This is a genomic window from Actinotignum sp. UMB0459 (assembly GCF_051905915.1).
Classification (GTDB): Bacteria; Actinomycetota; Actinomycetes; order Actinomycetales; family Actinomycetaceae; genus Actinotignum; species Actinotignum sanguinis.
Genome location: NZ_JBQAIK010000005.1, coordinates 1 through 42,066, shown reverse-complemented (window position 1 = coordinate 42,066; position 42,066 = coordinate 1). Strand labels below are relative to the sequence as shown.

Genomic DNA, 42,066 nt, shown 5'->3' with positions numbered 1-42,066 from the left:
CACCTCCTGCTCAGCGGTGGTTGGGTTGCGGTCGCCTAGCTGGGTGAGGAGGCTTAGCGCGGCGAGATTCGCCTCGATACGGGCTTTCTCGCCACGAGGGCTGACCTGGTTGGTTAGTCGGTAAGCAGGCCGGCTTCTTTCAACTCGTTCGCCCAGCGTGCGTTGTCCCCCCGCTTCGGGTCCAGGCTCGCTGGCGCTAGCCCGATCATCGCTTCCTCCACTTTCTCCCACGTCAGTACGTACGGGTCGATATCCAGCATCGAATCCTGACTCTTGAACGCTTCCTTGAAGTCGGCCACCGTCAGGCTCGGTGATTTGTCCCCGCCCGTCTCGGAGATGAATCGCATCACCCAGTCCCAAGACATTTCTTCCACCCGGGTCTCGGCCTGCTCGATCAGTTCGGCCCGCATCTCGGCTATCGCTTCCGGATCCTCCAGCTGATCCCCGCGTAATATCCAGTCCGACATGTCCCACCACTCGGTCATCCACTCCGAAGCGAGGATTGTCGGCAAGGGTTCGGGAAGGTCCTGATTCTTCCAAAACTCCAGCGATTCCTCGGCTTCGTACTCGTCCATGATCGCGGCTGCTTCGTATGCTGCTTCCATCCGGGCTGTCGCTGCCGCGGTCTGGCGCGCCGCCACCTGATCAAGGTAGTTCTCGCTGGCTGGCGGGTAGGCCGCTAAGAGCGCCTGCTCGAGCGCGTTCTGTGTCTCCAGCGTCGCTTCGTTGATGTTCGCTTCCAGATTCTGGCGGGTTTCCTTGCTCATGAGAGTCTCCTTGAGGAGTAGTGGTTGTTGTGTTGAGGTAGAAGGTCAGGTCGAAGAGGGCTTCTTGCCCACGCGAAACGGGCGTGCGTCGCACCATAGCTAGTGTCTCCATCCTCCCGGGCGCTACCCGGGAATTGTTTTTTGGGGTCACTAGTTAGTGCGTGTGCAAAGCACACCGGCTTTTCCGTTTTAGGGGTTGCGGGCCGCGGCTGCAATGAGTGGCGTGAACATGAGGATGATCAGGATGGGGAACAGGATGGTCCACATAATCCCCCGCAAAATCCCGAAGAAGATGCCGTGCATGTAAATCTGGTAGCCGAATACAAGGAAAAAGAACACGAAGTACCATCCCCAGCTCGACCCGTACTGGTCGGGCATGGAGAAAGGCGCCATGATCGCGAACAATATTCCAGTAAACAGGAAGCCGGTGCGGTAGTGGCGCCGAATCCACGAAAACGTGCGCATGATTCGGCTCCTCGGGCGGGCTGGCTCTGGAATGTAGACGCTGGCGTCGTAGGTCGGGTACCCGTATGCCAGGTCTGGCGGTAGTGGCGGGTAGGTGTTGGTTGATTGGCTCATTTTTCTATTTCCCCTCTCCCCAAGGCTGGTTGTGATACTATACTACAATAGGCTTGTGGGGTTGCTCCTACCTGCTATTTCGTGGTTGCAATAGCTCCAACTCGCCATACTTCCCTGTCTTTGACAAGGCGGAAGTTGTAGAACGCCGTCGTGGGGTTTCCTTTCCAGCTGCTCTCGCTCGTCGGGGTGATGGTTACTTGGCGGTCGGCATAAGCGACATCGACGGCTGCGGCTGGTGGGGTTTGTCCCCACAGTGGCTCGACGGCAACGCTTGTGTATGCGTCGTTTGTTTTGAGGGTTTCCCAGGCCGCTCCCCCACGCACCTGTGCTTCTTCGCTGGGTTGGAGAGACTCAGTGAGATAGGGACTCGCACGCTTATAAGCGTCGAGCGGGCTGGTATCGGTTCGGGAGTCTTGGCATGAAAGCAAGAGCGCGACGGTGTCAGCGACGCTTTCCGCATCCGCCTCGTTGACGGTCGGTGCGTTTGTGAGGCAGCGTGGCATCATTGCGGCCGGCGACGCCGGAGCGGGCATGGTCGGTGCTGTGTCTGGTTCGGGGTGGGTGCAGCCAGCGGCCACCACAAGCACCAGCGTCGCAAATAAACCGATGGTTCTGTTTTGTGTTGTCATTATGGGATCCTTAGTGCTTGCGGGAACATGTGGTCAGAGGCTTCGCCCCACCCGAGTGGGTAGGTATTCACACCGTATCCTGGGGCTGCGTCAATAAATTCGCCATTACCGACATAGAGCGCGACATGCGTGATGTAATCAACATCGGGGTCGACGCTTGTTGATTGGAAAGCGAGGATGTCGCCGGGCTGGAGATGTACGACGTCGGCGGGCACATAAGTGCCACCAAACTGGGTGGCGCTGTAGAGTGCGTTTTCGCATTTACGCCGGGCCGGTGTCTCACCAGGGATAGACATGGGTAGGTCAATGCCGCGTCCGTTCTTATATGCGGCCCACACTAGCCCGCAGCAATCAAAGCAGTCGGGTCCCATGCTCCCGCACGCCCCGCTGCCTTCCCCGCGGTAGGGTTTGCCGCGTTGGGAGATAGCCCAGGCAACAACCGCGCTATTCGAGCCACCCGCGGCGGTCGGTGCGTAGCGAGTCGCCGCTAGATTCTTGATTTTCTCCACATAACTCATCGTTTCGGGGTAGGGCGGGATACCACCAAACGACTGGACAGCGCCCAGGCCGGCGTTGTATGCGGCTAGGGCGAGATCGACGGGGTCGCCTTTCGCTCCCCCGCTGGCTACGAGGTCTTTCGTGCCGCTAAGGAGGTCACACATATAGTGGCCCTGGGACCAGATCGAGTCGATGGGGTTGTTGATATCGGCGACTCCGTCCCCGTCGCCGTCTTTACCGGCTGCTGCCCAGGTGGTGGGCATGAATTGGGCGATACCTTGAGCACCCGCACTCGATACCGCTAAAGGGTTCCAGTTTGATTCGGCTTCAATCTGCGCCGCAAGCAAAGCCGGGGTGATGCCTTCACAGATACCACCGGCGCGTGCGACCACGGCGGCGTATTCGGGTGGGATATTACTCGCAGCCCCAGTAAGGCTCGCGCTGCCTTTGCTATCGCCGCCCAGCAGGATAATCATGAGCGGGGCAAGCAAGGCAAGGAGTGCGGCTGCGCCTATATAGATAGTGCTTTTCACGAAAAGGCTCCTCTTAGTAGACGGTGATTGTCCCGGAATTCACAAGCCCGTCAGCGCTCACAGACCACGAATAGGTGCCAGGTTCCATAGTGATGCTGGCTTCGAAGGAGCCACTACCGGCGACGGTTTGGGATCCGAGTGATAGGGAGCGGCCGCCGACGGTCGCGTAGACCGAGACCGGGACCGCGCCGGTCGTGCTCACGTTCGCGCTGATGGTGACCGAACGCCCGCTAGAAGTAGCGCCGGCGGAGAGGTCGGTGACGAAGGCCGGCTCCGGGACCGGTGCCGGTTCAGGCGCGGGTACGGGCGCGGGCACTTCCTCTACTGGAGGCTGGTAGCCCGGTTGACGCTCTACTGGCTCTTCATGCCCGCCTTGAGGCGCGCTCCCACCCTCGCTCACCGGGGGCGGCGGGGGTGCTGTATCTGCTGGCGGTGCTGGCACGGCTGGCGTTGCCGGCAAGGCTGGCGAAGGCGCTTCGGACGGAGTGCTCCGCGCCGGCGGCGTTGCCGTAACACTAGGCACTTCCGGGGCAGGCATAGCCTTGTCTTCATCGGTGCTAGCGAGGAGGAGGTGTGCGAGGTATCCAGCCGCTAACGCCAAGACCAAAGCAACAATCGCAGCCAAGGATTTTAGGACACGGGAGCGTCTGTCGCCCTCCTTGTCATCACCGGAAGTAGCGGTTTCTTCCGTGGGTGCTGGAGGGATGGTGGGTGGGCGCTGAACCACCGGCAAACTCACCGTGTCCGTTAGGCGTGCCGAGCGGAGTTGATTGCTCAAGCGCTGGTTTTCCGCCTCCAGTTCGGCAAGTTTGCGAGATTGTTCGGCGTTTTGTGCCTGTACTTTTTCCAGGGCGAGACTGGCGGCTGCTAGCTCGGTGTGTAGATCCCGCACCTGACTGGCAACCGTGTTGCGTTCCCGCTTTAACCGGTCTTTATCTGCCTCGAGTGTTTGGGCGTATTCGACGCGCTCGTCTAACACCTGACTGAGTCGAGCCTGTTCTTCACGGGCTTGTGCAAGCTCAAGACGCATAGCCTCAGCCTGTTCACCCTCTTGCGTACCTTCCTCTATCTCACGCCGGAGTGCTTCCAATTCTTGGCGCTCGACGGCTCGCGCGTCTCGCTCTGTGGCCAGGCCTTGCTCAGCCTGCTGGAGAGCCGTGGCCTTCTCAAACAGCACGGCCTGGGCTTGCTCGAGCTGGCGGAGAGCATTACTCAATTTCTCACGCTCTTCAGCATTCTGGAATTCCAGCCCTTCTGCCCGAGCGACCTCTTCTTCCAGTCGGGCAGACAGGGCCGATACCTGGACCCGGGTCTGTTCGAGCTGCCCCGCAAGACCACTGTTGGCGGTCTTGAGTTTCTCGTTTTCTTCTTTTGCTTGGGCTAGATCTTGCTGGCAGGCAGTGAGGGCTTCACGGGTCACCTCGGCATCGCCAAGCGATTGCTGTAAGGCTCGGTTTTGTTCTTCAAGTTCACCTACCCGCAGTTGTGCCGCGTCCAGTTCATTACGGGCTTCTGCCAGTTCGGTTTCTAGTGCCGAGCTAGCGGCCTGGGCCTGCTGTAAAGCAAGGTTATGTGCGGCTACTTGTTCTTCCCACACAGTGCGCTCGCTCGCATAGGCGGCTTGGAGGTCTGCATATTCTTGACGGACCTGACGAACCTCTAACTCAAGGCTGTCGCGTTGTTCTTCGGCTTGTGTTGCTGCCCGCTGAGCACTTTCAAGGCTCGCTTCCAAGCCATCAAGTTGAGCAACTAAGTATTCGCCCTCATGCTCGGTGGCGGCGTAAGCGTTTCTGAGCGTTTCACACTCTGCCTCCAGACTTCGTTTTTCCAGGGACAGGCTGGCGTATTCCCGCTCAAGGAGACGCAAACGCCCATCTTCTAACGTGCCCACAGGGGCGGGCGGAGTGGCATCAGTAGTTTCCGAGTGTACTGGGACTTCTGACGACGATGCGCCCTCCCCCGCGGCCGTATCCGCTGGCACTGCTGGCACTGCTGGCACTGCTGGCACTGCTGGCACTGCTGGCACTGCTGGCACTGCTGGCACTGCTGGCACTGAGCATCCTTCCGGTTTCCATTCCTGGCCGTCAATCCGTATATGTCCGCCCGGGGAGACAACGGCGACCGCGCCGTTGTCGAGGTTGATTGTGATTGGGGCATGGAGTGCCATGCTCGCGGCGGCTTCCAACCGCGCGGTATCAGCCTTAGATAACTGCATCACTCCTCCTCACCTATTTCAGGTTCCTTCTCACCGGGTCTGTAGCTACGCCAGGTCCCGTTGCGTTCGTGTTCTTTCATGCGGTTCATGAAGCTGGCGAGCATGGTCCAGCCGGCATTGCGATCCATGCCAGCTTGGCTGGCGTTGCCGGAGTTGCTGGCGGGTGTCTCCTCGCTGGCGTTGCTGGCCTGGTTTTCTTCTGGCTGCATTACTCACCCACCTCCTCAGACGCGCTATTGGTTGGCTGATCATCTGGGATGGTCAAGTCAGCTAGGGAAGGCGTTTTGGTGAGGATTTCGCGGATGTAGGTCTTGCGTTTCTCGCAGGCGAGGTCCATGCCTTTTAGGTGCTGGTATTCCGCGTAAGCATCCCATACAGGGGCACTCTCGTCGTGCTTGTAGTCGAACTCTTCTCGGGCTTCCTCATATTCTTCATAGGCGGAACCCGCTTCGCGGTCGTATTCCTCGCTCTTACGAGAAAGCCGAGAAAGAATCTGGCCCGCTAGGTCTTCACGCGCGGCGGTAATAATACGAGCGGTCCATGCCTCGAAAACAGCGTCGGCATCGCTCGTGAGCTTCCCGACCACTTCCGTCATGTCGTAGTCGGTCTCGTTCAACCCTTGCTTTTCCAGGCTTTCCAGCCCGGCTTTGATCACCGCTTGCCGGACCGCGTAGCGCACGTCGTGGGTGGTTAGCTTCGAGGATTGATCTAGGTAGTACATGGTGGTTTTCCTTTCAGTCTTGGGTTTAGATGTTGCCTTTGGGCGCAGCACCGGCAACAACCGGTACGACATTCGTGTACTTTTCTACGCGGGCGTTGAGAATCGCGGTTATCCATTCGGAGAGTGAGATGCGGTTGCCGGTGGCGCAGTCGGCGAGCCAAGCGCCCCGGATGCGGTCAGCGTCTTCGCGGGGGAGGCGGATGGTGATTTTCGCGGTCTGCTGGCTGCTGGCCTTGCCAGCGGTGCCAGCGGTGCCAGCGGTGCCAGCGGTGCCAGCGGTGCCAGCGGTGCCAGCGAGGATGATATCTTCTCCACCCGCAACGATAGGGTTCGTAATCGGTGCTTTCTTGAGCGTTTGCATAGCGGCGGTGTCAGGCTTTTTCATTACTGTTCTTCCGTTTCTGTTTTGTGCGTGTCTTTGACTTTGTCGAGGTGTTTGATCGCCCGTTCGAGTTGGGCGTAGGTTTCGTTGAGCGTGAAGTACAGATCAACGAGCTGCTGGTCGCTGCCGTGTTTGATGATGTCGTTGCCCGACATTCTCCAGGGGTCGGAGTCCAGGCGCATTTCGAGCAGGGTTGCGTTTGATGCTGCTGCGTGCCAGAGCGTCACGGTATCGTTTGCGATCATGTTCCGGAAGTTGATGTCGTGGGGGTTGGTAAGCAGGCGGAGCAAGGTTTTCTTCGTCATTTTCATGGCGGTCTCCTTACAGAGCGGTGCTGCCATTGCTGGCATTGCTGGCATTGCCAGCAGATACGGCCACGCCAGCAGGTGCGGCAGCGCCAGCGGATACGGCGTTGCCGGCGAGTGTGGCTTGTAGGGTCTTGAATGCTTCCTCAATCAACGGGTCACCGCCATTTATTGGCGTGTGGTTAGTTGCGGTGTGGGGGAACGCTTCCCTGGCCGGCATATACCGAGCGAGAAGGTAGTCTCCGTAGGTTGCTTCTAGCTCGGTGAGCCATTTCCGGGTGTCGAGGCGGCCTCGTTGGTATGCGTTCACGAGGATGCCAGCAAGCTCCAGACCACCGTTGTAGAGGTTTTTGATTGTGGCGATGGTGGTGATCATCTCCGCAACCCCACCACAGGCAGTTTCCCGCGCGGTCGTCACGATCAACGCGGTATCTGCGGCGACGAGCGCGCCGGTCGTGAGCATCCCGAGGCTTGGTGGGCAGTCCACCACGATCACGTCGTAGACATCGCTTAGGGGTGCGAGGATTGCCTTCAGCCTATATTCCCGCCCTAAGGCGGTGTCATTTTCCCGATCCCACAAAGCTCTATCGGCGGGGAGTAGGTCAATACCCCAACCAGACACCGGCAGGATTGCTTGGCGGGCGGTTTCGGGTGGCGCGCCGGCGGCGGTCGCTGCGAGCACGTCATTGAGTGTCAAAGTATCGGCATCTACTTCGACGCCGAGCGTCGTCGTCGCGCTCCCTTGCGGATCGGCATCCACAAGCAACACGCGGGCACCGGCGGCGCGCGCGAGGCGGTGTGCGAGATTCGTGGCAATCGTCGTTTTACCGACGCCACCTTTCTGGTTACAGATAGCAATAATCATTGGTTTTCTTTCTCTATAGTCCTGGGATGTGGGTTGGTGCTGGCATGGCCAGCGTGGCCGCATTTGCTGGCATTGCCGTACCCGCTGGCATTGCCGTATCCGCTGGCAGCGGGGCACAGTATTTGTAGCGGTCTTGACGCGCGCCGAGCATTGCGTTTCGCATCGCATGGGGATCGGAACCGACGTAGCGTTGGGTCGTTGCTACTGATTCGTGCCCGAGGAGGTCTTTCACGGCCATAATGTCGTGGCCCTCAAGATAAGCGCGGGTTGCGAACCGGTGCCGGAGAGTGTGGAGAGTCCAGGGGTCGGGGAGTTCCCGGCGGGCGAGTCTTCCGATCCACGCTGCGGAGAGATGTCCATTCTTGCTTCCTGGGAATAGCCATGTTCCAGTCATGTTGAGTATTTCTTCCATCTCTAGATAGATATCTGTGGGGAGGGGAACCATGCGGGTTTTTCCTCCTTTGCCGCACACTTGGAGGCAGTATCCAAGGAGGTCTTTTCCGACGTGTTCTTTTTTGATCTGGGCAATTTCGTTGGCTCTTAGTCCGACCTCACCTGCGAGGCGGAGGATGAGCTGGGTTCGGGGAGGCGCGCCGTCGAGCGCGTCTTCATATACGGCTTCCGGTGTCGGCCGTGCCGTTGCTCGTAGCCGGTGCACAGGCCCGAGCACTTTTGCTGGGCTGTCTCCTTTGGAGAACCAGTCGAAGAAAGCTCTTACCGCGATGTAGTAGCCGTGCCGGGTTTCGGGGGCTATTTCTTTGCCGCTTGCCCAGTCGATGATGTCTTGTTCAGTGACCTCATTCGGCGGCTTATCAACCGTTCTTGCGAAGCTTCTCAGGGTTGCGGTGCGGTACGCGCGAGAACTTTCGCGGTGCCCAGCGAGAGTTTGAGTCTTTCCCCAATCGCAAAGTGCTTCTTCCCATCCTGCGGGAACGTTCCATTTGTTAAGTTTGTTCATGCGTACATTTTTCAGTTTTGCCTCAATGGCTAGGCGGAAAGATTGAACTTTTCTCCGCCCTATAGTTCACTTTTAGCGAACGTGGTGAAAATGTCGCATTATTTTAAAAAGGGTGGGGTGAGCCAAGCAAGTAAACCAAGGGTTGTGGGTTCGAATCCCACGGGGCCTACCATTTTCTTCGTTCGCCGAAGGGCACTACTTCACAGTTCGCCCTGGCCACGCAGCTGGTACACACCAGGCTCTTTATCTTCCCAAAATCCCGTGGATCCTAGCAGGAGCGCCTGGCCATCGACGAGCGTGCCCGGAGCCGGAGCAGGATCGATATCGCCCGGCAGAGCGAGCGTAATCAAGAACCCGCAATCTACTTCGCAGCGCCACCATTTTTGACCGGTTAAAGCATTGGCAACCAGTTCCGCAGTACGAACCGTTCCGCGCAGGATAACGTCCGGGGTGAGGTTATCCACCTCACCAGCCTCAAATTCTTCACCATGTATCGCAAGGCTCACACTGAGAATCAGTTGATCGCCCACAAGAGGATCGTCCTTCGCCACCGGCCGCATGACGCCGTTATCATTAACTTCGCGGCCGCCGTTCCATTCCTCCCAGGAGGAATACACCGCCATCTTTTTGGCGACGGCGCTCAGCCGGTAGTCCTCATACCCGGTATATTCTTCGTCATCACCACTTTCCCACCTGTCATACATGAAGGGGTCATCCACATACGCAATGAGGGTGCGGGCAGGAACATCCGGATAGTCGGGCGAATAAAGCTCGAAGAGCGTTATGGTGTCATCCACCCGCACGCTCACACCGCTCCACCAGCCGCAGCCCCACCACCGCGCCAACAACCCCGCACAGGAACACCATTTTCAGTACGGTGAGTTGCTCGACTCCGCGCGCGGCAGCAATTGCCACGGTGAGCACCGCGCCGGTCCCCGTCCACACTGCGTAGGCCGTGCCGAGCGGAATCTCGCGTAGCGCCCGCGAGAGCCCCCACATGGAAATGACGAGCGCGCAGGCAAATACTAGGGCCGGCACCGGGCGGGTGAGCCCGCGCGAATCACCGAGCGCCGTCGCCCATACGGCCTCGAAAATACCGGAACCTACCAGAATCGCCCAGGCCATCAGCTCACCACCTTGAGTCCCACCACCGAAGCGACGAGCACACTCAGCAGCAATACGCGAGCGCGCGAGGTGCTTTCCTGGCCGCTCAGCCAGCCGTACAGCACGGTGAGGCTCGCGCCCACACCTACCCAGACCGCGTAGGCCGTGCCGGTGGGGATCTCGCGCATAGCCCAGGCCAGGCCGAGGAGCGAGAGTGTTTGGGCCAGCACAAAGACCGCTACCGGCCCGCGCCGCGAGAAATGTTCAGATTTATCAAGGGCCGCCGCCCAGACGGTTTCAAGCGCCCCGGAGAACAGCAAAATTATCCACGCCATAGGTATTGTGGCCGTCTTTGCGCTGGGCGGGTACGGCTCCCTCGTCCGCGGCGGTTATTGCGCGCCCGCGGCCAGGCTAACACACGCGTCGGGGGAGTATCCTCGAAGCATGAATATCACCTCGCTCACCGTTTCCGGGCAACCGATTGCCGCATTCGATATCACCGCCACTCCGGAGCAGGGTTATTGCCTTGTTGCTATCACGTACGCGAACGGCTCGGAGCAGCGCCGTGTTCTTGCCGACGACGCCGCTCTCGTCCTTTCCGCGACTCCGGCCGCGGATGCAGCTGCGCTGGCGCTTCTCACCGAGGTGGGCGAGAGCGAGGTAGCCGAGAACGAAGTGGATCTGGAATCGCTGGCCGGGCAGCTGGTAGCTGTGGGAACCGCCCGCTTCCAGGCGGGAGTGTTGGGAGAGCCTACCGGCGGGCAGCTGGCGCTGCGGCCGGTGGCGCCGGGGCGGGTGAGCGAGCGGGATACTCCGCGTATTATCCCGGCCGAGATGCTTGAAGGGCGCGATCCCGCGGCGGTGTTCCCGCGCATTCCGGATGGTTTGCCCGATGCGTGGAATACGCCGGTGGGGCGTTTCACTCCCGAATATGAAGAACGTGCCCGGGTGGTGTGGGAGACGCTCACAGCGGCCGGCTACCGCCCCGAGTTCTGGTGGGCGGGCAGCGAGGATGGCGAAGTCATCGCAGTGCCTTTCGGGGAATGCGGGGAATCTTTCCTCGTCGGCATTGAGGAGCCGGAAGAACAGCGTGAGATCGACGCGCGAATTGCCGCTGGCGAGCTAGCTCAGTGGCTAGAAAGCGAAATTGACCTGCTGCGGCCAAATGAGTAGCGCGGCGGGTGGCGGCGTCGTCGTACTACCGCGCGCAGCGCGAGTCCAATGCCGCGCCGTAACGCACCGGCGCACTAATACCCGCGGCACAGACTGTTCTTCAGTAAGCTAAAGCTTGTGAAGGAATCAAAGAAGTCACCCTCCCTGATGGATCGGATTCGCTCGGCGGTGTCGCGGCGCGAACAGATTGAGCGCGTGGCCGAAGAGGCCGTGGAGCGTTACGCGAAGGACCCAGCCGATAGTAGCGGGCGTTCGCAGCGCACCGTTGTGGAGATTCATCCGGCCGGGGTGCAGCCGGTTCTTGTGACATGGGGCGTGAGCGCCTGGCTCCTCATCGGCGTGGTGATTGCCATCTGGGGTATTTTCCACATGGCGGCCTCGGTGCAGTGGGTGCTGGTGGCGGTGTTCCTCGGGCTGGTGATGACCTCGCTGCTCCATCCGATTGTCAATATTCTGGATCGGATTATGCCGCGGGCGCTGGCAACCGCGCTGGCTTTGCTCGGCCTGTTTGCGGCGCTGGGCGGGATTATTTACTGGATTGTTGATTCGGTGGCGAATCAGTGGTCGAGTCTTTCCGAGCAGATGCAGCGCGGCCTGGACGGGATTTTTAATTGGATTGCGGACGGGCCAATTCCGATTAATATTACGGTCGATGAGCTGCGCGCGGCCCTGAATGAGGGCATTGAACGCGCGGCCGCGTATCTGCAGGACAATGCGGGAAATATTGCGTCGACGGCGCTCTCGCAGGCCGGCACGGTTGCGCTGGCTTTCACCTTGATTGCGCTGGCGCTTTTCTGCTCGATTTTCTTCCTGGCGGCCGGGAAGAATATGTGGCTGTGGTTCATTAATGTGCTCCCGGATCGGGCGCGGCGGCGTACCCACGCGGCTGCTACCGCCGGGTGGTATAGCTTCTCGGGGTATGCGCGCGGCACGATTCTTATTGCGTTATGCGACGGCGTTATGGCCGCGATTCTCCTGGTGGCTTGCGGGGTTCCGCTGGCCGCTCCCCTGGCTGTGCTGGTGGTCATCGGTGCCTTTATTCCACTTTTTGGTGCCCCGGCGGCCATGATTATTGCAGCGTTGGTGGCTTTGGCCACGAAGGGTGTGGTTATTTCCTTGGTAGTGCTGGTGGGCGTGGCGCTCATTGGCCAGTTCGAGGGGCATGTGCTCCAACCGCTGATTATGGGGCATCAGGTTTCGCTCCACCCGGTCGTTATTGCGGTGGGCGTGACGGCCGGTACGTTCGTGGCGGGACTGCTGGGTGCGATTATTGTGATTCCACTTATTTCTATCGTGTGGGAAGTATTCAAGGTGCTGCGCCGTACCCCGGACAAGCCGCTTACGGAGCTCCCGGATCTGGATCTGCGCGATTTGGCGGGTACCGCGGTGGCGAAGCAGCTGCTGGAATACAACGCGAAGGAGCTCAATACCCGCGCGGAGGAATCGCCCTCGCCGGTCACGGCACGGGCGGCGTCGCACACCCTTGGTGGGGAGGATCGCGTACTCGATACCGCCGATATGAACTCCCCTACTCCCGCGGCTCCGGATCCGGATTACACCTACGATCAGCCTGATTTTGAGGTGGACGGGGAGGCACCCGGGCCTGATTACAATCCTGTGAAAGGATCGTGACCTCATACTGTTTGGGCAATGACGGTAATGAGGAGGATAACGAGGAGTGAACCGACCGTAGTGATAATGACGGCGTCGCGAGCCATAGTGACGCCGGAACGGTAGCGATGCGCGTAAACAAACACGTTGTTGGCGGTGGGGAAGGCTCCGATGATGGCGATGGCCATGAGGGCTTCGCCGCGCGCGCCGAGGAGATAACCAGCCCCGAAGGCAATAAGCGGCCCGAGGACGAGCCGGCAGAAGATGCCGAGCATGAGGGGTGCGCTTTCGCGTCCGAAGCGGGGCAGGTGCGCCCCGCGTAGGGACATTCCCATAGCCAGCAAAATAATGGGAACGTTCGCACCTGCCATTTTGGTGAGCGGTGCGGAGATGAGTTCCGGAATGGGTATTTCGAGGAGGGCGACCATAAGCCCGGCGAAGACCGCGATGAGTAGCGGGTTTTTGAGGCGGGAGAGGATGGTGCGCCACAGCCCTTCGGTTTTCTTCCCGGTTTGGTTGTCGAGGATGGAGAAGAATACCGGCACCATCACGAGGATTTGGAAAAGCAGGATGGGGGCGGCCGGGGTGGGGTCGCCGGTGATGGCCACGAGGAAGGCCACGCCCAGGTTGCCGATATTGGTATAGCAGGCAACGAGCGCGCCGACGGTGAGTTCGGTTCCTCGGCTTTTGAGCAGGGTGGCGGCCAGGGCTGTATAGATGAGTCCGGTTCCTACCGAGGAGATGATATTGGCGAGCCCGTTGACACCGAAGAAGGAGGCCGGGTCGGAGTTCGCGAGGGTGGTGAACATAAGTGCCGGCAGGGTGGTGTAGAAGACGAGCTGAGTGAGGGTGCGGTCGCTTCCCGGGGGCACGATTTTGCAGCGCGCGACGAGGTAGCCGACGAGCATAATCGCGATAATCACCCAAAAGTTGAGCAGTACAGAGGCCATAACAGCACTAGTGTAGACAGACTTCTTCAGGTGTGAGGGCGCGTCTCGAGCGCGCGGTGCGGCAGCGCAGCAGTGCGACGGTGTAGCAGCGCAGCGCAGCGCAGGGCGAGCCTATGTCCAGACGGCGGTGGCACGCAAAGCGCGATGGTCGGAGAGCGGCAAGAAGAGGTTTTCCGCCGCGCGCACATCTACCCCGGTTCCGAGGATATGGTCGATTTGGCTTTCCGGCTCATCGGAGGGGTAGGTGAGGGCTTCGGCAGCCGCTTCATATCCGGTGGCGGCTAGGGGTACATCGCAGCCGCGGATATTGAGATCCCCAATAATGAGGCGCGGGGCCTTCTCCAGACCGTGGCGCTGGGCGAACCCGGCGAGGGCTCCGGCTACGGTGCGTAGTTGCGTAACGTTGAGGCGGTACGTGTAAGTGAGGTGCGTTGCAGCGACGACGACGGAGTACCCGGGCGCCACTTTAATTTCCGCAAGGATCGCAACCCGGGGGATTTCACCAATCCCGATATTTGTCCGCAGGGTTTTCAGCCATGTTTCTTGCTGGTGGACGGGGAGGTTGATGACTTCACGAGCGCCGATGGGGTAGACGGAGAGGAGCGCAGTGCCAACGCCGCGGGCCTGCCCTTTTTTGGTGGAGCGGAGCCGGCCGCGTTCATTCTTGGTGGGCGCGAAAATGGCTTCGTGGTAGTTACCTGCGGCGAGGAGGGGTGCGTAGAGGTCCCCTCCGGCAGTGGTGACTTTGAGTTCTTGGAGGGCGAGGAGGTCCGGGCCAGCGGCGGTGATCTGCCGAATGGCTTTACTAATGGATTCGCGCTGCCATGTCACTTTGTCCGTGCCCGGGCGCGGGCGCCGTGAGGGCTTACCTTGCTGGAGGTTTGCGGACATGACATGAAGGCTCGGCATGGTTTCTCCTTTGTCGCGACCCGGTGGACACCGCCACCCCGGGAAGAGCCCCCGTTGGCCGCGGTGTGCAACACCGGTGATTCTACCGAATCTATGCGGTGGTGGACGTGCTTGCGGGTTTGGATAGTGGCCCGGACGCGGGCGAGGGCTGGGAGCCGGATGCGGGCTCAGTTTCGGGTTCGAAGGTGAGTGCTACGGAGTTCATGCAGTAACGCTGCCCAGTAGGGGTATGAGGTGCATCTGGAAAGACGTGCCCGAGGTGGGAATCGCAGGTGGCACAGCGGACTTCAGTGCGCGGGTATCCGAGTTTGTAATCAACGTCTGTTCGCACGGCATCACTGCGGGAAGGGTCATAGAAGCTGGGCCAGCCGCATCCGGCATCGAATTTGGTGGTGGAGCGGAAAAGTTCTGCCCCGCAGGCCCGGCACCGGTAGATACCTTCGCGTTCTTCGTTCAGGAGTTCGCCGGTGAAGGGCGCTTCGGTTCCGGCTTGGCGCAGGACCGTGAATTCTGCTGGGGTGAGAACCCGGGCCCATTCTTCATCGCTTTGCGGGAGCATCCGTGCCATGTGCTGTCCTTTCTTCAGTTTCCTTATTGTTGTCAGGTTGCTTTGTGGCGTCAGTTCCATCTGTTTCTTCGGAAATGGCCGGGAATACCGCGGTGGGAGGAGCCGATGATTCTGCTGGGACTTTGCCGGTTTCGTGAATAGGTTCTTGCTGACCGGTGCGGCGCGCGGCATTATGTTCGCGCTCCGCCAGAACTTCGGCTCCCGGCCCGGAGAATTCTTGGCCGCGCTTTTCTGCTTGGATAGATCCGGTGAACAGCGAAGCTTCGTGACCTTCCCGGATGCGGGTGGCCGGGCCTTCCGTGCCAGCCGTACTTGCGGGGCGGCTTGCTACGGGTACCCGCTCCGGGCGTACCGCCGCTTCGATATCAGCTGCGGAGAGGATCCGGGTTTCCCGGTAATCCTGCGGGTCGAAGGTGGTATCCGCGTCGCTTTGTTCCTGGGCACCGATGGAGGTGCGGGTGACTTCGCGAGCTGCAGGCTTGGCCGGCTCCCCCGACTCCCCCGACTCCACAGACGCGCATCGCGCGGATTCCTCGGCCACGACTTCCTCAGCTTCTTCAGCCTTAGCTTCGCGTGATTCGCCAGCCGCATCTCTTCCGCGCTGTTCCACATCGGATTCTGCCTGCTCCGCATCACTTCCCGCGGGAAGAGCACCGAGAGTGGGAGATTCAGCGGCGTCGTTATAAAAACGGGTGTGCGGGAAAGCATCCGGGGCGTTGTTTTGCAACCACACGATGAGCTTTTCGCGCACGTGGTTTCGCAAGTCGGTAAGTTCGCCGGGCGAGGAGGCGGAAACAATCGCGGAGACTTGCAGGCCGTTCGCGGTGGAGGCATCCCCCACCACGAGGGTGCCGGTGTCGCCATCCCAGAGGTCAGTATGAGCGAGGATACGGTCAAGTTCGGCACGTAGTTCCGCTATGGGAGCACTCCAGTCCAGCTGAAGGACCACCGAACCCATGATGTCCAGATCGCGCCGGCTCCAGTTTTCGAACGTGGTGGAAGTGAGTTTATTGGAAGGCACAATGAGACGCCGGCCGTCCCATACTTTGAGGACCACGTAGGACAGCGTGATTTCCTCAACAGTGCACATATTCCCATCCCAGATGACGATGTCATTGACACGAATGGAATCTGAGAAGGCCAGCTGCAGCCCAGCGAAGAGGGTACCCAGGGTGGATTGCGCAGCAATACCAACAACCAGGGAGATCACGCCCGCGGATGCGAAAAGTGAAGCGCCGGCGGCTTTTGCACCCGGGTAAGTCATGAGCATGGCAGCCAGGCCGATCACGATAATGAGGGCCACCGCTAAGCGCCGCAAAATCTGCAGCTGCGTTTGGACCCGGCGATAGCGCGTTTCAGCCACCCGCTCCACGAATTTGAGGTACGAGCGCGCTGCACCGTTGACCACACCAACAAGAAGCCAGGTCAGGCCCGCGATAATGAGGAGGAGCAGCAGGTGTTTGAGCACGGGCGACCAATTGGGCCGATCCTGTTCTGGGAAATTCTCCATGTAGGAGAACAATCCAAAGCGGGCACCCACCACCGCAAGTGTGAATTGCGTGGGTACTTGAATGCCACGCACCACATCAATCAGCCCGGTATGGCGCCGGAAACCGGCTTTGACCACCGCGACAACCACCACCGCGATCACCCAGCCGATAAACGCACCTAGCAAGCACACCCCGAGTAGCTGCGCGATATCAACCGTGGCGGCGACGGCCTGTTCCGCGACTTCGTGCAGATCCGAGGTGGGGGTGGGTTCCGGAGTGGGCACCTCAGTTTCCGCCCGCACCAAGGGCGCGAGCACGTGAGATTTCCAGGCGGCCAAGGCCCCCGCGAGTACCGATGCGTTCATGTCTGAAAGCCTAGTAGGTGCTTGCGACAGAAAAAGCGGCGTCGAACTTCTTTCGCCTCCGGCGTGAGATAACTGCGAGGCGCGTACGTAGCGTCTATCTGGTACGACGCCGCCCGCACGCAGCGTGGTCACTTCCCGGAATGCGCGAGTTACCGCGGAAAACTAGGTTGGTGATCGAGAACACTCTCGTTCAATTTGCTAAGACCTGGAATCCTACGTAAGCTTATACCCGTTCCCTCAGCGGGGACGCTTTGAGAACAACGTTCTTGAGCCCCCATCGTCTAGAGGCCTAGGACGCCGGACTTTCACTCCGGTAACACGGGTTCGAATCCCGTTGGGGGTACGCGATGGTTATTTGCCTAGCAAATGGCCCCGTAGCGCAGTTGGTTAGCGCGCCGCCCTGTCACGGCGGAGGTCGCGGGTTCAAGTCCCGTCGGGGTCGCGAAGGAAGAACGCCCGGGAAACCGGGTGTTTCTCTTTCGGCTCTGTAGCTCAGTTGGTAGAGCGTTCGACTGAAAATCGAAAGGTCACCGGATCGACGCCGGTCGGAGCCACCACCCGATCCCCTTGCTACAACAACAATTTCTCGCACTCACGCCACCTCCTTATCTTTGCTTTGGTGACCCAGTTCGAGATGCCTACCAAAAAGGGCTATAGGACAAAATGTGTTGGTTACGGTTTAGTAGGTTGGGTTCCATTTAGTCCCGTTGTGTAGATCGGTCCACACTGCTGGCACTGCTGGCACTGCTGGCACTGCTGGCACTGCTGGCACTGCTGGCACTGCTGGCACTGCTGGCACTGACCACGTGACTACCACGCCCGCCCATATCAAGGTGGCGGATCCGCTCACGAACGAAGGACTCACCACGATTCTCGCGTATTTGGAGGAGTGTGGGTGGGCCGACCAGGAGATTATTGACCGGCTCTTGATAGCTATTGAGGCGCGTACGCGCTCCCGCCTAGCGTTCCTGATCAAGCACAACTCACCTCTTGGTTTTAGAGAAGTGCTTGCTGATGTTTGTGCTCGGGTGTGGGAGATTATCCGCACCCAAACCCGCGATGTTATCGGGGCTGAGTTTGGGTGGGCGTATGTGCTGCGGGCAGCGGCCCGCCAGTATGAAAAGACTAACCGGGCGAGCACCTTTGAGTTGCCGACAGGTGATGAGACTCGTTTCGATGCCGCCGATGAGAGCAGCGCGGGCGCAGTTGGGAATTATGAGCATGGCTTTGATCAGGTCTTAGTGGAAGACATAACCGGCTGGAATGCCGGCATCCAGTTCCTTATCGGCGAGCTGGTCGCCCGCGTGGTTGACCAGGGTTTGGCGTGGCACGCGACTCGGCGGATGCTTGAGATTTGCACCCGGTGGGGGTTTCACGCCCGGATCACGAAAGCGCGTGAAGACGCTGAGCTGGCCCGGCTTGGGCTTAGCCCGAGAGTGATTGGTGCGTGGATGGGTCTTCTTAGTGGGGCGCGGCGCGCGGGTGAGGAAGGATCGTTCCTCTTGGGTTTCGCCCGCGGGCGGCGCACGTTTACCGAGCGGGAAGAATACCGGCTCCAACGTATCGTCAATGGCACCTGTCACCTCGGGTCGGGTGTTTCTTCCCCGAATGAATCTGGTTTGGGGGTGGCCTCGTGAACAAGTGCCCATTCGCTTATCGACATGGTGGTGACTATTTGACTAGCCCACACGATGCCGCCGGCTTCGCTGGCGGCGGCTCGCGCGTCTTCAATATTTGTATACCAGTGGGATTCTTGGACGAACGGCGGGAGGCGGTCGCGGGTTACCGCGTAGACGGTTTCGATGTTCGTTTCGACGTCACGCGGCCAGCCCAGATGGACTCCCGGTCGGGTGGGCGTTGTGCTCGTGTTCGTGTTCTTGTGCATGTGAATACTCCTTGCGTTGGGTGTTGTCCGTTTGTTTTGCGGTCTTGTCTTGCTAGTGGAGCGTGCACACACAACGCACGGGCGCGATTTGCGTCACATGCATCTGGGTGTGTGCGGCGCGTATGTCAGCCGGACCTCGTGGAGGTGTGCGTACATGCGTAAACACAAGATGAAACAACCAGATCGTGCCGGGCTTGCCCTGCCGTGGGGTCAGCTTCCTGACCTGCCAGGCGAAGGCACTGTCCTGCCGTGTGTATGGACTGATCCGAGCACGGCGGTGTTTGCGGTGGGTGCGAGTGGGGGCGTGGGTACCACCACCCTGGCGGCGCTGTGTGGGTTGGTTGATTTTGGGCGTGCGTGGCCGGTCTCAGCGCCGCAGGCGGCGAGGTGTGTGGTGGTTGCCCGCACCACCGCTACCAGCATGGCGGCGGCGCGTGAGTGTGCGGGCGCGGTCTTCGGTGGGCGCACGAATGGTGTCGAGTGTCTCGGGTTGGTGCTTGTTGCTGATCAGCCCGGGCGCTTGCCGCGCGAGCTAGCCCGGGCACGTGCTTTGACGGAGTCTGTGTTTCCGGCCGTGTGGCGCATCCCTTACAGCCAGGCAATACGGTGCGGGCGAGACGACCCGCAACTCGCCGTACATAAGGCCATCCAAGAACTGCGGGAACTCGCCGGGCTGCCAGAAGAATCGGAATTTTTTGATACCAACATCCCCGCTATGGGTGGGGATTCCCTAGATAACTAAAGGAGAAAACCACTATGTTTACCCAGCTATCAGCCCTGGAAGCCTACCTTCACGCGGCGCTTTTACCGCTTATTGAGGTGACACCGACTCAGCCCCCGGGAACGGAAAAGATCACCCAGATTCTCGGGTATGTGGCCTGGGGCGCAGGCGTGTTGTGTTTGCTCGGGATTTTCATTGTTGCGGGCAAGCTCGCCATCAACGCACGCCATGGCGAGGGCCTCGAGGAAGCCAAAGGCTTGCTCTGGGTCTTGGCGGCGCTGGTGTTGATTGGTTCGGCTACCTCGCTTATCGGCGCGTTCATCACCCTATAAGCAGCCCGCAGCAAAAAGACGAGAAACGGAATGGAGGGAAAGGCATGGGTAAAGAAACCAAGCCAGGCCGGAGCCTGGGTGTAGGACTAGCAATAGGCGGTTTGCTCGTCATTGCTGGCGTGGTGGCGGTGGTGTGGGCGCTCATCGCACCCGCGAATACTCACACAGAACCTACGCCCGGGCCGGTCCCCTCCATCCCCACCACCGCCGCGCCCGCGCCACCGGCGTCGGCAACACCTGAATGCGGACTCGACTTTGGCGACATGACGCTCCCCGACCGGAATTTCACGCCGGTCTGGCAGGACGGCCCGCTGGGCGTGCGGCTAGCAACCCTACCCGGAGCCGGCCCATGTGAGCAGACTCCGGTGGCGCGCGGGTATACGAACACCCCGAAGGCCGCGGTTTTAGCTGCACTCAACTACGTGAGCCTGTCCTCGGTCGGCGGCCCAAACGCACAAAAGGTTCTCAACGAACTCTTAGCAGACGGGCCAGACAAAAAGGTGTTGCTTGAGGCGGCGGGTGAGCTAGCCGGGCGGGTACTTCCCGCGCCGCGTTTGGTGGGTTTCCAGGTCTTCGACTACGACTTAGAGCGGGCTAGTGTCGGGGTGGCGTTCATGCTGGACGCTAAGCCTGGCGTGGTGTTTGGCCGTAGCCTTGACCTCACCTACGACAAAAAGGCGCAGATGTGGAGGGTGGTTCCGGTGGCGGACATGTCCACGGTCCTCACCGTGGTTGATCGGCCGCTTTCGACTGGGTGGGTGCTATGGACGCGGTAGCGTTTGCGGAGTTCCTGACTCCCGCACCGGCTTGGGTGCCCGGAGGCCCGGCACCCATGGTGTGTGTGACGGATGTGTGTGGGTGGAGTATTTTGAACCCGCTTGCCTGGGTTGGCAAGGGCATTGGAACCCTCGTCGGCTCCGTTGTTGAGTTGCTCGCTGAAGCAATGGCCGCAGCAAGCATGTGGCTCCTCGAATTTCTCGTAGGGTTTGTTTCCTCCAATCCGCGCCTGAATTTAAAAGATACGGAGGCGATCACGTGGATTCATGACTCGCTTTCCTACGCAACCGGTCTTTTTATGCTCTTGGGCGTGTTGGTGGGTGCGGGGTCGATGGCGTGGCATCGACGCGGCGAACCCCTACGCGACATGCTGGCCTCCGTCATCCAACTCGTCATCGTGAGCGGTGCGGGTGTGACGGTCGTCCAACTCCTCATGGAAGCATCTTCCCTTTTCTCAAGCTGGCTCTTGGCGTCGTCGGGGTCGATGGAGAGTGTTCAGGCTGCGATCAATGTCATGATTGATGAGGGCACAAATTTGGCGATCCTGACGATTTTCTTGCTTGCGGCGATGCTGCTCGGCACCCTCCTCGCCCTTATTTTGCTGTTGTGTCGGGATTCTTTCCTCGTGCTCCTGATCGGTATTCTGCCGCTTTCGGCAGCGGCCACCAACACCGCGGTGGGGCGGCAGTGGTTTGAGAAAACAAAAACCTGGATTATCGCTTTCCTGCTGTATAAGCCGGCGTTCGCCATCATCCTCTCTATCGGCATGCGCCTGATCTCTTCGGGTAGCCCGCCGACCATGACCGCGCGCGTTGAGCAAGCCTGCGGAACCTTCGACGAAGCGAAACTCGAGGAATACCAAAAATGCGTGCTCGAGCAGATGAAAGCCGCCATCGGAGACGACAGCTCCCTCACCAATTCCGTCACGACGATTCTCGTGGGTGTGGGTGTGCTTTGCTTGGCGGGGTTCGCGATGCCAGCCCTCATGCGTTTCGTCGTCCCCGCAACCGCCTCAATGAGTTCAGGCGCGGGGATGAGTGGTATCGCGGCAGGCCTCGGCGGAGCAGCGGGATCTTTGGTGGCGTCGGGCGCTATTAAAGTCGCCCGCGGCGGAGTCGCCGCAGCCCGTGGCGGTGTCTCGAAAGTCCGAGCCGCCCGCGCCACAAAAACAAGTGCCAGTAGCACGGCGAGTGGTAGTGGTGGTGTGGCTGCGACCGGCGCAACAACCACCGGAACCACCGGGACAAGCAGGACAGGCCCGGCTAGCCGGAGCGGCGCGGCTAGTGGCGCTACCAACGCACCCGCACCGAATACAAGCAGCGGGAAGAAGGTGTCGCGGCGTGCGCGGGCGGCGAAGAAGCAGGCACAGACCCCCACACTCCCACCAACCTCTACACAGCCGGTGTCGGCGGGTGGTCAGGCTAGCGGCGCTGCCCCAACCCCACCCGCAAAGCCGGCCTCACCGTTCGCCCTACCAACCAAACAGCCCGGCCGGGGCGCTTTCGATAAAGCCCGCGGGGTCGGCGCCTTCACATCGAATCTAGCCAGCGGCGCGGATAGTGAGAGCGAGGAAAACGCATGAGCACACCACGCACATACGGCCACTGGCGCAAGCCCCAAGCCCCCGGGATAGGCAGGCTCTCTGGTGCGCTGACTGTCGGTGTCTTCGCACTGTTAATTCTCATGGTGTTGGTGCAGATTATTGCCGGGATTATCCCCGCCCTGGTGCTCGGGACTATCTGCGGAAGTCTTGGTTTGTTGTTTGCCCGCAAAGACGCACACTCCGTGTCTTTGGCGGGGAAGATTGGAGAAAGAATGCGTTTCCTACGCTCCCGCAGACGCGGCGAGAACCTGTACCGCGGCGGACCACTCGGAGTCACCGGCGGCCCGTTCATGCTCCCGGGTATTCTCGCACCCACGAGGGTGGCTGATTTTGTGGATGGTTTCGGACGTGACTTCGCCGTCATCACAACCGGTAAAACTGGCACTTTCGCTGTCGTGTTCGCCTGTGAGAGTGAAGGAGCATCCCTCGTCACGCAAGACCAGGTCGACACCTGGGTCGCCCGGTGGGGGCAGTTTTTGGCGCGCTTAGGGGAAGAGCCAGGCCTGGTAGGTGCGAGCGTTGTCGTGGAATCCGCACCCGATACCGGCTCGCGCCTCCAGCGGGAAATCACCGCAAACAGAGCAGAAAACATCCCACCGCTCGCTGAACAGATGCTCAGCGAAGTAAGCCAGATATACCCGTATGGTTCCGCGTCCCTGCGGGCCTACGTGACGCTAACGTTTGAGAATCATCTGGGGAAGGGTAGCGGGAAGACACTCGACTTAGAACAAGCGGGCCAGGAGCTTGCCACCCGCCTCCCGTCCTTGTCTCAGGCATTGACTGGGACTGGTGCGGGTTTCGTGCGGCCTTTAGATTCCGCGGGGGTGGGGCGGGTAGTGCGCCTGGCGTATGACCCTGATGCGCAAGAGATTTTCGACGACGCACTCTCGAACAGCGAAAGCATCTCGCTCGATTGGAGCGAAATCGGACCCTCCGCTACCCAAGCTAACTGGGATAGTTTGGCCCATGATGGTGCGGTGTCGGTGTCGTGGGTTATGAGCGCCGCACCCCGCGGCATCGTCCAATCCAATATCCTTGCCTCGCTGCTTGCTCCGTCGCCTCGTATTGCCCGCAAACGCGTCGCCCTGCTTTATCGGCCTATCGAGGCCGGACGCGCGGGCGAGATCGTGGAGAAAGACAAAAACGCCGCCAGCGTGCGGGTGTCTTCGTCAACGAATGTGCGGGCACGCGATGAGGTTGCCTTGGCTCACGCTATGGCGTCGGCGGCCGAGGAGGCCGCCGGCGCCGGGCTAGAGAATTTCGGCATGGTCATTACCGCAACTAGCACGCGCGGGGATGACGTCAAGGACATGGTTGATGCGGTCGGGTCGTTGGCCTCGAGCGCTCGGATTCGGATCCGTAAATGTTTTGGTGGGCAAGACTCGGCTTTCGCTATCTCACTGCCTTTGGGGATTATGCCAGGGCGCTATTCCGTGATTAGTGAGAGTGTTCGGGAGGCACTATGAGCAAACAGAGCAATACCGCGGCCATACTGAACGGGCGGGTGCCTGGTTCGCGGGGGTTCACCGGACGCGGAGGCGGCCGCCAAGCATACGTGCCCGCACTCCCACAATGGCGCGGCACCTCGGTGCAGGTATGTGGCCTCTGGCCGTTTGCTAGCGGTGCGCCAGCACCCTTGATTGGGGTGCCGTTCGGCCAGTGCGAGAAAGGCGGCAGCTTGTCGCCGGTCTGTTTCGACCCGATCTCCTGGTTTAGGGCGGGCATGATCTCCAACCCCTCGATGTTCGTCCTCGGCCTGCCCGGCCTCGGCAAAAGCTCCGCGGTCCGGCATATCAGCTTGGGTCTGGCCGGCTTCGGGGTTTCCACAATGGTTCTCGGTGATTTGAAACCGGATTATGTGGATTTGGTGGAGGCTATGGGTGGCCAGTGCATCACCATCGGACGAGGCGGAGTGAGCCTGAATCCACTAGACACCGGAAACACGCCCGCAGCCGCCAGCCAACTCACCGGCCAGGCTCGCCTCGATCTATTGAATTCCGCTCATGCGCGCCAGCTCACCATGCTTTCCTCCCTTGTTGAGCTGGTGCGCGGGGGACGTATTACCGACCGCGAAAGGACTATCCTTGACCGGGCCTTGCGGGTGTGGGATACCCATAATCCGGGTAGCGTGCCGGTAATCGGCGACATCCTCACTATTGTTCGGGCAGCCCCAGACGACGTACGACTCGCGGCACTTGATCGCGGCTCCATCGACCGCTACCTAGAAGTCACGGAGGCTCTCGAGGCGTCGCTCATGGCTTTGTTGGGTGGGCGTTTTGGGCAGATATTCGCCGCCCCCACAACAACGCCTATGCGGATGGACCGTAGCGTGGTCTTCGACGTCTCCGCGGTGTCGGGTGCGGATGAAGCATTACAGGCCGCAGTGTTGCTGGCGTGTTGGTCGTATGGCTTCGGAAATATCACGACGGCGAACATGCTCGCCGACGCCGGTATAGCTACGCGCCGGTTGTTTTTTGTGGTCATGGACGAACTCTGGCGCGTCCTCCGGGCGGGGGAGGGCATGGTCGACTCCGTCGACGCACTCACCCGCCTCAACCGCCAATGGGCGGTAGGCCAGGCCATGATCACCCACACCATGAGCGACCTCGAGGCCCTAGCCAGCGAGCAAGCCCGAGCGAAAGCCCGCGGGTTTGTCGAGCGTGCCGGCGTTTGCTTGCTCGGCGGGCTGCCCGAGCGAGAAATGGGTTTACTTCGCGGTGCCGTAAGACTGAACAGCGCTGAGGAAGACGTACTCACGTCCTGGCAGGATCCCGGGAGCCTCGACCCGGATACCGGCAGGCTGTCTGCGCCGGTTGGGCGCGGGCGGTTCTTGATCAAGGTCGGCCGGCAGCCCGGCATCCCCGCCGAATGCGTACTCACGCCTTGTGAGCGTGATTTGTCTGATACTTCTTGGAGATGGCATGAATAACAACAATAACCACTACCACCGCCCCATTCCGCGCCGGGTGTGGTTCTCGATCAGCCTCGGGATCCTTTCTACCCTCTATGCCGGACTCTTGCTCGCTTCTTTTGCGACCGGGGAGGACATCCCCACCTACCCGTTCAGCATGATGGCCGCTCTACTTAGCGGACAAATAACAGCCAAAACATTGACCCTGGGCATCTTTTTCGCGATTATTTTCGCTGATCTGACCGGGCGGGCCACCTGGCATCTCCTGCGCTACCTCACCCGGGCCGGACAACAGCGAGGCGACAATACGACTGGGGATAGGTCATGAGTAATAAGCCCGGAACGACCGGCGACGTCGGCACGCTAATCGCAACGCTCGGTGCTATCGGCGTCGGCGTGTGCCTGTGTTTATCCTTTTTCCTCGCCGGCCTCATCACCGGCGAAGCCGTACCGTTTAACCCGCTAGTGCTCATCATTTACCTGGCGACTGGCAAGCTCCACGTGAGCAGCATGACATGGGTAGTGGCAGCTCTCTTTGCGTGCATTGTCCTAACTATCGCCGGCCTGATCTCTTGGCGTGTATACCGGGTGCGGGGGCGGCGGGCACGAGGAGACAACAAAGCCAGATTGACCGGCGGACGCTCTGCTCGCCAAGCCCTCCAACGCACTGTCGTTGCCGAGAAAGCCCAGCGCCTCGGCATCACAGGAGATAACCCCGTAGGTTACAAGCTCGGGCGCGCGGTAGACACCGGCGAACTACTCTACGGGGACTACGAGAGTGTCTCGCTCATGCTCTCCGGGCCGCGCGGTGGTAAAACAGCCGGCTACGCGATTCCTTTGCTTCTGGAAGCGCCGGGAGCGGTGTTGGCGACGTCGAATAAACGTGACCTCGTTGACGCCACCCGCTATGCCCGCGAGCAACTGGGTGAGCGGGTGTGGGTGTTTGACCCCTGCAATATCCTGCAAAAACCCGGGGGCATGTGGTGGAATCCCCTCACCTACCTCACCAACGCTGCTTATGGCGGGAGCCTCTTCTCACGCGCCACCCACCTAGCAAAAGTTTTGGGGGATGCAGCTAGGGCTGGCATGTCGACTAAAGCCTATGACAGCTTTTGGGATGGCGGCGGGGAACAAATCCGCGCGTGTTTGCTTGCTGCGGCCGCGCTCGAGCACCGCTCCATGGCCGACGTCTACACCTGGGTGCAATCCACCCTGGATGAGACCCCTATCGACATTCTTCGTAACCACGGGATGGGCGAACTCGCTGCGCTACTCCGTGCACAAATGGACCTCCCCGCCGTCACGAAAGGCGGGATGTGGGCACATGCTCGTAGTGGTTTGGAATGGGTGGGCGACCCCGAAACCAGGACGTGGTGGGATGGTGGCGGGGCAGAATTCGATCCAGCTATGTTCGTGCAAACCCGCCAAGCGCTTTATTCGATGTCCGTTGACGGCGCAGCAATCGCACCCTTGGTTGCGGCCCTGACGGCCGTGACGTGTTTGGCGGCTGAAAACTACGCACAGAGTCAGCGCGGCGGGCGGCTTGCTACGCCCATGATGGTCGTGCTCGATGAGGCAGCGAACGTGTGCCCTTGGCGGGAGTTGCCGCGGCTTTATTCCCATATGGGTTCGAAAGGCATCTGCCTCCACACGATTTTGCAGTCCTGGTCGCAAGGGGTGAGCGTGTGGGGTGAAGCAGGGATGAATATGTTGTGGTCGGCGGCGAATAATGTTTTGTATGCGGGTGGGGTGAAAGAGACCGAGATCCTCGCGAAAATCTCGAAGCTCATCGGCACCTATCGCACCTCCCAACGCTCGACCTCCATGTCGAAGGGGGTGCGATCGACCTCCATCTCCCAAAACTCGCTCGAGGTCCCTATCGCTAGTGAAGCCGAGCTAGCGGCGTTGCCGGCGTGGCGGGCCTGGCTTTTCGCCTCAAAATCCCGCCCCACCCTCATCAAGCTCCTCCCCTGGTTCGAGGGAGAAAAGAAAGAACTCGTGAAGGAATCTATTACCCGCTACGGCTCGAACGCCACACCGACCAACACCGTGCCTGGTGGGGTGCGGGATGCCTGGAACAACTAACCAACCATATTTTTCATCAACACAAAGAAAGAGGTAAGCAATCATGAGTGAACAGACCGAAGACGTCATGGACGAAACCGTCGAAAGCCTCGCGGCGTTACTGAAAGCAGCCTCGATGATCGTCGCGCGCGTCCAGACCGAGTATGCCACGCATGTGCAGCGCTCGGCGCAACGCGCAGCCACCGCCCAGCAGGCATTCACCGCGCAACTCGGTGTGGCGCGTCCTTTCCTCGCTCAAGCAAGTAATGAGCGCTGGTGGGACTCGGCTAGCGCTCTTGATATAGCCCGCATGTATGGCCTCGCGGCGAAGTATGCCGGGGCTGACCCGCTCGCGGCGCAGGCTCTTGCGCGTGTTTCGTCTTTCCTGGAAGACCACGGAATCACCGCCGACATGATCAACGGTGCCGATACCGACTCGCTCACACCTGAGCAAGTCGATAAACTCACCGCAGCCCTGGACGCCAAACCTGACGTGGCGACACCGGACAAGACACCAGCGGCCACCACTCGTACGGCCGCAACCACCCCGAAGGCTGGCGTTCCGGGAGCCGGTGTGGAGAGCGAAGCGGCCGAGCCGGCCGCCCCGGTCTTGGGTATTGAGGCGATGAAGCAGAGGATAGCGCAGATGCGGGAGAAAGCCGCAGCAGCCGGCATCAAATTCGGCGAGGCTACCGGCGAAGGAGCACTCACCGGCGAATTGAGCGTGCAGGCTGCGTGCCCTGGTAACCCGGCCGCACGAGCGGCCGCAGTCGCGATGCCTGGCAAGAAGAAGCAGAAAGCAGAGAACGTGACCAGTGAACAGATATCTCTATCTAAATGACTGATGGGAATATTTGTTTCGGGGAGTAAGCGCGGCATGAGATATTGTGGTTCAAACCTCTTACCACGGTTCTTCATGCGCCCTTTCTAAGCAGTCGGCTTGAGTTCCTGGTCTATTTGCAGGTCTCGCAACGCGCTTTCAAAAAGCGCCACTTTTATATCCGGGCGGCCTAGAACCGTTTTGGGTGCGTAGTAGAAGCACAGGTAGAAAATGGTTATTGCCCCGGCAAGCTGATAGAGGTTGAGTGCAGGATCTCGTGACAGGAATTCCCCGTTTCTTCCTAACGCAAACACAGCGGTGAAAAGTGCCGCGAAGACAGCGCCAGCCAAACCGAGGAGGAGTCCCGGCGTGCTCCAGGCGGGACTCTTGAAAGATTTCGACATATCCGTCTCTAAACGGTGCACATTGTCAAGCATCAATGCAAGAACTTGCGTACCAGTGGAAATACCACGGTCGTGAAACAGCTCGCCAAGTTCACGGTACGCTCCGCTTTGTTGCCTCGAAATGGCGATTTGCCGGAAGTGAATGGATAATAGAACTAGGAATAAGATTCCAGCGCTCGCTCCAGCGGAGACATATACAACTGTAGAAATCTCGCTGGAGCGAATCATGCATTCAGTTGCCAATCCGCCGATTAAAAGTTCAGACATCAACCATAAACAAGCAGCCAGTGGCCCTCGCCATGGAGAAGCCTTGATAATTCCTTTAGATTCAAGGCGTTTCACATAGTCTTGGAATACAGACTTGAGGAACGGAGCTGATTGCGTATTTTCATTCACAGCTACGTCAGCAACACCACCACCGCCGTGCACCACTTGGCATTCGTGGCCACGCTTACTGGGAGGCTCTTTTGCTCGTCGTGAGACATCAAACGAAACCGAGAATTTCAACCGCATGGCGGTGTACCTCCCCACGAGCTTGATCGGCCCCGTCCGTTTTCCAATAACCTGGATCCTCACGAAGAGACAGCTCAATAAGCGGACGTAAGCCGAAAGATCTTTGTCGCACAGAAAATTTCAACCCCTCCCCAAGGATCATTATGCACATAGCATTCATGCCGGAGGGGATAATTAATCTGTGCTGTCCTCTAGATCGAATCTGAAGTATGGCAGTTCGTCAAAACTGTCTTGTGCTTCAAAGAAAGCAGAGTAGCAGTTGTATGCATCGTCTAGTAAGTCACGGTATGTTCGCACCATGATCTTATTGTCCGCCAGTGATTCCACGTTTCTCCTTGAGAGGTATCCGGTCGAGGAATGGGTTTTCAACGCTTTCTCAGGAGCAATAAAAACTGCTTCAACATCCTCAGGCTCGTAACGCAGCTGCAATTCCGTAGGAAGGCCAGATATAACAGCATTACGATATTCGTCAATCTGTTTTATTATGTCACCCTTGGTTACTTTGCTTGGTGCCGAATGCCCCGTACCGTCGTTTCGTTTTAGCTCAACAATGATCGGGAGTTCTTTCTCGGCTACTTCAACATATATATCAATGAATCTACGCTTATACTCCGCACCTCTCCCTTCGTGAAGCTTAACAAAATGCTGCCTCCTGTGTTCAATATGTTTTTTGGATTTTGTCGTCCTATTCCAGAAAGGATTAAGAAGCCACGGGTTATCGAAAAGGCAATCTTCGAAAGCTTTCTCCAGTTCGTAGGGTTTGTCGACCAGTGCTTTGAGTCTTTCTATAGCGTTGAAGCGTTTTGTCGCCACTTCCGCCATCTGAATGGTATCTCTGCGCGCAATATTGCCCAGATATTGAGTGATTAGCTCAAACAAGCCCCGTCCACCATTGCCTAAATCGTCAATTTTTTTACCAAGCTCGACTAATTCAAGGCTTTCAACGAGGGTTGTCACGCTGTTTACGAAAGCAATCTTTTCCGGATCAGACATCCACTGCTTATCGTCAAAATCTTCGAAAGACTCTATTGTACGCAAAAGCCTGGTATTCAGTTTTTGCTGCTCTGAAGAGAGTCCCTGTACCCATTTTTGATACTTTTTATCTTTTACTACTTGGTCGGGTAGTTGGTTAGATGCCGTTGCGTCTTTGTATGCGTCCCACTGGGCTATCGCTTTGCCTTCCATGGCTTTAGCGAGTTTCATAATTAATTCTACTTCCTCATCGGACTCGTCTAGCCCTTGTCGCGAGGAAGTTATGGGGTCTTCTGCACGGTCATTTAGGTAGTCTGCGTAGATCTCGCCTGTGACGTACTGGCCTCCCATCTGTGCAGACTGATTCGACGCTAGGAGGTTTTCGTCGGCGATTTTGTTATTGATGTACACAAGAACACCACCCAGCCCAATCTCTTTGAGACGTTTCGGTTTGTCAACTACCCCAAACCACGCTCTAATCCCCTTCTCGGAAACGAGAGAGTCAATTTCTTCCGCCGAAATACTGCTACCGGTTGTATGGACATATTGCGTTACTTCATCGGCTTCGGGGAACTGTTTCTTCATTTCTTCGTCCGTGAAGCCAACATAGTTCACCGCCTTTATGTGCTGATACAAAACATCAAATGGGGAAAGGTCTAGCTTTTCCCCATTCAGATGGATTTGAATCTCGCTATCGCGCAGTGAGAATCGGCGTGTTAGTTGGGTCTTCATACCTCTAACTGTTCCAGCCGTAATCTTGCGCCTGAGGTCCGAAATCTCGACGATAAGTCCGGTCTCATTACCGAAGTGGCTGACATCGGCTGGAAGTTCATCAAGATAGGTTACGGGAGCAGCGTAGGAGGTTGCGTTTTCTTTCTTGACCATATCGGAATAGCACAAGGTAAAGGACAACCATTTTGGAGATTCTGAGTCTTTGGTGTAAACCGTGTAGGAGTTACCGAGGCTGAAAGAGGCGAGCTTGCCTATACCCTTCTTCCCCATTGCGGGACGCTGAGTTTTACCTTCGGGAGTTTCGGTGGGTTCTTTCGGGTTGCCTATCGTTGCATACTGACGGGATACGACGTCCCGGGACATGCCGACCCCGTCGTCGGCTACGATGATTGAGTCCCCACCACTCTCCAGCTGCAACCATACATTGTCCGCGTATGCATCATAAGAATTTGCCACCAGTTCAGCTAGCGCTGATGGGGAACTTGTATAAAGTTTCCTACCCAAATGCGTGGCGGCCGTATTGGCGGTGTGGAATTCGATTGTGTCTGCAGCTTCCATAGCGTTATCTTACGGGAAGTAGTGGAGCAACGGTTGTGATATCGGCGTTTCATTCGCGTTTATTATCGTGCCTTTCCATAGTCGAGTCGCCGTGCAGGTACTGTCACTCGCTGGCCTGTTTTGAGTGGGCGGTGATTGATGTTCCGATAATCTCGCCGAGACGAGGTGGCACCGCGTTTCCGATCTGGACTGCTATCGGCTGGACGTGGTAGGCCGAGCCAACTTCGGGTGGAACGAACATGTATGTCTGCGGGAAAGTTTGAAGCATGGCTCCTTCACGCAAGCTTAATGCCCGGTCCTGGTCGGGGTGACCAAACCGTCCTGACCCGTATCCGATGAACTGGGTAGTGATTGTTGAGGAGAGCTTGTCCCAGGACAAGCGTCCGTAGACCGAGGTAAAGGTACTACCCGAAGCTTTGCGGTAAGCGTTCGGGAGAAGTTCTGTTGGCCATTCTTTCCATGTCCCCCCCGGCCGGGAAGCACGTATCCGGCGCAGGTTTATCTCGCTTAAGCCTCGTGCTCGATGCAGATTGTCTCTCGGATCTGTTTCCCCTGCTCCTAGCTTCGGGAGATTCCCAATTCTCTGGCGCAGTGTGACATAAGTCGTCTCGTCATGAGTCGGGGGGCGTAGCGAAATAGGCCCCAGCCGGGATGCGAGTAAAAGGAGCCTGCGGCGAGACTGCGGGACGCCGTAATCCGCTGTGTTTACGATGCGCCAGTCGATGTGGTAGTTCAGTTCCTTGAGAAGACTGGTGAATGCAGCGAAGATTGATTCGTGTGCAAGGTTCGGGACATTCTCCATAGATACGACATCGGGGAGAACGTCTTTCACCTGGACGCCGAAGTAATGTAGCAGCTCCATTTTTGCGCTTTTTGATGGCGCAGTAGCCGGCTGGCGATTATATGAAGAAAATGGCTGGCACGGTGCGCAGCCCATGAGCACGCGAATGTCAGTATCGCTTGGGTAGAGAGTGCTAATCTCTCCCTTCTGAATAGTTTTCACATCTTTGTGGAAGAATTGCGTTCCCGGGTTGTTAGTTTCGTATGCGAACCTACTCCGTTCTTCAATATCGTATCCTGCGAGCACGTCAATACCGGCGGCTCTCACTCCGTAAGTTAGGCCACCAACCCCGCAAAATAGATCCACGCTTCTAATTTTCATTGCATGCCAGTCTATAGGAGTAGTTGGACGGTAGTGGCCCCCGAGGGGCGTCACCTATCATCATAGTTCCTCGCGGAACCGGAATCATCAGTTACCCACTTTCCTAAACGACGCCACCCACTGTCACTTCAAGAGCGCAGTCTCGACAATCTTCCTAGCGTATCGCCGGGAAGTAGATAGCCGGGGTGGGTGCCGCTGGCACGGGTGCGTTTTCGCGCCTCGTAGCTACTTCTTCTCCTGTTTCTTGGGTGAAAGAAACGAACGGCAAGGAAAGGTCGGTGCCACTGCGTGCGTAGTGCGTTGTCTCCGAGCAGCCTTTAAACACGTTGTTGGGGTCCAGTAAGATTCTCATCATTGGGTCGGCGACGTCGGTAAACCAAGCGGCCAGGCCTCCGACGGGCCGCTCGAAGCGGTATATTTCCCAGGCTTCCCACATGGCCCGTATCCGCACGCGGGCTTCGGGATGGTCCCATCATAGGGGACACCACAGACAGCCAGTGTTGATGCTCCGGCGGTAGTTTGGGGCGAGCCATTTCTCGAAAAACTGGAATTCATCGGCATACATTGGCTTGAATTTTCGCTCTTTGGCTGCCATCACGTTCCCTCTCTTTTTTGTGTGCTTCTCGGCTTGAGCCTACCTCTGGCGTCAGAGGCCATGCCCGACGCTCGGGGTGCTGCCCTGCTCGGGTTCCCCGAGTCCAAGACCGTGCCCGTTACCGAACTGGATATCTGTGCGCGCACTGCCGTTGTATAGGCTCCAGTCCACCGGATTGTATTCCGCTCCTCGCAGCCGACTACCGGCGTCGGTGCGTGGTTCGGGCGCAGCCAGACTGGCTAAAGCGGTTTTGGTTTCTTTTAGCGTGCGGCGGGCGAGTGTTAGTTCGCCGTGGGCGGCCTGGAGCCGGTTAATACCGGTGACGATACGTTCCATTGAGTCCATGACTTGGTTACTGACCCATGCGGCGCGGCTGCGCGGCCGTGCCATAGCACTGAGTGCACGTAGCCCGCTGGTAAACGCGGGCGAGTAGCGACGAGGCGCAGGTGCGTGTTTGGTTTGGGCGCGCCGGCCTAGGACTTGGGATGCACGGGCAAACGGGCGGCCGTGTTCCGGGCCGTAAGCATTGGCTAGGCCGGCGAAGAGTGCGGATGCACGCCCGCAACTATCTGCCACCGCCACACAATCGCTGGCGTCGGCGTGCTCAATGTCGGTGATAGTCGCCGTGAGTGCTTTCCCGAACTCACTCCACACCCGCACCTCATCAACCTCGCTTGTGCGGGAGGCGGGTTTCCAGATCGCTACCGCGCTCGATCGCGTAAGCTGATTGTCCCACCAGTGCTCCCGCAACACCGACAAAGCGACGTCGGCCGACATGCGCGTCATGGAATACCACGTGGGTTTGTACCCGGGTTCAGGTTTAGCGGCCATCGAATACGAAACCGCCTCACTTGCTTCGTCGTCAAGGCGTACCGATACGAGCAATCCCGATGAGCGTAGCCGGGTGGCGAAGTCGCTCTCACTGGCGACGCTGCCGGCGATGTCTCGGATTTTTTCTTCAAGCACACGTGCCTGCTCAGGCGTATGCGGCATGGGCGACTTGAGCGGGTTCCAGAGGTCGGCTGCTTTGCGACGCTCGTCTAAATTGTCGTCCCACTGGGTGCGTAGGCGGGTGAGGGTGAGGTCGCGGGCAACCCTGCCCGCGCCAATCCAGATAGCACGTTTACCGGGTTCTTGTTTGGTGACGGTGTAGGCGACGACACCTTGGCCTTTCGCATATCGGGGCCGGAACTGTATGCCGTGACGGAGGAGTTCTTCGAGGTATTCAGCTTCGGTAGAAGCTGCCCCGGCGGCCAGTCGCATCGCTGTCTCTAAATCGAGACGCAACTCCTTATTGTCCTCATTCTTATAGCCGCGGCTGGCGTAGTTATGTTTGCGTGACTCGAGGACCGCTAGCCCGTATTTTTCCTCGAGTACGGTGCAGACTTCCTGCGAGCGTTTGTAGTCCAACCACGTGTTTGCTTTGGTGCCATCTTCACGCACGAGCACGAGCGCGATATGGATATGGTCGCCGCCATTCTTGGTGAATCCGTGGCGCACAGCTATCCACTGGCACGGCGACTTTGGATTGTTTGCTCGGTTGTCGAATTCCATTCCCTCCACAAAATCACGCGCAATATCGCCCCATGTTTCGTCGCTCAAAGGTTCTTCATCCGGATGCAAAGACAAGCTGCAATGCCAGACGTGTGCGGGTGTTTTTTCTTTCGACACCGGGATAGCCCGCTCTTCGTTATAGTCCCAGCGGGTGACTTCCCCGAGGATTTGAGTGCCGTGTTCGAGCCTGTTTTGGTCGAGGAGTTTCGCGACGATTCTTTTTTCGTCTTGCTCGAGCACGCGCCCGCCGTATGCCCACTCGGCGGCGATGTCTTCACTGCCGGAAATGATGTGTTGGTTAGTGTGTTCGTTCGCGCGCCCCGGTCCAAACAAGTAACGCACTAGGCCGGCGACGTCGCCGCCGCGCATGATGTTTGGGATCATAAAAGCTCCACCAACCTGATGCGCAAGAGGTTGATTTGGTTGACTTGGGAGCGCAGCTGCGCGGCTACCTCACGCGCCTCCACAGGAAAGCTTTGTTCGCTGTTTGCCCAGTGCGCGATCTGGTTAATGTTCGTGGCTTCGCCTTGGATTTGACGCCGGAGTTTGCGTAGCTCGGCGAGCACCTCGCGTATCTCTCCGGCACTCACTTGCTCAACCTTGCGACCCAATCCGAAGCGCACCAAATAGTCCGACATGGAGACGCGTTCGCCCGCAGCTTTCATTTTCAATTCTTCATATTGAGAGTGCTTGAGTTTGAGGTGGAAGGAGCGGCGCGGGTCGTCTTTCGGTGCCGTCGAGGCGTACGTGATCGGCACGTGCACCTGCTGAGTATCGCTCGCCATCACGCCACCACCTTTCCCGCAAATAGGCCGCGGTCCGCGCGCACAGCGCGCGGAAACTCGGGCGGCCCCTTACGGCTAGTATAGCCCCTCAAGCTGATTCGTGCACACGAATCTTTAGCTTGCTCCACGCCACTCGTGGCGTGGAGGTTACGCGCAGCGCTGAGCGGGTTGGCCGGGGCGGGTGGCCGCGTAGCGGCCGGGCGCTCCGATTTGCGCGCGCCCAGGGCGCGCGCCTGCGGGGCCGCGGGGTGTGGTTGGGTGGGTGGTGGATTGGGTGTGCAGAGGGGCCGGGTGGCGCGTTCTCATCCGTGCCAACTTTGTTGGCACGGGCCTCGGGGGTCCAGGGGCACGGGTGCCCCTGGCGGAGTGTGAGGCAGAGCCTCACCCCACCCGCAAACAGGCAGGGAAGGGTAGCGCGTGGCGTGGGCAGTGCGAATTGTTGCCAAGTTTCTTGTCGGGGTCGTGTGCGTGCAAAGCCCCCTAGTTAGTAGCACCGCAAAAAAGAGCGGCGCAGTGATGTAAGGAGAATTTTCGTGGACGAAAACATGGACGCTAACGCGATGACAAGCAGCGCTGGATGCGCGAGTAAAGAGGTGGAGGCGTTGCGTGCGGCCGAGCAAGAACGCTTCAACAAACGACTCGAGGCGGGTGTGCACTTGCAAGAAATAGCGGCGCGCCTGCGCGTGCTTGAGGGTGAGTATCGGGGTGCGTGGACGCAGGCTTTGAAGTCCGGGTGGAGTGAGCGCGAACTGAAAACCTACGGACTAAACGCTCCGGCACAAGCACGTAAAAAGCCGCGCACCAAACGCACGACTAGTGCGAGCGCAGACGCGCACAACGTGGAGCAAACAAGCAACGAAGAACAAGGCGCGATGTAGTCGGTTACGAAACGCGCGGCGGGCGGGACCCCGTGCATGTGGGTGTCCCGCCCGCCGCGTGTTTCGGCATCGCAGTTTGTTACATGAGTGCGTCACCGTGCTCGCGCGGATCGGCCGCTTCACGTGCACCAATAGTGCGTGCTGCGTTTACCGCACGGCTCACCGCAGTGAAGATTGGAGCGGCCGCTTGGCGCTTATAGTTCGCCGCGCAATACGCCTTGTATTGTGCACGTACCTCACTTGCGTCGTCGTTCCATGTCGGGTCGACGGCGTGGCAGTAACGTGCGTCTTCTCGGTTGCCGAGGAGGAGTGCGCGTACGACCTGCGCTGCCCCGCGTAGATGTGCTTCGCGGGGTTGGTCTTCGCGGTAGGCGGCGCTTGTTTCAGATCCGGGATACGCGAAAAGGGAGTGGCGATAACGGTTGGGCAGGAGTGCATCAACCTCGGGATCAAGGAACACTATCGTTCCCGCGCTCTCATAGGTTGCGGTTTCAATACCCGGGGCAAGCACCTCCACGCGCTCGGGTGTTTCGCCTTTGTAGATAGGTGGAACATACCGCACGTTCATGCTCTCCTCACTAGTGACGTCATCCGCGTCTGCGGTCTCAAGATCACGCGCCACGGGTTCGGTTTGTGCATCGACGTCGGCGCTCCACCCGGGCGCTACCTCGTCGAGATAGGCGGCGTCTTGGCGCGAGTCGAGGAGCAACGCACGGGCGACTTGCCCGCTCCCCGCAATGTTGCCGGTGTGCTCAATATCCAGGTCTGGGTAGGCGTAGAGTGCGGGTTCGCCGGGTTCCGGGAAAAGTCGTTGATACGGCACCCCGACTCGCTGGTTATGTTCCTCGTCAAGGAAGGTAACGACGCTCTCACCGTACTTCGCAATGAATACACCAGGCGCAGCCTCAGTGAGAGCCGTGCGCTCGACACCGTCGTAGAGAGTAGGGATACTCGGCCGTATCGCGGCTGCTGACTGTTCTTCGCCGATGGGCGTGGCGACGTCGCTAGTCGCCTCCACCGCATCCCCACGTTCGCTTTGCTCGCTGTGGTTATCGGTGTCCGCTAGCGTTTCGCCTTCCTGCTGGCCCTCGTCGAGTGGGGTGCGGTGGACGAGTGGCTGCGCCACCGTCCCGGGTGCGTGGGTGAGGGGGTCGGCCATGGCTTCCAGCTCGAGAAGGTCTGCCACAAACAGGAGTGTTTTGGCGTTGCTTGTTAGGCGCGTGAGGGCTTGGCCGTTTTGACTGCCGGCAACAATCCCGAGCACCTCCCAGGTGTATTCGCGTGACTCGTAGCGTGCGACCACGGGGAGGATTTGCCAATTCTCGATAGTGTCTATCGGTGTTGGTTTGGGTGGGAGGGGAATACGCGGCCACGAAGCCAACCCCTCAAAGAATCCCTCGTGTTCCTCATATTTAATGCCTTCCCGGAAACGCGCCTCTTGTTCGCGGTGGGCTTTGGCGTCTCCTTGGTCTTCAAGGGCGAGAGTGATTTCTTTCGAGCGCGCCCGCACCCGTGCGTATTCGCTCTCGTGTGGGAAGGCTTTGGTGGAGAGTTCTTGGGCGCTTTGGGCTTCTTCCCGTAGGAACTCGAGGTTTTCTTTTTCTTCCTCAAGACGCTGCGGCAAAGACGCCACGAGGTTTTCTAGGCGCTGGATAAGACCACTCTGGCCACGCTGCAAAATCGAGAGCGGGATACCGGCCCGTGGCCCATACCGCACGTCTTTCAAATCGAGCGGTGTAAAGACCATGGAGACGTCGGAAACCGTGCCCATCCGGCTGTCGGCCTCAACGCGCGCGATATCAAGCTCGATACCACCCAACTCTATTCTCACCCCTTGCGGCACCGAATACGTGCCGCCCGTGCGGCGCACGTTCTCGATGATGTAGGGCGATATGCGAACCGATACAGCCCGCGAGAGGGCCTGGGCGGCCGCTGCCCGCTCCGTAAACACACCCTGCTCAATCCGGATCGAGAACCGATCCCCACTCGTATCACGTATGTAGCCCTGGAGGCCCTCCAACGTGGCGATGGTTTTCCCACTCGCCCGAATACGCAGGTCGAGGGTGCGGGTGTCGTCAATGGCCCGGTTACGAGTCCTCTGCCAAGACGAATGCAAGGCCCGATATTTTTGTAAGGTCGCGTCCACTTCGCACTTCTCCAACAGGAGCGGGTTGCCGGTAGCGATTGCTTTCGCACGCCCGGCCTCCATCTCCTCCGGAGAGACATCCTCAACAGAACGCGTACCAGTCTTGTTCGTCATGATCTGCGCGATCGAGCGAGCCTTCCTCTCGTTCGTCTGCCACATATAGGCAGCAAACGAACCCGTCACCACATACCTATAGTTGTAGACTTCTGGGTTTTCATTCCCTTGGCGGACCATACGGCCGTCGCGCTGGGTAATGTCGGTCGGCCGCCACGGCACGTCAAGATGGTGGGTGGCGATGCAGCGTTTTTGGACATTCGTACCCGTGCCCATTTTTTGGGTTGAGCCAATCAAAACCGCAACCCTCCCCTCACGGCAATCCCGGAACAATTCTTCTTTTGCTGCATTATTGGGTGCTTCGTGGATGAACCGCACCGAGCCTTCCGGCAGACCCAGCTCATAGAGTTCGCTTCGGAGTGCATCGTAAGTATTCCACCCAGGCTTGGGGGTGTCGTAGTCGCAGAAAACCAGCTGCAACGCACCCGGGATAGCGGATTCGGCGCCATCGATGCCGCTGTAGCGGTTGTCTTTAGTCTGTTCCCATATCCGGTAGATATTACGGGCGGCGACTTCACTGACCGGGTGGTCGATAGGTTCGCGTCCGCGCAACCGTAGGTCAAGCGCACCAAGCCGCCCATCAGTACTTAGTGCGAGCATATTGTCGTTGCCGCTGCTCCCCGCAGCGATGCGGTCCGCGCGGCGCGCGATATCGTCCATGAACGCTCGCATGTTTTCTCCGCCGTCAATGGAGACGATTTGCGGGGCACGCTCACCATCCGCGTTTGGTGCAAGCAGGGGGATGTTGAGGGAGAGTTCGGCCGATGTTTTGACGTCGGCCGTGATACCCCACAAACTCAAAAATTCTGGCAAATTGTGGAAGCGGGAGATGCGGGTACGCATGCGGAATCCCCCGGAGGGTGAGATTTCGGCTTTGCGTTCCGAGCGGGTGAAGGTCGCCGCGAACGCGTCGAAAGGCTCGATACCGGCGTCTTTGAGGACGCTGGGTGCGAGGTATCGCATCATCGTGTGCGCTTCAGCCAGCGAGTTGGAGATGGGGGTGGCGGTTGCGAGCGTGCAGATGCGCCCACCCGGATTCTTCGAGCGTAAATAGTGGAGTTTCATGTCCAGGTCGGCAGTATATTCATTGCCTTTGCCCGCGCCAACGCCCTCCAGTTTCGTGATGATCTGGAGGTTTTTGTAGCGGTGGGCTTCGTCGGCGATGATATAGTCGATGCCGGTTTCCTCAAACGAGATACCGGGGTCGGTGGGGTGATCAAGCGCCTTTTTCAGGGAGCTTTCCAGTGACTTTATTTGGTTGGTCATATCTTGGATTGTGGAGGAAGAATCACTGGCCTTAATGGCTTCCTCCAGCTCATCAATGCGCGCCTCAATGTATTCTGCCTGGGTTTTATTTGAGCAGCCCAGGGCCTTGAATTGCTCGCGGGTCATGACGACGGAGTCCCAGTCGTTGGTGGCGACTTTCGCAACAAACTCGCGCCGCCCGCTCTTCGTTAGATCATCAGGGGTAGCGGTTAGCACACGCGCCGCGGGGTAGGTCTGCTGGAACTCCGAGGCAAACTGGAACAAGACATTTGCCGGGACGGCAATCACGGGTTTGTGGATGAGGCCGAGGCGTTTGAGTTCCATCGCCCCCATAATCATGGTTTTTGTCTTGCCTGCCCCAACCTGATGGAATAGCCCGACCGCTTCTTGGTAGATCATGCGTGCCACGCCAGAGCGCTGATGCGAATACGGGACGATGTCTTTCGCCAGGCCCGGGAGGGTGAGCTTCTCGCCCATGCCTGTGTAGTCGCGGGGCACAAACGAGTTAAACATTTCGTTGTAGCGGGCCTCTAGGCGCGATGCGCGCTCGCCGGCTGCCCAGACCCATTCGGTGAAAGCGGTGGCCATGGCTTCCATTTTCTGGGCGACGGCGGCGGTTTCGGCGCGGTCGATGAATTCTTCACCGTCGATGGTTTTAGATTTCACCGTGATAGGGGTGTGATTGAGAAGCGCCTCAAAAATCTGAGTGCCGCTACGGCGTTCCGTGTTCCATATGCGGCGGGCCTTTGCGGAAGGCTGGTAGCCGTCCTGGACGGCTTTCCAAGCACCGGTAACCGGGTTATAGCCGACCTGCCCGACGCGCTGTTGGTGCCAGCCCATGACGACCTCGGAGTAGAAGTCGTGGTGGTCTTTAACGCTTATCCACGGAGCGCCCGGGCTGATCTCGATATCAGAGAGCGAGAGCGGTTCAGGCATGACAGATTTGAGAGCCGCGATATTCTCGCTCATGCGGGCATCGGTTTCGAGCGCGTCTTCGGCGGCCACCACCTTGGCGTGGATATTGCCCGACAGATAAGCGCTGCGCTCGACTAGCTCACCAGTCTCCGGGTCCATAAACGTGTGGTCGTGTAAGCCGGCAATCACTTCCTCGCTAGGTTGGCCGGTGAGGTAGCTAATGTATTCGGTATCGACGCGGCCTTTCTCGGCCATGCAGATAGCCAGCGCGTCTTCGACGCTGTCGGCCCCGAGTGGTTTGAAGGTGATGCCGATTTGGCGGCGCTCAAGGATCCCGGCCGGGCGTGCCATGCGGGTGTCTTTATCGAAGATTTCGATAGCCATGGTCAGGGCGGCATCCGGGTCGGTGCGGAAGACTCTCACGGCTGGTACGTCGATCCAGGAGAGTTTTTCTTCTCCTGTTTTCTTATCCGTATACCACCGCTCCCTCTGGGAATTCAACGGCCCGAACTTGGCAACATATGCCTCATAGGAGGCTTTCAAGCTACTGCGGGCGTGGTTGAGTGCGGGCGGGTTTTCCTGGGTTTGGGACTCAAACTCCACCAACGCACGAGTTTGGTCGCGTAGCTTGAGGAGCGCAGTGAGCTGGGCGGACGCGTTTTTCGCGACCTTCACGGGCACATTCCCGGTTGCGGTGTAACGCTCGAAGCCTTCTTCTGTTTTCGTGATGCGACCGAGCTTTTCCTGGTCGACCGGGCGCAGCGCAATCTCGCCCTCATACCTCTCTTGGCGTGGGGTGAAGACAAGACCAGCAGCCCGCGCCTGAGACGTAATCGTCTCCAACGCGGTAGAAAGCTTAGTCCCGAGGGCGGCGGTGTCACCTTTCACGCTCAACGCTGCCCCGTATTGGTTGGTGGTTTCTTCCCACTCCCCTAAGACATGGTCGGGGTGCGCCTGGAAGTATTCGTTGACCGGGTACTCGCCCTCACCGACCTCGAGGAGCGGCGCGTATTCCCAGTCAAACGGTCGCGGCTCGTCGCCTTTCTCCCGCCGCCGGAAGATCAAGATGTCGGAGACGACATCAGTGCCAGCCATCTCTTGATGCGTACCGGAAGGGAGTCGGATAGCACCGACGAGGTCGGCGCGCGCATAGAGTTCGCGGCGCACCCCTGGATTCTTTGCGTCCATGGTGTAACGCGATGTCAAGACGGCGACAATGCCGCCGGGCCGCACCTGCGCTAACGCCTTGGAGATGAAGTAGTTGTGAATAGTGTGGCCACCGGGATTATAGACCGGGTCATACGGGCGGAAGCTACCGAACGGCACGTTCCCGATAGCGGCGTCAAAATAACCGTGCTCGTCGAGGTCCGTGTCCGTATAAGACTGTGCTCGTATGTCGGCGTTGGGGTAGAGCTTGGCGGCGATAGTGGCCGGTGTCGGGTCAATCTCAACACCAACCATCCGAGTGTTTTCGGGTGCGGTGCCGATAAAAGTGCCGACACCGCAGCCGGGTTCCACCACCCGCGCGCCTTCCGCCAACCCTAACGACTGGAGGGACTGCCAAAGGAGGCGGGCGATAGTGGGCTGGGTGTAGTGGGCATTCGCCGTGGACTGTAACGCCCGCTTATAAGCCGCCTCATCCACAAGAGACTGCAAAGTCTCGCGTTCACGCTCGTAAGTGTCGGTACGGGTGTCGAAAAGCGCCGAGAGGCCTCCCCACCCGGAAAACCGCGCCAA

At 59.0% G+C, this 42,066-nt stretch carries 37 protein-coding genes, 3 tRNA genes and 1 pseudogene; 16 read left to right on the top strand and 25 right to left on the bottom strand.

What is annotated here, in order from left to right:
• Nucleotides 1–113: 113 nt before the first annotated feature.
• The 14 genes from ACTFPK_RS01470 to ACTFPK_RS01405 all read right to left on the bottom strand — a co-directional run bounded on the left by ACTFPK_RS01470 (nt 114) and on the right by ACTFPK_RS01405 (nt 9,891).
• Complete coding sequence (locus tag ACTFPK_RS01470) at nt 114–767, bottom strand: hypothetical protein (protein WP_274733747.1); 654 nt, start codon at nt 765–767, stop codon at nt 114–116.
• A gap of 189 nt (nt 768–956) precedes the next feature.
• Nucleotides 957–1,232: a hypothetical protein gene (locus ACTFPK_RS01465; RefSeq protein WP_274733749.1), complete on the bottom strand. Its 276-nt coding sequence runs from the start codon at nt 1,230–1,232 to the stop codon at nt 957–959.
• A gap of 188 nt (nt 1,233–1,420) precedes the next feature.
• On the bottom strand, nt 1,421–1,975 hold the full coding sequence (locus tag ACTFPK_RS01460; RefSeq protein WP_274733751.1) for a hypothetical protein: 555 nt from the start codon (nt 1,973–1,975) through the stop codon (nt 1,421–1,423).
• Entirely contained in the window at nt 1,975–3,006 is a 1,032-nt protein-coding gene (locus tag ACTFPK_RS01455) for a C40 family peptidase (protein ID WP_274733753.1), read from the bottom strand. Before ACTFPK_RS01455 ends, ACTFPK_RS01460 begins: the two co-directional genes overlap by 1 nt.
• A gap of 13 nt (nt 3,007–3,019) precedes the next feature.
• Nucleotides 3,020–5,221, bottom strand: a complete 2,202-nt coding sequence (locus tag ACTFPK_RS01450; protein WP_439910930.1) for a hypothetical protein — start codon at nt 5,219–5,221, stop codon at nt 3,020–3,022.
• Nucleotides 5,221–5,430: a hypothetical protein gene (locus ACTFPK_RS01445; protein WP_274733757.1), complete on the bottom strand. Its 210-nt coding sequence runs from the start codon at nt 5,428–5,430 to the stop codon at nt 5,221–5,223. The genes ACTFPK_RS01450 and ACTFPK_RS01445 overlap by 1 nt, the downstream gene beginning before the upstream one ends.
• Nucleotides 5,430–5,942 carry a hypothetical protein gene (locus ACTFPK_RS01440; protein ID WP_274733759.1) on the bottom strand — a complete coding sequence of 171 codons (513 nt, stop codon included), beginning with the start codon at nt 5,940–5,942 and terminating at the stop codon, nt 5,430–5,432. Before ACTFPK_RS01440 ends, ACTFPK_RS01445 begins: the two co-directional genes overlap by 1 nt.
• A 25-nt stretch (nt 5,943–5,967) precedes the next feature.
• Nucleotides 5,968–6,327 carry a hypothetical protein gene (locus tag ACTFPK_RS01435; protein ID WP_435727986.1) on the bottom strand — a complete coding sequence of 120 codons (360 nt, stop codon included), beginning with the start codon at nt 6,325–6,327 and terminating at the stop codon, nt 5,968–5,970.
• Nucleotides 6,327–6,635, bottom strand: coding sequence for a hypothetical protein (locus ACTFPK_RS01430; protein WP_274734106.1), 309 nt, complete (start codon nt 6,633–6,635; stop codon nt 6,327–6,329). The genes ACTFPK_RS01435 and ACTFPK_RS01430 overlap by 1 nt, the downstream gene beginning before the upstream one ends.
• A 10-nt stretch (nt 6,636–6,645) precedes the next feature.
• Nucleotides 6,646–7,494 (bottom strand): ParA family protein, encoded by an 849-nt coding sequence (locus ACTFPK_RS01425; protein WP_274734107.1) that lies wholly within the window; start codon nt 7,492–7,494, stop codon nt 6,646–6,648.
• A gap of 13 nt (nt 7,495–7,507) precedes the next feature.
• Nucleotides 7,508–8,452 carry a tyrosine-type recombinase/integrase gene (locus ACTFPK_RS01420; RefSeq protein ID WP_274734109.1) on the bottom strand — a complete coding sequence of 315 codons (945 nt, stop codon included), beginning with the start codon at nt 8,450–8,452 and terminating at the stop codon, nt 7,508–7,510.
• Nucleotides 8,453–8,652: 200 nt separating this feature from the next.
• A complete protein-coding gene (locus tag ACTFPK_RS01415) occupies nt 8,653–9,261 on the bottom strand; it encodes a hypothetical protein (RefSeq protein ID WP_274734110.1) in 609 nt (202 codons plus the stop codon).
• Complete coding sequence (locus tag ACTFPK_RS01410) at nt 9,242–9,577, bottom strand: DMT family transporter (protein WP_274734111.1); 336 nt, start codon at nt 9,575–9,577, stop codon at nt 9,242–9,244. Before ACTFPK_RS01410 ends, ACTFPK_RS01415 begins: the two co-directional genes overlap by 20 nt.
• Nucleotides 9,577–9,891 carry a DMT family transporter gene (locus ACTFPK_RS01405; protein WP_274734113.1) on the bottom strand — a complete coding sequence of 105 codons (315 nt, stop codon included), beginning with the start codon at nt 9,889–9,891 and terminating at the stop codon, nt 9,577–9,579. The genes ACTFPK_RS01410 and ACTFPK_RS01405 overlap by 1 nt, the downstream gene beginning before the upstream one ends.
• A 109-nt stretch (nt 9,892–10,000) precedes the next feature.
• On the opposite strand from ACTFPK_RS01405, the gene ACTFPK_RS01400 reads away from it, so the two are divergent.
• A complete protein-coding gene (locus tag ACTFPK_RS01400) occupies nt 10,001–10,729 on the top strand; it encodes a hypothetical protein (protein ID WP_126135798.1) in 729 nt (242 codons plus the stop codon).
• Between the two features lie 117 nt (nt 10,730–10,846).
• A complete protein-coding gene (locus ACTFPK_RS01395; protein WP_274734114.1) occupies nt 10,847–12,361 on the top strand; it encodes an AI-2E family transporter in 1,515 nt (504 codons plus the stop codon).
• 2 nt (nt 12,362–12,363) lie between these two features.
• On the opposite strand, the gene ACTFPK_RS01390 is transcribed toward ACTFPK_RS01395, so the two are convergent.
• From ACTFPK_RS01390 to ACTFPK_RS01375, 4 genes are all read right to left on the bottom strand, one after another.
• On the bottom strand, nt 12,364–13,290 hold the full coding sequence (locus tag ACTFPK_RS01390) for an AEC family transporter (RefSeq protein ID WP_274734116.1): 927 nt from the start codon (nt 13,288–13,290) through the stop codon (nt 12,364–12,366).
• 111 nt (nt 13,291–13,401) lie between these two features.
• Nucleotides 13,402–14,199 carry an endonuclease/exonuclease/phosphatase family protein gene (locus tag ACTFPK_RS01385; RefSeq protein WP_274734118.1) on the bottom strand — a complete coding sequence of 266 codons (798 nt, stop codon included), beginning with the start codon at nt 14,197–14,199 and terminating at the stop codon, nt 13,402–13,404.
• A gap of 91 nt (nt 14,200–14,290) precedes the next feature.
• On the bottom strand, nt 14,291–14,767 hold the full coding sequence (gene msrB, locus ACTFPK_RS01380; RefSeq protein WP_126135801.1) for a peptide-methionine (R)-S-oxide reductase MsrB: 477 nt from the start codon (nt 14,765–14,767) through the stop codon (nt 14,291–14,293).
• Nucleotides 14,739–16,622, bottom strand: a complete 1,884-nt coding sequence (locus tag ACTFPK_RS01375) for a mechanosensitive ion channel family protein (RefSeq protein ID WP_274734120.1) — start codon at nt 16,620–16,622, stop codon at nt 14,739–14,741. The genes msrB and ACTFPK_RS01375 overlap by 29 nt, the downstream gene beginning before the upstream one ends.
• Before the next feature lie 270 nt (nt 16,623–16,892).
• Between ACTFPK_RS01375 and ACTFPK_RS01370 the strand changes: the two genes are divergently transcribed.
• The 13 genes from ACTFPK_RS01370 to ACTFPK_RS01310 all read left to right on the top strand — a co-directional run bounded on the left by ACTFPK_RS01370 (nt 16,893) and on the right by ACTFPK_RS01310 (nt 27,756).
• Nucleotides 16,893–16,965 (top strand) — tRNA-Glu (locus tag ACTFPK_RS01370).
• A gap of 25 nt (nt 16,966–16,990) precedes the next feature.
• Nucleotides 16,991–17,064: transfer RNA gene (locus ACTFPK_RS01365), tRNA-Asp, on the top strand.
• Between the two features lie 39 nt (nt 17,065–17,103).
• Nucleotides 17,104–17,179, top strand: a tRNA-Phe gene (locus tag ACTFPK_RS01360).
• Between the two features lie 249 nt (nt 17,180–17,428).
• Nucleotides 17,429–18,259, top strand: coding sequence for a hypothetical protein (locus tag ACTFPK_RS01355; RefSeq protein ID WP_439910929.1), 831 nt, complete (start codon nt 17,429–17,431; stop codon nt 18,257–18,259).
• A 402-nt stretch (nt 18,260–18,661) separates the two neighbouring features.
• Nucleotides 18,662–19,249 (top strand): DUF6668 family protein, encoded by a 588-nt coding sequence (locus ACTFPK_RS01350; protein ID WP_274734993.1) that lies wholly within the window; start codon nt 18,662–18,664, stop codon nt 19,247–19,249.
• Nucleotides 19,250–19,263: 14 nt separating this feature from the next.
• The gene (locus ACTFPK_RS01345; RefSeq protein WP_274733723.1) at nt 19,264–19,560 is read left to right on the top strand and encodes a hypothetical protein; all 297 of its coding nucleotides are present in this window, start codon (nt 19,264–19,266) and stop codon (nt 19,558–19,560) included.
• Nucleotides 19,561–19,604: 44 nt separating this feature from the next.
• A complete protein-coding gene (locus ACTFPK_RS01340; RefSeq protein WP_274734995.1) occupies nt 19,605–20,336 on the top strand; it encodes a hypothetical protein in 732 nt (243 codons plus the stop codon).
• Nucleotides 20,324–21,919: a hypothetical protein gene (locus tag ACTFPK_RS01335; RefSeq protein ID WP_274736511.1), complete on the top strand. Its 1,596-nt coding sequence runs from the start codon at nt 20,324–20,326 to the stop codon at nt 21,917–21,919. Before ACTFPK_RS01340 ends, ACTFPK_RS01335 begins: the two co-directional genes overlap by 13 nt.
• Nucleotides 21,916–23,406 (top strand): SCO6880 family protein, encoded by a 1,491-nt coding sequence (locus tag ACTFPK_RS01330; RefSeq protein WP_274734997.1) that lies wholly within the window; start codon nt 21,916–21,918, stop codon nt 23,404–23,406. Before ACTFPK_RS01335 ends, ACTFPK_RS01330 begins: the two co-directional genes overlap by 4 nt.
• Nucleotides 23,407–23,618: 212 nt before the next feature.
• Nucleotides 23,619–24,869: an ATP/GTP-binding protein gene (locus ACTFPK_RS01325; protein ID WP_274734998.1), complete on the top strand. Its 1,251-nt coding sequence runs from the start codon at nt 23,619–23,621 to the stop codon at nt 24,867–24,869.
• Complete coding sequence (locus ACTFPK_RS01320; RefSeq protein ID WP_274734999.1) at nt 24,862–25,179, top strand: hypothetical protein; 318 nt, start codon at nt 24,862–24,864, stop codon at nt 25,177–25,179. The genes ACTFPK_RS01325 and ACTFPK_RS01320 overlap by 8 nt, the downstream gene beginning before the upstream one ends.
• Entirely contained in the window at nt 25,176–26,936 is a 1,761-nt protein-coding gene (locus ACTFPK_RS01315; RefSeq protein WP_274736510.1) for a TraM recognition domain-containing protein, read from the top strand. The genes ACTFPK_RS01320 and ACTFPK_RS01315 overlap by 4 nt, the downstream gene beginning before the upstream one ends.
• A 43-nt stretch (nt 26,937–26,979) precedes the next feature.
• Entirely contained in the window at nt 26,980–27,756 is a 777-nt protein-coding gene (locus tag ACTFPK_RS01310; protein WP_274736509.1) for a hypothetical protein, read from the top strand.
• Between the two features lie 86 nt (nt 27,757–27,842).
• On the opposite strand, the gene ACTFPK_RS01305 is transcribed toward ACTFPK_RS01310, so the two are convergent.
• The 6 genes and pseudogenes from ACTFPK_RS01305 to ACTFPK_RS01280 form a co-directional block, all read right to left on the bottom strand.
• Nucleotides 27,843–28,652 (bottom strand): hypothetical protein, encoded by an 810-nt coding sequence (locus ACTFPK_RS01305; RefSeq protein WP_439910928.1) that lies wholly within the window; start codon nt 28,650–28,652, stop codon nt 27,843–27,845.
• 174 nt (nt 28,653–28,826) lie between these two features.
• Nucleotides 28,827–30,914, bottom strand: a complete 2,088-nt coding sequence (locus tag ACTFPK_RS01300; protein WP_274755735.1) for an ATP-binding protein — start codon at nt 30,912–30,914, stop codon at nt 28,827–28,829.
• A 103-nt stretch (nt 30,915–31,017) separates the two neighbouring features.
• Nucleotides 31,018–32,076, bottom strand: coding sequence for a DNA cytosine methyltransferase (locus ACTFPK_RS01295; protein ID WP_284897345.1), 1,059 nt, complete (start codon nt 32,074–32,076; stop codon nt 31,018–31,020).
• Nucleotides 32,077–32,230: 154 nt separating this feature from the next.
• Nucleotides 32,231–32,536, bottom strand: a pseudogene (locus ACTFPK_RS01290) (DUF4913 domain-containing protein); the annotation flags it as partial.
• A gap of 186 nt (nt 32,537–32,722) precedes the next feature.
• Nucleotides 32,723–34,609, bottom strand: a complete 1,887-nt coding sequence (locus ACTFPK_RS01285; RefSeq protein ID WP_284897347.1) for a relaxase/mobilization nuclease domain-containing protein — start codon at nt 34,607–34,609, stop codon at nt 32,723–32,725.
• Nucleotides 34,606–35,010, bottom strand: coding sequence for a MobC family plasmid mobilization relaxosome protein (locus tag ACTFPK_RS01280; RefSeq protein WP_274736513.1), 405 nt, complete (start codon nt 35,008–35,010; stop codon nt 34,606–34,608). Before ACTFPK_RS01280 ends, ACTFPK_RS01285 begins: the two co-directional genes overlap by 4 nt.
• A gap of 533 nt (nt 35,011–35,543) precedes the next feature.
• Between ACTFPK_RS01280 and ACTFPK_RS01275 the strand changes: the two genes are divergently transcribed.
• Nucleotides 35,544–35,888, top strand: a complete 345-nt coding sequence (locus ACTFPK_RS01275) for a hypothetical protein (protein WP_274733743.1) — start codon at nt 35,544–35,546, stop codon at nt 35,886–35,888.
• Between the two features lie 79 nt (nt 35,889–35,967).
• On the opposite strand, the gene ACTFPK_RS01270 is transcribed toward ACTFPK_RS01275, so the two are convergent.
• Nucleotides 35,968–41,973, bottom strand: a complete 6,006-nt coding sequence (locus ACTFPK_RS01270; protein ID WP_439910927.1) for a hypothetical protein — start codon at nt 41,971–41,973, stop codon at nt 35,968–35,970.
• Nucleotides 41,974–42,066: the final 93 nt, after the last annotated feature.

What these genes read in the sequence shown, in the direction of transcription:
- ACTFPK_RS01470 (WP_274733747.1), bottom strand. Translation starts at nt 767, where the DNA reads ATGAGCAAGGAAACCCGCCAGAATCTGGAAGCGAACATCAACGAAGCG.
- ACTFPK_RS01465 (WP_274733749.1), bottom strand. Translation starts at nt 1,232, where the DNA reads ATGCGCACGTTTTCGTGGATTCGGCGCCACTACCGCACCGGCTTCCTG.
- ACTFPK_RS01460 (WP_274733751.1), bottom strand. Translation starts at nt 1,975, where the DNA reads ATGACAACACAAAACAGAACCATCGGTTTATTTGCGACGCTGGTGCTT.
- ACTFPK_RS01450 (WP_439910930.1), bottom strand. Translation starts at nt 5,221, where the DNA reads ATGCAGTTATCTAAGGCTGATACCGCGCGGTTGGAAGCCGCCGCGAGC.
- ACTFPK_RS01445 (WP_274733757.1), bottom strand. Translation starts at nt 5,430, where the DNA reads ATGCAGCCAGAAGAAAACCAGGCCAGCAACGCCAGCGAGGAGACACCC.
- ACTFPK_RS01440 (WP_274733759.1), bottom strand. Translation starts at nt 5,942, where the DNA reads ATGTACTACCTAGATCAATCCTCGAAGCTAACCACCCACGACGTGCGC.
- ACTFPK_RS01435 (WP_435727986.1), bottom strand. Translation starts at nt 6,327, where the DNA reads ATGAAAAAGCCTGACACCGCCGCTATGCAAACGCTCAAGAAAGCACCG.
- ACTFPK_RS01430 (WP_274734106.1), bottom strand. Translation starts at nt 6,635, where the DNA reads ATGAAAATGACGAAGAAAACCTTGCTCCGCCTGCTTACCAACCCCCAC.
- ACTFPK_RS01425 (WP_274734107.1), bottom strand. Translation starts at nt 7,494, where the DNA reads ATGATTATTGCTATCTGTAACCAGAAAGGTGGCGTCGGTAAAACGACG.
- ACTFPK_RS01420 (WP_274734109.1), bottom strand. Translation starts at nt 8,452, where the DNA reads ATGAACAAACTTAACAAATGGAACGTTCCCGCAGGATGGGAAGAAGCA.
- ACTFPK_RS01410 (WP_274734111.1), bottom strand. Translation starts at nt 9,577, where the DNA reads ATGGCCTGGGCGATTCTGGTAGGTTCCGGTATTTTCGAGGCCGTATGG.
- ACTFPK_RS01405 (WP_274734113.1), bottom strand. Translation starts at nt 9,891, where the DNA reads ATGGCGTGGATAATTTTGCTGTTCTCCGGGGCGCTTGAAACCGTCTGG.
- ACTFPK_RS01400 (WP_126135798.1), top strand. Translation starts at nt 10,001, where the DNA reads ATGAATATCACCTCGCTCACCGTTTCCGGGCAACCGATTGCCGCATTC.
- ACTFPK_RS01390 (WP_274734116.1), bottom strand. Translation starts at nt 13,290, where the DNA reads ATGGCCTCTGTACTGCTCAACTTTTGGGTGATTATCGCGATTATGCTC.
- ACTFPK_RS01385 (WP_274734118.1), bottom strand. Translation starts at nt 14,199, where the DNA reads ATGCCGAGCCTTCATGTCATGTCCGCAAACCTCCAGCAAGGTAAGCCC.
- msrB (WP_126135801.1), bottom strand. Translation starts at nt 14,767, where the DNA reads ATGGCACGGATGCTCCCGCAAAGCGATGAAGAATGGGCCCGGGTTCTC.
- ACTFPK_RS01375 (WP_274734120.1), bottom strand. Translation starts at nt 16,622, where the DNA reads ATGAACGCATCGGTACTCGCGGGGGCCTTGGCCGCCTGGAAATCTCAC.
- ACTFPK_RS01350 (WP_274734993.1), top strand. Translation starts at nt 18,662, where the DNA reads ATGCGTAAACACAAGATGAAACAACCAGATCGTGCCGGGCTTGCCCTG.
- ACTFPK_RS01345 (WP_274733723.1), top strand. Translation starts at nt 19,264, where the DNA reads ATGTTTACCCAGCTATCAGCCCTGGAAGCCTACCTTCACGCGGCGCTT.
- ACTFPK_RS01340 (WP_274734995.1), top strand. Translation starts at nt 19,605, where the DNA reads ATGGGTAAAGAAACCAAGCCAGGCCGGAGCCTGGGTGTAGGACTAGCA.
- ACTFPK_RS01335 (WP_274736511.1), top strand. Translation starts at nt 20,324, where the DNA reads ATGGACGCGGTAGCGTTTGCGGAGTTCCTGACTCCCGCACCGGCTTGG.
- ACTFPK_RS01330 (WP_274734997.1), top strand. Translation starts at nt 21,916, where the DNA reads ATGAGCACACCACGCACATACGGCCACTGGCGCAAGCCCCAAGCCCCC.
- ACTFPK_RS01320 (WP_274734999.1), top strand. Translation starts at nt 24,862, where the DNA reads ATGAATAACAACAATAACCACTACCACCGCCCCATTCCGCGCCGGGTG.
- ACTFPK_RS01315 (WP_274736510.1), top strand. Translation starts at nt 25,176, where the DNA reads ATGAGTAATAAGCCCGGAACGACCGGCGACGTCGGCACGCTAATCGCA.
- ACTFPK_RS01310 (WP_274736509.1), top strand. Translation starts at nt 26,980, where the DNA reads ATGAGTGAACAGACCGAAGACGTCATGGACGAAACCGTCGAAAGCCTC.
- ACTFPK_RS01305 (WP_439910928.1), bottom strand. Translation starts at nt 28,652, where the DNA reads ATGCGGTTGAAATTCTCGGTTTCGTTTGATGTCTCACGACGAGCAAAA.
- ACTFPK_RS01300 (WP_274755735.1), bottom strand. Translation starts at nt 30,914, where the DNA reads ATGGAAGCTGCAGACACAATCGAATTCCACACCGCCAATACGGCCGCC.
- ACTFPK_RS01295 (WP_284897345.1), bottom strand. Translation starts at nt 32,076, where the DNA reads ATGAAAATTAGAAGCGTGGATCTATTTTGCGGGGTTGGTGGCCTAACT.
- ACTFPK_RS01285 (WP_284897347.1), bottom strand. Translation starts at nt 34,609, where the DNA reads ATGATCCCAAACATCATGCGCGGCGGCGACGTCGCCGGCCTAGTGCGT.
- ACTFPK_RS01280 (WP_274736513.1), bottom strand. Translation starts at nt 35,010, where the DNA reads ATGGCGAGCGATACTCAGCAGGTGCACGTGCCGATCACGTACGCCTCG.